General features: G+C 57.5%; 37 protein-coding genes (1 of these 37 running past the window's edge). 27 read left to right on the top strand and 10 right to left on the bottom strand.

The annotated features are described in order from the left end of the window. Positions 1-488 precede the first annotated feature (488 nt). From mraZ to G403_RS0106430, 19 genes are all read left to right on the top strand, one after another. A complete protein-coding gene (mraZ, locus tag G403_RS0106520) occupies positions 489-944 on the top strand; it encodes a division/cell wall cluster transcriptional repressor MraZ (protein WP_027853280.1) in 456 nt (151 codons plus the stop codon). A gap of 18 nt (positions 945-962) precedes the next feature. Then, positions 963-1,901: a 16S rRNA (cytosine(1402)-N(4))-methyltransferase RsmH gene (gene rsmH / locus G403_RS0106515; protein ID WP_027853279.1), complete on the top strand. Its 939-nt coding sequence runs from the start codon at positions 963-965 to the stop codon at positions 1,899-1,901. After that, complete coding sequence (gene ftsL / locus G403_RS22445) at positions 1,898-2,293, top strand: cell division protein FtsL (protein ID WP_051298629.1); 396 nt, start codon at positions 1,898-1,900, stop codon at positions 2,291-2,293. The genes rsmH and ftsL overlap by 4 nt, the downstream gene beginning before the upstream one ends. Beyond that, on the top strand, positions 2,280-4,001 hold the full coding sequence (locus tag G403_RS0106505; protein WP_084403958.1) for a peptidoglycan D,D-transpeptidase FtsI family protein: 1,722 nt from the start codon (positions 2,280-2,282) through the stop codon (positions 3,999-4,001). Before ftsL ends, G403_RS0106505 begins: the two co-directional genes overlap by 14 nt. Further along, on the top strand, positions 3,998-5,494 hold the full coding sequence (locus tag G403_RS0106500) for a UDP-N-acetylmuramoyl-L-alanyl-D-glutamate--2,6-diaminopimelate ligase (protein WP_036232798.1): 1,497 nt from the start codon (positions 3,998-4,000) through the stop codon (positions 5,492-5,494). The genes G403_RS0106505 and G403_RS0106500 overlap by 4 nt, the downstream gene beginning before the upstream one ends. Next, positions 5,491-6,882 carry a UDP-N-acetylmuramoyl-tripeptide--D-alanyl-D-alanine ligase gene (locus G403_RS0106495; RefSeq protein WP_245578212.1) on the top strand — a complete coding sequence of 464 codons (1,392 nt, stop codon included), beginning with the start codon at positions 5,491-5,493 and terminating at the stop codon, positions 6,880-6,882. The genes G403_RS0106500 and G403_RS0106495 overlap by 4 nt, the downstream gene beginning before the upstream one ends. Before the next feature lie 3 nt (positions 6,883-6,885). After that, positions 6,886-7,968 carry a phospho-N-acetylmuramoyl-pentapeptide-transferase gene (gene mraY / locus G403_RS0106490; protein WP_027853275.1) on the top strand — a complete coding sequence of 361 codons (1,083 nt, stop codon included), beginning with the start codon at positions 6,886-6,888 and terminating at the stop codon, positions 7,966-7,968. Between the two features lie 8 nt (positions 7,969-7,976). Further along, positions 7,977-9,332 carry a UDP-N-acetylmuramoyl-L-alanine--D-glutamate ligase gene (murD, locus tag G403_RS0106485; protein WP_027853274.1) on the top strand — a complete coding sequence of 452 codons (1,356 nt, stop codon included), beginning with the start codon at positions 7,977-7,979 and terminating at the stop codon, positions 9,330-9,332. 110 nt (positions 9,333-9,442) lie between these two features. After that, positions 9,443-10,582: a putative lipid II flippase FtsW gene (ftsW, locus tag G403_RS22440; RefSeq protein WP_245578214.1), complete on the top strand. Its 1,140-nt coding sequence runs from the start codon at positions 9,443-9,445 to the stop codon at positions 10,580-10,582. Beyond that, positions 10,575-11,663, top strand: coding sequence for an undecaprenyldiphospho-muramoylpentapeptide beta-N-acetylglucosaminyltransferase (murG, locus tag G403_RS0106475; protein ID WP_027853273.1), 1,089 nt, complete (start codon positions 10,575-10,577; stop codon positions 11,661-11,663). The genes ftsW and murG overlap by 8 nt, the downstream gene beginning before the upstream one ends. After that, complete coding sequence (gene murC, locus G403_RS0106470) at positions 11,642-13,111, top strand: UDP-N-acetylmuramate--L-alanine ligase (protein WP_036232796.1); 1,470 nt, start codon at positions 11,642-11,644, stop codon at positions 13,109-13,111. The genes murG and murC overlap by 22 nt, the downstream gene beginning before the upstream one ends. Then, positions 13,104-14,078: a D-alanine--D-alanine ligase gene (locus tag G403_RS22435; protein WP_051298627.1), complete on the top strand. Its 975-nt coding sequence runs from the start codon at positions 13,104-13,106 to the stop codon at positions 14,076-14,078. Before murC ends, G403_RS22435 begins: the two co-directional genes overlap by 8 nt. Positions 14,079-14,080: 2 nt before the next feature. Further along, on the top strand, positions 14,081-14,905 hold the full coding sequence (locus G403_RS22430; protein ID WP_245578211.1) for a cell division protein FtsQ/DivIB: 825 nt from the start codon (positions 14,081-14,083) through the stop codon (positions 14,903-14,905). 7 nt (positions 14,906-14,912) lie between these two features. After that, positions 14,913-16,163 (top strand): cell division protein FtsA, encoded by a 1,251-nt coding sequence (gene ftsA / locus G403_RS0106455; RefSeq protein WP_036232792.1) that lies wholly within the window; start codon positions 14,913-14,915, stop codon positions 16,161-16,163. Between the two features lie 65 nt (positions 16,164-16,228). Then, complete coding sequence (ftsZ, locus tag G403_RS0106450) at positions 16,229-17,413, top strand: cell division protein FtsZ (protein WP_036232787.1); 1,185 nt, start codon at positions 16,229-16,231, stop codon at positions 17,411-17,413. 84 nt (positions 17,414-17,497) lie between these two features. Then, positions 17,498-18,412: a UDP-3-O-acyl-N-acetylglucosamine deacetylase gene (lpxC, locus tag G403_RS0106445; RefSeq protein WP_027853269.1), complete on the top strand. Its 915-nt coding sequence runs from the start codon at positions 17,498-17,500 to the stop codon at positions 18,410-18,412. Positions 18,413-18,601: 189 nt separating this feature from the next. Then, positions 18,602-21,355: a preprotein translocase subunit SecA gene (gene secA / locus G403_RS0106440; RefSeq protein ID WP_027853268.1), complete on the top strand. Its 2,754-nt coding sequence runs from the start codon at positions 18,602-18,604 to the stop codon at positions 21,353-21,355. Positions 21,356-21,416: 61 nt separating this feature from the next. Then, entirely contained in the window at positions 21,417-22,631 is a 1,215-nt protein-coding gene (gene argJ / locus G403_RS0106435; RefSeq protein WP_027853267.1) for a bifunctional glutamate N-acetyltransferase/amino-acid acetyltransferase ArgJ, read from the top strand. Positions 22,632-22,640: 9 nt separating this feature from the next. Next, on the top strand, positions 22,641-23,585 hold the full coding sequence (locus G403_RS0106430; RefSeq protein WP_027853266.1) for a Nudix family hydrolase: 945 nt from the start codon (positions 22,641-22,643) through the stop codon (positions 23,583-23,585). A 23-nt stretch (positions 23,586-23,608) separates the two neighbouring features. On the opposite strand, the gene G403_RS0106425 is transcribed toward G403_RS0106430, so the two are convergent. The 4 genes from G403_RS0106425 to G403_RS0106410 form a co-directional block, all read right to left on the bottom strand. After that, positions 23,609-25,300 (bottom strand): ABC transporter permease, encoded by a 1,692-nt coding sequence (locus tag G403_RS0106425; protein WP_036232783.1) that lies wholly within the window; start codon positions 25,298-25,300, stop codon positions 23,609-23,611. Positions 25,301-25,352: 52 nt separating this feature from the next. After that, positions 25,353-26,378, bottom strand: a complete 1,026-nt coding sequence (locus G403_RS0106420) for a Fe(3+) ABC transporter substrate-binding protein (RefSeq protein WP_027853264.1) — start codon at positions 26,376-26,378, stop codon at positions 25,353-25,355. 281 nt (positions 26,379-26,659) lie between these two features. Then, positions 26,660-27,379 (bottom strand): 16S rRNA (uracil(1498)-N(3))-methyltransferase, encoded by a 720-nt coding sequence (locus G403_RS0106415; protein WP_027853263.1) that lies wholly within the window; start codon positions 27,377-27,379, stop codon positions 26,660-26,662. Between the two features lie 68 nt (positions 27,380-27,447). Continuing rightward, the gene (locus G403_RS0106410; protein ID WP_027853262.1) at positions 27,448-29,154 is read right to left on the bottom strand and encodes a sigma-54-dependent Fis family transcriptional regulator; all 1,707 of its coding nucleotides are present in this window, start codon (positions 29,152-29,154) and stop codon (positions 27,448-27,450) included. A 377-nt stretch (positions 29,155-29,531) separates the two neighbouring features. Between G403_RS0106410 and G403_RS0106405 the strand changes: the two genes are divergently transcribed. The 6 genes from G403_RS0106405 (at position 29,532) to G403_RS0106380 (ending at position 34,248) form a co-directional block, all read left to right on the top strand. After that, on the top strand, positions 29,532-29,834 hold the full coding sequence (locus G403_RS0106405) for a phenol hydroxylase subunit (RefSeq protein WP_051298625.1): 303 nt from the start codon (positions 29,532-29,534) through the stop codon (positions 29,832-29,834). Positions 29,835-29,887: 53 nt separating this feature from the next. Beyond that, positions 29,888-30,871, top strand: a complete 984-nt coding sequence (locus G403_RS0106400; protein ID WP_027853260.1) for an aromatic/alkene monooxygenase hydroxylase subunit beta — start codon at positions 29,888-29,890, stop codon at positions 30,869-30,871. Positions 30,872-30,890: 19 nt separating this feature from the next. Further along, positions 30,891-31,160, top strand: a complete 270-nt coding sequence (locus tag G403_RS0106395; protein WP_027853259.1) for an MmoB/DmpM family protein — start codon at positions 30,891-30,893, stop codon at positions 31,158-31,160. Positions 31,161-31,176: 16 nt separating this feature from the next. Next, positions 31,177-32,682 (top strand): aromatic/alkene/methane monooxygenase hydroxylase/oxygenase subunit alpha, encoded by a 1,506-nt coding sequence (locus tag G403_RS0106390; protein WP_027853258.1) that lies wholly within the window; start codon positions 31,177-31,179, stop codon positions 32,680-32,682. A gap of 130 nt (positions 32,683-32,812) precedes the next feature. Continuing rightward, positions 32,813-33,175 carry a phenol hydroxylase subunit P4 gene (locus tag G403_RS0106385; RefSeq protein WP_027853257.1) on the top strand — a complete coding sequence of 121 codons (363 nt, stop codon included), beginning with the start codon at positions 32,813-32,815 and terminating at the stop codon, positions 33,173-33,175. 11 nt (positions 33,176-33,186) lie between these two features. Further along, on the top strand, positions 33,187-34,248 hold the full coding sequence (locus G403_RS0106380) for an NADH:ubiquinone reductase (Na(+)-transporting) subunit F (RefSeq protein ID WP_027853256.1): 1,062 nt from the start codon (positions 33,187-33,189) through the stop codon (positions 34,246-34,248). Between the two features lie 85 nt (positions 34,249-34,333). Here G403_RS0106380 and G403_RS0106375 read toward each other — a convergent pair whose 3' ends face one another. Further along, on the bottom strand, positions 34,334-36,037 hold the full coding sequence (locus tag G403_RS0106375; RefSeq protein ID WP_027853255.1) for a sigma-54-dependent Fis family transcriptional regulator: 1,704 nt from the start codon (positions 36,035-36,037) through the stop codon (positions 34,334-34,336). A gap of 338 nt (positions 36,038-36,375) precedes the next feature. Here G403_RS0106375 and G403_RS0106370 point away from each other — a divergent pair, with 338 nt between their 5' ends. Then, positions 36,376-36,753: a 2Fe-2S iron-sulfur cluster-binding protein gene (locus tag G403_RS0106370; protein ID WP_084403957.1), complete on the top strand. Its 378-nt coding sequence runs from the start codon at positions 36,376-36,378 to the stop codon at positions 36,751-36,753. 16 nt (positions 36,754-36,769) lie between these two features. Further along, positions 36,770-37,693: a catechol 2,3-dioxygenase gene (locus G403_RS0106365; protein ID WP_027853253.1), complete on the top strand. Its 924-nt coding sequence runs from the start codon at positions 36,770-36,772 to the stop codon at positions 37,691-37,693. 72 nt (positions 37,694-37,765) lie between these two features. Here G403_RS0106365 and G403_RS0106360 read toward each other — a convergent pair whose 3' ends face one another. The 5 genes from G403_RS0106360 to G403_RS0106340 form a co-directional block, all read right to left on the bottom strand. Next, complete coding sequence (locus G403_RS0106360) at positions 37,766-38,734, bottom strand: TRAP transporter substrate-binding protein (protein WP_027853252.1); 969 nt, start codon at positions 38,732-38,734, stop codon at positions 37,766-37,768. 68 nt (positions 38,735-38,802) lie between these two features. Continuing rightward, complete coding sequence (locus tag G403_RS0106355) at positions 38,803-40,062, bottom strand: TRAP transporter large permease (RefSeq protein ID WP_027853251.1); 1,260 nt, start codon at positions 40,060-40,062, stop codon at positions 38,803-38,805. Positions 40,063-40,066: 4 nt separating this feature from the next. After that, positions 40,067-40,642: a TRAP transporter small permease gene (locus G403_RS22425; protein ID WP_084403956.1), complete on the bottom strand. Its 576-nt coding sequence runs from the start codon at positions 40,640-40,642 to the stop codon at positions 40,067-40,069. Then, positions 40,639-41,352, bottom strand: a complete 714-nt coding sequence (locus tag G403_RS0106345) for a class II aldolase/adducin family protein (RefSeq protein WP_051298623.1) — start codon at positions 41,350-41,352, stop codon at positions 40,639-40,641. The genes G403_RS22425 and G403_RS0106345 overlap by 4 nt, the downstream gene beginning before the upstream one ends. 58 nt (positions 41,353-41,410) lie before the next feature. Continuing rightward, on the bottom strand, positions 41,411-41,470 hold the 3' portion of the coding sequence (locus G403_RS0106340) for a VOC family protein (RefSeq protein ID WP_027853249.1). The gene runs 801 nt beyond the window's last position; 60 of the gene's 861 nt are visible here — the last part of the coding sequence; the start codon falls outside the window, past its right edge — the gene reads right to left on this strand; it ends in the stop codon at positions 41,411-41,413.

Here is a 41,470-nt window from a genome sequence, read left to right as displayed (position 1 = left end):
TTTCCATGATGGGCTCCTTCTTTACGATTGGTTGAGTCAACTACCAATCTGGCACATAAATGCCATAGGAGGGGGAGTCCATCCCATTTCCCTAGCTACCGGTGTCTCGAATATCGATGCTATACATTTGGGTTTTAACTTTTCGTTACAACTTGAATTTCATACCTGTTTCAAATTTAAGCCAATATTCTCTTCTTTGTTTAAATTAGTTTTTTGCATTCGAAACTCATAGGTAGCTTTTGCAGAAAAGTCCGTATTTGCTGAAAAGCGAATGAATAGAACAATCTATCCAACTACTCTCCATCTCTCTCAAACTCTAGGGTTGAGCGCTTTTCAACTTAAATGAACCTAGGTCCAAGTCCCACTGCAAACCACAGGCTGTCAGCGCACCTGAATAACCTTGATTTGGGTAGCTTGGATACCTATAGTGTCGCATAGTGGTTAGTAGTGGGTGAAAGTGGGTTATTTTGGAGTTCCCGGTGGGGATAATGTTCCGCGGAGTCAATCCGATCAATCTCGATGGCAAGGGGCGCATGGCGATCCCGGCACGCTATCGCGAGTCGATCAAGGATTACTGCGATGGAAAGATGGTCGCCACAATCGATACCAACACCCGCTGTCTGACGCTTTACCCGGAACCCGAGTGGTTTGAGATTGAAGCCAAGCTTGATGCGCTGCCCGATCTGAAGCCGGCCGTTAAGCGCTTTAAACGCCTGCTGATGGGTCATGCCACAGAGCTGGATATGGATGGCGCCGGGCGCTTGCTGCTACCGGCTCCGTTGCGTGAATACGCCGGTTTGGAAAAGCATATTGTCCTGATCGGTCAGGGCCGCAAGTTTGAAATCTGGAGTGAAACACTCTGGAACGAAACCCGGGATGAGTATCTGCAGGAGATGGACGCGGATGCGGAGTTGCCGGAGGAATTGCAGACACTTTCTTTATAGATAAGGGGTTGGGCCGAGATGCCACAGGAATTCAGCCATAAAACCGTGCTGCTGGAAGAGGCTGTGAGCTCCCTGGTGGCTGATCCCGACGGGTTTTATGTGGATGGCACCTTCGGTCGCGGGGGGCATTCACGCCGCATTCTGGCTCAGCTTAGTGAAAAAGGTCGTCTGATGGCGATCGATAAGGACCCGCAGGCGATTCAGTATGCCCAGGCCGCCTTCGCTGACGATGAGCGTTTTATGATCCGGCACGGCTCCTTCTCGGAATTGGAAAAGTTTATCGAGGCGGAAGGTCTTGTCGGGCAGGTGTCCGGCGTGTTGCTGGATTTGGGGGTGAGTTCACCCCAGCTGGATGACCCGGAACGAGGTTTTAGTTTTCTTAACGATGGTCCGCTGGATATGCGGATGGATACCAGTTGTGGTGAAAGTGCGGCTGACTGGATCAATCGCGCGCCGGAAGCGGAGATTGCCGACGTGTTGTTTACCTACGGCGAGGAAAAATTTTCCCGCCGCATGGCTCGGGCGGTGGTTCAGGCCCGGGCAGAAGAGCCAATCACGACAACGGCTCGGTTGGCCAAAATTATCGCCGAGGCTAACCCCCGTTGGGAAAAAGGTAAAAATCCGGCAACGCGCGCTTTTCAGGGGATTCGTATCCATATCAACCGGGAACTGGACGACATCGAGCAAGTGCTGGCCCAAGCGCTGGAGGTGTTGGCCGTAGGTGGGCGCTTGGTCGTGATCAGCTTCCACTCGCTGGAAGATCGTCTGGTCAAACGTTTTATCCGCAAGTATGTGAAAGGCGATGAGCACCTGCCGCCGGGAATACCGGTGACGCAGGAGATGCTTAACCAGCGGCTTAAATCGTTGGGTAAGGCGTTCAAGGCGTCAAAGGCAGAGCTTGATGCGAACCCCCGCGCTCGCAGCGCGGTAATGCGTGTGGCGGTAAAAACGGCATGAAGCCGCTGGAGTTTTTTAAAGCACTGCGGGATGTCTGGCTGAGCCAGCCCGCGCTGGAAGGCGGCGATGGCAGTACGGCGCCTCTGGAGGGGCGCATGCTGGGTGCTGCAGATCTGCTGAAACCAGCCGCTCTGCTTTTGTGTCTGATGCTGGCAGTGGTGGGATCGGCGTTGATGGTGATCTACTCCGCCTATGAGTACCGGCGTCTGTTCAACCAGCATCAGGTGTTGAGCGAACAGGGTGATGAGTTGCAGGTGGAGTGGGGGCAGCTGCTGCTTGAAGAGAGTGCCTGGAGCTCAAACAACCGGGTCGAGACGCTGGCCGACAAAAAGCTGGCGATGAAAGTACCGCAACCGGAAAACATCGAGATAGTGCGTCATGGACAGCGATAAGCAGACAATTCAGGCAATGGCGGCACGGGGCTGGCGGCTCTGGCTGGTGTTCGTCCTGTTGGTGCTGATCGTCGTCGTAATCCTGGCGAAAATGCTCTCGCTATCCACCGAGGAGCAGGAGTTTCTGCGCAGCCAGGGCGATGCTAGAACACTTAGAACCATGCTGCTACCCGCTCATCGCGGCTTGATTACGGATCGTAATGGCGATCCGCTCGCTGTCAGCGCCCCGGTCGCAACGATCTGGGCTGATCCGAAAATGGCCGATGTGGGTAATACCCGAATACGTGCCCTTGCACAGTTGCTGGACACGTCTCGTGAAGAGCTGCTCAGAGCGCTTAATGAGGATAGGGAACGCCGTTTTCTCTACCTCAAGCGTCAGGTAACGCCCGAGTTGGCGGAACAGGTTTCTGCGCTGGGTATTCCCGGTATTCATGTGGATCAGGAGTACAAGCGCTACTATCCCGCGGCGGAAGTGGCGACACATCTGGTGGGTTTTACCAGTGTGGATGGCGAGGGCCAGGAAGGCTTGGAACTTGCCTATAACGACTGGCTGCGCGGCGAGCCCGGGCGCAAGCTGGTCATGAAGGACCGGACCGGCCGCACGATCAAACATATCCGCTCTCTGGCACCGGCACAGCCGGGTAAAGATCTTGCGCTGAGCATCGATCTGCGCCTGCAGTATATGGCTTATCGCGAGCTGAAGGATGCAGTCTCGACCCATCAGGCGGATTCAGGCTCCGTTGTCGTGCTTGATGTGCACACCGGGGAGGTGCTGGCCATGGTGAATCAGCCCTCCTATAACCCCAATGATCGCAGCAACCTGTTGACCTCGGCGCTCAGAAACCGGGCCATGACCGACATCTTTGAGCCGGGCTCCACGATGAAGCCGATCACCGTGGCTACGGCGTTAATGACCGGTCGTTATACCCCGAAAACGGTGCTTGATACCTCACCGGGCTACATCCGTGTCCGCAGTGCTACCATCCGCGACCATCGCAACTACGGCGAGCTGGATCTGACCGGCATTATCACCAAATCGAGCAATGTGGGTGTCACGCGTCTGGCGCTGGATATGGCGCCGGACGCCATTCGTAACGTGATGCATAACCTGGGCTTGGGGCAGGTAAGCGGGACCGGGTTCCCTGGCGAACGCACCGGTACACTGCCGTTTCTCAGCGAGCGTCAGACCGTGGAGCGCGCCACGCTGTCCTACGGATACGGTCTCTCTGTGACGCCATTGCAGCTGGCGCATTCCTACCTGCCACTGGCGAATGGCGGGGTCCAGAAGCCTGTGTCGTTGCTACGTGTTGATGATGTGGCGCATACCGAGAGTCGCAGAGTGATGCCGGAGCAGATCGCCGACCAGGTGCTGGCAATGATGGAGACCGTGATCACACCGCAGGGGACCGGGCGCCGCGCCGCGGTGACGGGTTATCGGATCGCCGGTAAAACCGGCACGTCACATAAAGCCAGTGGCGGTGGATATGCATCAGACCGCTATGTCTCCGTATTTTCCGGTATGGCGCCGGCATCCAACCCCCGAATTGTGATGGCAGTGATGATCGATAACCCCAAGGGGCAGGAATACTATGGTGGCGAAGTGGCCGCGCCCGTGTTCTCCCGGGTAGCCGCCGGTGCACTGCGGTTACTGAATGTGCCGCCTGATGACTGGCCGGACAGTGACAAACAACAGGTGGTGCAGCGATGACACATCGTATCGAATATCACCTGGAAGACCTGCTCAGCCATGTGCCGCAACAGCTTGCGGCATTGCGCGTTTCCGGGGTTTGCCAGGACAGCCGTTGCGTGCGTCCGGGGGATCTGTTTTTTGCCCGTTCAGGTACACGCCATCGCGGTGTCGACTTTATAGCGCAAGCGGCGGATAAGGGAGCCGTCGCAGCCATTGTTGATAGTGCTGAAGTTAATGAAACTGAAGCGCTCAACTTCGAAATTCCGGTCCTTCGCATGGCTGATCTGCCCACTCAGATCGGCTTGGCGGCAAGCCGGTTTTACGGGGAGCCGAGCCGCAGAATGCGGGTGATTGGCATCACAGGGACTAACGGAAAGACCTCCTGTGCCCATTATCTGGCCCAGGCCATGAATCAGTGCGGTCGGCGAACGGCCTTAATCGGTACGGTGGGGAATGGCTTCCCGGGACAGTTGCGCGAGGCTACCCATACAACGCCCGATGCCATCAGTTTGCATGCGGAGTTGGCACGATTGTATGCCGAGGGCGCTGAGGCGGTGGTTATGGAGGTTTCAAGCCACGCACTGGATCAAAGCCGTGTTGCCGGTGTCCAGTTTGCTGCGACGGGATACACCAACCTGACCCATGACCACCTGGACTATCACGGCGATATGCAGGGCTATGCCCGTGCCAAGGCGCGCTTGTTTAACGACTACGGTGCGCCGATACAGGTGTTAAATGCAGATGATGCCGAAGGTGCTCGCTTGTTGGCTGAGCAGTGCCCGGCCGGCGGCGAACGGATCGGATTCTCGACCTGCGACAGCTCGGTGCAGGTGTTTGCGGACCGGATCGAGCTGCGCCCGCAGGGGTTGATGTTTGAGCTGCGCACGCCCTGGGGGGAGGTGCTGGTCGCGGCGCCTTTGCTCGGTGCTTTTAATGTCAGCAACCTGCTGCTCGTCTGTGCCGTTCTCGGTGGTCTGGGCTTTGAGCTTAGCAATATTGCCACTGCCGTGGCGTCTCTGGAGTCGGTCAGTGGCCGTATGGAGCGGCTATCAGTGGCTGGGGCGCCCACCGTGATTGTGGACTACGCCCACACGCCGGATGCGCTGAAAAAAGCGATCGAAGGCGTGCGAGAACATATGGATGAACAGAGTCGCTTGTGGGTGGTATTTGGCTGTGGCGGGGATCGCGACATGGCTAAACGGGCACTGATGGGCAAGATCGCCTCACAAGGTGCTGACGAAGTGGTTCTGACCAGCGATAATCCGCGCTCCGAAAATCCCGGCAGGATTATTGAGATGATTAAAGACGGTGTCGGGGAGGGCGTACCCCTCCATGTGGAGCCGGATCGTGCCACGGCTATCCGTAGGAGCATCGAGCAGGCTGCACCCGCGGATCTGGTCCTGCTGGCCGGCAAAGGTCATGAAACCTACCAGGAAATTGACGGAGTACGGTCCCATTTCAGCGATCAGGAGGTGGCGCTTGATGCCCTGCACGGGAGGGCCGGACAATGAGTCGACAGATGCTGGCAGACTTCCTCCTGCAACGCCTTGTTGAAGTGCTGGGCGCGTCCACTGTGGGTATCGATGGCGATATCCGTTGCAGCGGCGTGTCCACCGATACGCGCCATATTGAAAAGGGCGATCTGTTCGTGGCTCTCAAGGGGCCGCGTTTTGATGCCCACGATTATGTCGGCGACGCCATTGGGAAGGGGGCTGTGGCCGCCGTGGTCGACCATGCTGTCGATCAGGCACTGCCGCAGTTGGTTGTCGCCGACACCCTATCCGCCCTCGGTGAGCTGGGGGCTCACAACCGACGGGCATTTGCAGGCCCGGTTTTTGCCGTTACCGGCAGTAGCGGTAAAACCAGTGTCAAGGAGATGCTCGCCTCCATGCTGGCAACGCGTGGGCAGGTGATGGCGACACGGGGCAACCTGAACAACGAGATCGGTGTGCCTCTGACTCTGCTGCGTCTGTCCGGGGCAGATCAGTTTGCCGTGATTGAGCTGGGTGCCAGTGCCCTTGGTGAAATTGCCCGAACCACGGCGATGGCTATGCCGCAGGTCGCCATTCTGACTAACGTTCAGGGCGCACATCTGGAGGGGTTCGGCTCGCTGGAAAATATCGTTCAGGCCAAGGGGGAGATCTTCCAGGGGCTGTCCGAAGGCGGTTGCGGCGTGGTCAACGCCGATGATCCCTACGCCGATGTCTGGCTCAAGAAACTGGAAACGCTGGGACGTCGTTTCATACGTTTTTCCGTGGATGGTCGGCCGGCTGAAATTCAGGTGTCATCGGCCCGCCTGGGTGACAACGGATGTTGGACGTTCAACCTTGAGTACAGGGGCGAGGCTGTGCCGGTTCAGCTTGCGGTGATGGGGCGGCATAACCTGTCGAATGCGGCAGCGGCGGCGGCGGCTTGGGTCGCTGCAGGCCTGCCCCTGAAAGAGGCAGTGGCTGGGTTGCAGGCCTTCAAGCCCGTGGCTGGACGGTTATCACCGCTGCGGCTGTCCAGGGGGGCTCTGTTGGTGGATGACAGCTACAACGCCAACCCCGGCTCGGTCAGAGCCGCTATTGATGTGCTGGCATCGCTCCCGGGGCCGCGCACGTTGATTCTGGGCGATATGGCGGAGCTTGGGAGTGAGGCAGCGGATCTGCATGGTGCCCTGGGGGACTATGCGGGTACACGCGGGATTGAGCGGGTCTGGAGTACCGGCAACCTGTCCCGTCATGTCACTGCCCGGGCGCGCCTGAAAGGCTGTGACTGTGAGCATTTCGACGATTTTCAGAGCCTGGAGGCTGCATTGCACAGGCTCGATTTAACATCAGGCACCCTGCTGATCAAAGGTTCGCGCAGTGCGGGAATGGATAGAGCGGTCAAGGCTCTGCAAGAGGGAGAGAAATAACCAATGCTACTTTTATTGACCGAGTTTCTGTCCCAGTTCTACAGCGGATTTACCGTATTCGGCTATATCACGCTGCGTGGCATTCTGGGTGTTTTGACGGCGCTCGGCCTCTCACTGTTTATCGGCCCACGCCTGATCGCGCACCTGAAAATGAAACAGATCGGGCAGGCGGTGCGGGATGATGGCCCGCAAAGCCACCTGAGCAAAGCCGGAACCCCGACCATGGGGGGCGCTTTGATTATCCTGTCGATCGCCATCAGTACCCTGCTATGGAGCGACCTGAGTAACCGTTATGTCTGGATTACGCTCGGCGTCCTGCTGATTTTTGGGGCTGTAGGTTGGGTCGATGACTGGCGCAAGGTGGTGGAAAAAAATCCACGTGGACTGCCTGCACGCTGGAAGTATCTGTGGCAGTCCGTCGGCGGTCTGGGTGCCGCCATCTTGCTGTATGCCTCGGCCCAAAGCCCGGTGGAGACGCAGCTGATATTGCCGTTCATCAAGGAGTTCTCTCTGGAAATGGGGCTCTTCTTCGTTGTGTTCACCTACTTCGTCATCGTGGGTAGCTCCAATGCCGTGAATCTGACGGACGGCCTTGATGGTCTGGCGATCATGCCCACGGTGATGGTCGCCGGTGCGTTGGCGATTTTTGCCTATCTGAGTGGCCACATTCAGTTTGCCAACTACCTGCATATCCCCTATGTGGCGGGTGCGGGTGAGTTGATCATCCTGTGTGGTGGCATTGTCGGGGCCGGGCTGGGCTTTCTCTGGTTCAACACCTATCCGGCTCAGGTGTTCATGGGTGATGTGGGCGCGTTGGCACTGGGCGCCGTGCTGGGTGTGATCGCCGTGATCGTGCGCCAGGAACTGGTGCTGGTGATCATGGGCGGTGTCTTCGTGATGGAAACTGTTTCGGTGATCCTGCAGGTCGCCTCATTCAAGCTGACGGGGCGTCGCATCTTTCGGATGGCGCCGATCCATCACCATTTCGAGTTAAAAGGCTGGCCGGAACCACGCGTTATCGTGCGGTTCTGGATAATTACCGTGGTGCTGGTCCTGATCGGGCTGGCCACGCTGAAGATTCGGTGAGTCAGAATATGAGCCTGATCGCAACAGATAAAAGAAGAGCGGTGGTCGGTCTGGGTCAGACCGGGCTTGCCTGCGTGCGCTATCTGGCGCGTCGAGGCCTGCCTTTCTTTGTGTGCGATACGCGTGAACAACCACCGGGCCTTGACAGTATGCGCCGGGATTATCCACAGATCGAAGTATTTACCGGTCCTCTGGATGCGGCGCTGCTGTCTCGCGTTGATGAGATTCTGCTGAGTCCCGGTGTCGCGCAGTCGGATCCGGCGATACAAGCTGCCGTTAAAGCCGGGGTCGCGCTGAGTGGTGATATAGATCTGTTCAGGGCCGAGGCCAAAGCGCCGATTGTTGCGATCACGGGCTCCAACGCTAAGAGTACCGTGACCACACTGGTGGGCGAGATGGCCGAGGCGGCTGGGGTTAAGGTCAAAGTTGGTGGCAACTTGGGCACGCCGGCGCTGGATCTTCTGGATGAAAATGCGGAGCTCTACGTGCTTGAGCTGTCCAGTTTCCAGTTGGAAACCACCCATAACCTGCGGGCCGATGCGGCGACCGTACTGAATATCAGCCCCGATCACCTGGACCGGTACCCGGATATACCCGCCTATCACGCGGCCAAACACCGAATTTATCGCGGTTGTCACTGGGCGGTTGAAAACCGCGATGATCCACTGACCCAGCCATTGCTACCGCAGGGCGCAGAGCGAATCAGCTTTGGGCTCGGCAAGCCCGATCTGGGCCAGTACGGCCTGCTGGAAAAATCAGGCGAGAACTGGCTTGCTAAAGGGTTGGAGCCGTTGATGCCGGTGTCGCAGATGAAGGTCCGCGGCAGCCATAATCAGGCCAATGCGCTGGCCGCCCTGGCGTTGGGCGAGGCTGTTGGACTGCCGATACCTGCCATGCTGGAAGCGATAAAAGCGTTCTCGGGCCTCGAACATCGTTGTCAGTGGGTGGCGGATAAGGCGGGGCTGAGTTGGTTTAACGACTCCAAGGGGACCAACGTGGGAGCAACGCTGGCCGCACTCCGTGGCCTGGGCGATACGCTGGGGCCCGATGGGCGCATCGTCCTGATTGCTGGAGGGGTCGGTAAAGAGCAGGCCTTTTCTGAGCTCTCTGCGCCCATGGGAAAACTGGGGCGTGCACTGGTATTGATAGGACGGGATGCACAGCAGATTGCTGCAGATGTGTCCTCGGTGCCCAGTCATTTTGCGGCTGATATGACCGATGCGGTGCAACAAGCCAGGGCGCTGGCACGTCCGGGCGATGTTGTACTGCTATCACCGGCCTGTGCCAGCTTTGATATGTATTCAGGTTACCCCGAGCGGGGTCGGGTGTTTGTTGAAGCGGTGGAGGGACTGCCATGCGACTGACGATCCCTCGGCTCAGAATGCCCAAGATTGGACTGTCTCTTCCTGAACGCTGGAAAACCTTAGGGGCACCGGCAGCGCCCGCGGGGGTGTTGCCGTTCGATCCCTGGCTGATGTTGTCCACGCTGAGTCTGATTTTGATCGGATTTGTCATGATTACCTCGGCGTCCATGGATGTTGCGGCCAAAAATTTCGGTTCCGCGGGTTACTTTATTGTTCGTCACGGCAGCTTTATGGTGCTGGCCCTGATTGGGGCTGCGGTAACGATGATGATTCCCGTACGTTTCTGGGAACGCTTTGGGGTTCCGCTGCTGTTTGCCGGCCTGGTTTTGCTGACCATCGTGCTGATTCCCGGTATTGGCCGCGAGGTTAACGGCAGTCGGCGTTGGATCGGGCTGGGGCCGGTGAACCTTCAGGCTTCTGAGATCGCCAAGGTGTGTATGGTGCTGTTTATGAGCGGCTACCTGGTGCGACGACTCGGTGAGGTTCGAAGCACCTGGTGGGGCGTGATCAAACCGGCATTCCCATTGGCACTCTATGTGTTCGTACTGATTATGGAGCCGGACTATGGCGCCACTGTCGTTTTGATGGGCGCTGTGATGGGTATGATCTTTCTCGGCGGGATGCGCCCGACCCAGTTCTTTATTCTGGTTGGTGCCGCTATCGGGCTGGTGGGTGCGCTGGCCGTGGCACAGCCCTATCGTCTGGAGCGCCTGAAAACCTTTACCGACCCCTGGGCCGACCCGTTTGGTGCCGGCTATCAACTGTCTCAGGCTCAGATTGCGTTTGGCCGCGGTGACTGGTTGGGTGCAGGGCTGGGTAACAGCGTTCAGAAGCTGTTCTACCTGCCTGAAGCTCATACCGATTTCGTTTACTCGGTACTGGCCGAAGAGCTGGGCATGGTTGGGGCTCTGCTGGTCTGCCTGCTCTACGGTGTTTTGGTCGCACGTATTTTCCTGATCGGGCGCCAGGCGGAGAAACTGAAGCAGTTTTTCATGGCCTACGTCAGCTACGGTTTCGGTTTCATTATTGCCGGGCAGGCGATGATCAATATCGGAGTCAACGTGGGAGCCCTGCCTACCAAAGGTTTGACGTTGCCGCTGCTGAGCTATGGCGGCAGTAGTCTGTTGGTGTGCTGCGGCATGATAGCGATCGTCCAGCGAATCGACTTTGAGCTTAAACGCCGGCGTCTCGGTTTGCCGGCCACTGCGGCGGGCGGGTCACGCAAAGCCAAGGGGGAGCGTCATGTCTAAGGCGCGTCAACAGCGGCGAGTTCTGATTATGGCTGGCGGCACCGGCGGCCACGTATTTCCGGCGCTGGCGACGGCGGATGTCCTGCGAGCGCAAGGGGTAGATGTGCAGTGGTTGGGGACTGCCGCTGGTATTGAGGCCGATGTTGTGCCCCGTGCGGGCATCCCGTTGCACTGCATTTCGATCCAGGGATTCCGTGGCAAAAGCCGCGCCAGCCAGCTGTTGGCACCGTTCAAACTGTTGCTGGCGCTCTGGCAGGCGTGGCGTGTTATCCGCCGGGTGCGGCCCGACTCGGTCCTGGGCATGGGAGGATTTGCATCAGGTCCCGGCGGAATCATGGCCTGGCTGAGCCGGATTCCCCTGGTTATCCATGAGCAGAATGCAGTCGCGGGAACCACGAATAGGATTCTTTCACGCTATGCCACCCGTGTTTTGCAGGCGTTTCCGGGCGCGTTTGGTGGCCGGGATAAGGGGGATGTGACCGGCAACCCCGTGCGCGGGCCGATTCTGCAGCTGGCTGATCCCCGGGAGCGTTACCAACAACGTGAAGGGCCGGTGCGTCTGCTTGTTGTGGGCGGGAGTCTGGGGGCACGGGCCATCAATGAGTTGCTGCCACAGGCCTTGGCGCAGATGCCGGAAGCGGCACGCCCGCAGGTCTGGCATCAGGCCGGTAAACGCAATATCGATGATGCCAAAGCCGCATACAAGAAGGCCGGCCTGGAGATTGAGCCGGTCCCCTTTATTGAAAAGATGGATGAAGCTTACGCCTGGGCGGATCTGGTGATCTGTCGGGCGGGAGCGTTGACAGTCAGTGAGCTGGCCATAGCCGGCGTGGCATCGATCCTGATTCCGCTGCCGAACGCCATTGATGACCATCAAACTGCCAACGCCGGTTTTATCAGTGAAGCGGGCGGTGGTGTGAGAGCGAAACAGAGCGAGCTGACTGCGCAGCGCCTGAGCGAACTGCTGACGGAGTTGAGCGACCGGGACAAATTGCTGCAAATGGCCGGGGCGGCAAAAGCCCTGGCACGAGCGGATGCCGGTGAACAGGTGGCCCGGGTATGTCTGGAGGTAATGAAGTGAAAGCGGCGCAAGAGGCGATCAGAGAGTACGAAGTACCCGAGATGCGGCGTATTCGTCAGATCCACTTTGTGGGCATTGGCGGCGTCGGGATGTGCGGTATTGCCGAGGTGCTGCTTAACCAGGGATATCGGATTAGTGGCTCTGATGTTAAAGCATCAGCTACCACCGCTCGCCTGGAGGGCCTTGGGGCACGAATTTTTATTGGTCACAGCGCCGACAATATCAGCGGTGCCGATGTGGTAGTGATCTCCTCGGCGGTGGGTGATGAAAACCCTGAAGTGGCAGCCGCACGGGAGCAGCGTACTCCGGTGGTTCGCCGTGCCGAGATGCTGGCGGAGCTGATGCGCTACCGCCATGGCATCGCCGTGGCGGGAACCCACGGCAAGACCACGACCACGAGCCTGGTTGCATCGATTCTGGCTCAAGCGGGCAAGGACCCTACCTTCGTGATCGGCGGTCGACTGACCAGTGCCGGAACTAATGCGCAGCTGGGTGGTTCCCGGTACCTGGTGGCGGAAGCGGATGAGAGTGATGCGTCCTTTCTGCATCTGCAGCCGATGGTGGCGATCGTAACCAATATCGATGCTGACCATATGGACACCTACGAGGGGGACTTCAATAAACTCAAGCAGACCTTTGTCAGCTTCCTGCATCATCTGCCGTTTTACGGTCTTGCCGTCATGTGCACCGATGATCCGGTCGTGTGCGAAATTCTGCCAGATGTGGGCAGACCCACGCTGACCTATGGCTTTAATGAAGAAGCTGATTTCCGGGCCCTGGATCTGGAGCAGGATGGGTTCCGCAGCCGTTTTCGGGTAAGCCGGCCGGATGGTCTGAGCGACCTGGACGTGACCCTGAATATGCCGGGTCGGCACAACGTGCTTAATGCGCTGGCAGCGATAGCGGTGGCCACCGATGAAGGCGTGGATGATGAGGCAATCTGCAAGGCGTTGGAGGCGTTCCAGGGGGTCGGACGGCGGTTCCAGATTCTTGCGGAGCTGCCTGTGGATGGTGGCTCGGTCACTCTGGTCGATGATTATGGACACCACCCCCGTGAGGTTCAGGCGGTAATCAACGCGGTGCGAGACGGCTGGCCGGACCGGCGTCTGGTGATGGTGTATCAACCCCATCGCTACACGCGAACCCGCGATCTTTATGAGGATTTTGTGCAGGTGCTGCAGGGTGTGGATCAGTTGGTCATGCTGAATGTCTACTCGGCCGGTGAGCCCGCTATTCCGGGGGCGGACAGCCGCAGTTTATGCCGCAGTATCCGTCAGCGCGGCAAGGAGCCGGTCTTTGTGGAAGACACGGCCGAACTGCCCGACGTGCTGCGTAATCTATTACAACCGGGTGACCTGCTGCTCACTCAAGGGGCGGGCAGTGTGACAGCGATCTCCCATGACCTCGCACAGCGGGACTTGAGCAGCCAGGGAGGACGTGATGACTGAGTTCAAGATCGATCAGCAGCGAGCAAGCGCTTTGGGGCGGGTCGCTGTCATTTATGGTGGAGAGTCTGCCGAGCGTCCGGTATCGCTGAAAAGTGGTGCTCAGGTACTGAAAGGGCTGTTAAGCGCCGGTGTCGATGCCTTCGGCATCGACCTGGGCGGTGAGGGCCAAAAGCCACTGGCTCAGTTGATGGGCGCCGCGTTTGATCGTGCTTTTCTGATTCTGCACGGTCGCGGTGGTGAGGATGGTGTTATACAGGGGGCGCTGGAGATGATGGGCCGGCCCTACACCGGAAGCGGAGTTGCGGCCTCGGCGATTGGCATGGATAAGCTGCGAACCAAATGGTTATGGGCCGGTGCGGGCATGAGCACGCCGGGCTTTGAACGGGTGGACAGTCAAAGTGACCTGTCTGCCGTGGGCAAACGCCTGGGCTATCCACTCATGATTAAACCGATTCATGAGGGATCAAGCATTGGCATGGCGCGGGTGAGCGATGAGAGTGAGCTCGCCGAAGCGGTCAAGCAGGCGCAGGCATTCGATTCCGGCGTATTGGCCGAACGTTGGATCAGCGGCCCGGAATATACAGTCGCGATTCTCGACGGCAAGGCTTTGCCGATCATCCGTCTCGAAACGCCTCATGCCTTTTATGATTTCAATGCCAAATATGAGGCTGATGACACTCGCTATCTGTTTGATACACAGCTCAGCCAAAGCGAAGAGGCCGAGCTGAAACAGCTGGTGGAAGACGCGTTTGAAACAGTCGGCTGCCGGGGCTGGGGGCGTGTTGATGTGATGCTTGACGAGCAGGGGTATTTTCAGCTGCTGGAGGTGAACACGGCGCCGGGAATGACCGACCACAGCCTGGTACCGATGGCAGCGCGTGAAGCGGGTATCAGCTTTGAAGAGCTGGTTGTTCGTATCGCAGAAAGCGCGGCACTGGATCTGCCCGCTGAGCGTCGGGAGGACTGATCATGTTGATGACGTTGCCATGGAAACAACGCCAGCAGGAGGAAGCTAAGACGCGTCCATCTGGTGCCGTGGCACGTCCGGCACGGGAAGAGCGTGCCGCCATGGATGCGGATTGGTACTGGCGCCCGTTCGTATTGCTGACGTTGCTGGTGGTGTTTCTCGGCATCCTCAGTTCATCAGTGCGTGATATCTGGCGCTGGCTGGACCAACCGGTCACACAGATTCACGTATCCGGCGCGACACGGCACCTGGATAAGCAGTCCATCGCGCAGGGGCTGGAGCAGGAATTGAATGCCGCGTTACTGGAGCTGGATCTGGAGCAGTTGCGTGAGGCCGTGATTCGCGACCCATGGGTGCATGACGCCGGGATCAGCCGGCAGTGGCCGCCGGCACTTCGCGTTGATCTGGTGGAAGAGGTTCCGGTAGCGCGCTGGGGCGACAAGGGCTTGTTGAATCATCAAGGCGACATCTTCTGGCCCGAGTTGAAACCGGAATATCGGTCGTTGCCGATGCTTAGCGGGCCTGCCCACGAGACGGTTCGGATCATGGAACAGTTCCACGACCTGAACCGGATGTTCGCGGCCACGGGCCTGAAACTGGATGGGCTGACGTTGGAAGCGCGTGGTGCCTGGACGCTGGAGTTGCGGAACGGGATCAAGGTTGTGGCCGGGCGTGAGCAGTTAATACCACGATTACGCCGTTTCCTGGCCGTATATCAGCTTGAGCTGGCCGAGCGTGCCGAGCAGATTGAGCAGATCGACATTCGTTACACCAACGGTATCGCCGTACGCTGGCGAGCCGAAGAGAACAGTGAAAATGCAGGATAAAGGGGCTATGAGCCAAAGTAACATGATCGTTGCGCTGGATATCGGCACCTCCAAGGTGGTGTGTCTGGTCGGTGAGATCACCGACACCGGCGCGATTGAAATTGTTGGTGTCGGCTCACATCCGTCGCGCGGTCTGAAACGGGGAGTGGTGGTGAATATCGAATCCACCGTGCACTCCATTCAGCGTGCGGTGGAGGAGGCTGAACTGATGGCCGGCTGCAAGATCCACTCGGTGACCGTGGGGATCGCAGGCAGCCACATAAGCAGTCATAACTCGCATGGCATCGTGGCCGTGAGAGACCGTGAGGTGTCTGATTATGATCTGGAGCGGGTGATCGACGCGGCCCGGGCGGTGGCGATTCCGGCGGATCAGAAGATTCTTCACATTTTGCCCCAGGAGTACCTGATCGATCATCAGGAGGGGATCCGTGAGCCTCTGGGTATGTCCGGCGTTCGTCTGGAAGCCAAGGTGCATCTGGTCTGTGGGGCGATCAATGCGGTCCAGAACATTGAGAAATGTATTCGTCGATGTGGTCTGGAGGTGGAAGCCGTGGTGCTGGAGCAGCTGGCTTCCAGCTACTCGGTGCTGACTGATGATGAAAAGGATCTCGGCGTGTGCCTGGTGGATATCGGTGGGGGCACTACCGATATCGCGGTCTTTACCGGCGGGGCGATTCGCCATACGGCGGTAATCCCCATTGCCGGGGATCAGGTCACCAACGATATCGCCATGGCGCTGCGGACGCCCACCGTCAACGCGGAACAGCTCAAGATCAAATACGCCTGTGCGCTGGCTCAGCTGGCGCGCCCGGAAGAGATGATCAAAGTGCCCAGTGTCGGCGACCGTCCGGCGCGGGACCTGTCTCGGCAGGCTTTGGCCGAGGTGGTCGAGCCCCGGTATGAGGAGTTGTTCACGCTGGTGCAGGCGGAGCTGCGGCGCAGCGGATTTGAAGATCTGGTAGCGGCGGGGATCGTTCTTACCGGCGGTACGGCCAAGATGGAAGGCGCGGTGGAACTGGCGGAGGAGATTTTCCACATGCCGGTTCGATTGGCTCGTCCTCAAGGCGTACGCGGTATGGAAGATCTGCTGAGTAACCCGATCTACGCCACGGGTATCGGGCTTTTGCATTACGCCCGGGCCGATCACGGCCCGGCCGAACCGGAACGTATTCAACAGGAGGCGGATGTGAAGATAAAAGGTGTGTCGGGACCAGGCCTTTTGCACCGCATCAAGGCCTGGTTACAGGGTAATTTCTAAAACAATTCAACGCTTTAATGCCAGACGCCGGAAGGTATGGGCAGGCGCTGGCGGGGAGGAAAACAATGGAATTCGAACTGATTGAAAATATCCAGCAGAACGCGGTCATCAAGGTCGTGGGTGTTGGCGGTGGTGGCGGCAACGCCGTCCAGTACATGGTCGATAATGCCGTGGAAGGCGTTGAATTTGTCTGCGCCAATACCGACGCACAGGCACTGAGCAAAATGGCCTCCCGCGTTTCGCTGCACATCGGCGGTGAGCTGACCAAGGGTCTGGGTGCCGGGGCCAACCCGGAAGTGGGCCGTACAGCAGCGCTTGAGGACCGCGAGCGGATCGCCGAAGCGCTGGAAGGGGCTGATATGGTCTTTATCACAGCGGGTATGGGCGGTGGTACCGGAACCGGCGCCGCGCCGATTGTGGCTGAAATAGCGCGCGAGCTCGGTGTGCTCACCGTGGCGGTGGTGACCAAGCCGTTCCCGTTTGAAGGGCGCAAGCGCATGAAGATCGCGGAAGAGGGCATCAAGGAGCTGCGGGGCAATGTGGACTCCCTGATCATCATCCCCAATGAAAAACTGATGCAGGTGCTGGGCAAAAACTGCTCCCTGATCAACGCATTCAGTGCAGCCAACAACGTGCTGAAAGGCGCGGTCCAGGGGATTGCGGACCTGATCACACGCCCCGGCATGATCAACGTGGACTTTGCCGATGTGCGTACCGTGATGTCCGAAATGGGGATGGCGATGATGGGCACTGCTGTCGCGCGCGGTGACAACCGCGCCCAGGAAGCGGCGGAGCAGGCGATTCGCAGTCCGCTGCTGGAAGATATCGACCTGAAAGGGGCCAGCGGTATTCTGGTCAACATCGCAGCCGGCGAAGATCTGAGCCTGGGTGAGTTCACCGAGGTGGGTAACATCGTCGAAGAGTATGCCTCCGATGATGCAACTATCGTGGTGGGTACCGTGATCGATCCGGAACTTGGTGACGATATCAAGGTCACCGTAGTAGCCACCGGCCTGGATCGTGGTGAGGATGCCAACCTGCGCGTGGTCCACTCCAAGCAGGGCAATGGCCGCAAGCCGGACGGCTCCCTGGACCTGGACCAGATTGAGCTGCCCACCATCCTGCGCCGTCAGCGCGAAGAAGCGCTGATCGAAAAGCCGGGCGAGCGCAAGAGCAGTGAAAGTGGGCGCGACGAAAGTGACTATGGAATGCTGGATATTCCTACGTTCCTGCGTCGTCAGGCCGACTGATTTAGATAACTGAGTTAAGTGGTGGGCTTATCACATTTTTGTTACGATAAGCCGTTATTTAACGACCAACTGACGGCGAGACGGATGATCAGACAGCGGACACTCAAAAACAGCATCAAAGCGACCGGGATCGGTCTTCACACCGGCCAGAAAGTTTACCTGACTCTGAAGCCGGCTGCGGAGAATACCGGGATTGTGTTCCGCCGTACCGATCTGGAGCCGTCAGTGGATATCCAGGCGTCGGCTCTGAATGTGGTCGACACAACGCTGTCCACCAACCTGTCGAGCAACGGGGTCCGCGTGGCCACTGTTGAACACCTGCTGTCAGCGCTGGCCGGTCTGGGGATCGACAACCTGGTTGTGGAGCTGAGCTCGGAAGAGGTACCGATCATGGACGGCAGCGCCGCGCCATTCGTCTTCCTGGTTCAGTCCGCCGGAATCCAGGAGCAGGATGCGCCCAAGCAGTTTATCCGCATCAAGAAGGAAGTGACGGTCGAGAACGAAGGGAAAACCGCGACCTTCAAGCCGTTCGATGGTTTCAAGGTCGGTTTTTGTATCGATTTCGATCATCCCGCCTTCGCCACTCGTAACAAAACCGCGAGCCTGGATTTCTCCAGTACTTCGTTCGTTAAGGAAGTGAGCCGGGCGCGTACCTTCGGCTTTATGCGTGATATCGAGTATTTGCGCTCCCAGAATCTGGTGCTTGGTGGTAGTTTCGATAACGCCATCGTGGTTGATGACTACCGAGTGCTCAATGACGAAGGGCTGCGTTACGATGACGAATTCGTAAAGCACAAGATTCTCGATGCGGTGGGTGATCTTTACCTGTTGGGTAAAAGCCTGATCGGCGAGTTCTATGGCTACAAGTCGGGTCATCATCTCAACAACCTGCTGTTGCGCAAACTGCTGAAAACCGAAGACGCCTTTGAAGTGGTGACCTTTGAGGATGAGCAGCAGCCTTCGCCGATCTCGTATCAGCGTCCGGCGGCGGCACTTTGATTCCGCAGCACTAACCAAATACAGTAACGGGGCCCAGCAAAAGGCCCCGTTTTTTTGTCCGTCTAACCCATAAGTCTATTTCTTTGCGCTTGGCATTCTACTCTCCGTCCCAATATAGGTAGAATGGTCCGTCGCTCCCCTCAGGGATGGGGCGATCCGCTTTGCATTCAACCGGTTAAAAGTCGAATTATGCTGACATCACTACTCAAGAAAGTTTTCGGAAGTAAGAACGATCGCGAACTCAAACGGATGGGGCGGATCGTCAAGCAGATCAATGCCCTCGAACCGGAGTTGGAGAAACTCTCCGATGAGGAGCTCAAAGCGCAGACCGAAAGCTTCCGCAAGCGGCTTGAGGAGGGTGAAAGCCTGGACCAGCTGTTACCGGAAGCTTTTGCTACCGTACGTGAGGCGTCCAAGCGGATCATGGGTATGCGTCACTTCGATGTACAGCTCATCGGTGGTATGGCGCTGGACGACGGCAAGGTTGCCGAGATGAAAACCGGTGAGGGTAAAACGCTGGTTGCAACCTTGGCCGTATACCTGAACGCGTTGCCCGCCCGCGGCGTCCATGTTGTGACGGTCAACGACTACCTGGCCAGCCGCGACGCGGACTGGATGCGCCCGCTGTACGAAGGGCTGGGCCTTACGGTCGGCGTTATCCTGTCGGGTCAGAGTCCGGAGGAGAAGCGTGCCGCATATAACAGTGATATCACCTACGGCACCAACAACGAATTCGGTTTCGATTACCTGCGGGACAACATGGCGTTCAGCATCGAAGACAAGGTGCAGCGCGACTTCCACTACGCCGTAGTCGATGAAGTGGACTCCATCCTGATTGATGAAGCACGAACTCCGCTGATCATCTCCGGTCCGGCTGAGGACAGCTCCGAGACCTATCGTGCCGTGAATCAGCTGATCCCGGAACTCAAACAGTTCTTCGGTGAAGTGGATCCGAAAGATGCCGAACAGGTGATCGATGAACACTTCACGGTGGATGAGAAAAACCGCACCGTAGAACTCACCGAAGCCGGTCACCAGCTGGTAGAAGAGCTGCTGATCAAGGCGGGCCTGCTACAGGAGGGTGAGAGCCTTTACGCCCCGCAAAACCTTAATCTGCTGCATCATGTGCTGGCGGGTCTGCGGGCGCACTACCTGTTCCAGCGCGACAAGGATTACATCGTCCAGGGCGGACAGGTGGTTATTGTCGATGAGCACACCGGTCGTGTAATGCCCGGTCGCCGCTGGTCCGAGGGCTTGCATCAGGCTGTGGAAGCCAAGGAAGGAGTCAATATTCAACAGGAAAGCCAGACCCTGGCGTCCACCACCTTCCAGAACTATTTCCGCCTCTATGAAAAACTCTCCGGCATGACCGGGACCGCCGATACGGAAGCGTTCGAGCTACGCCAGATCTATGGTCTGGATGTGGTGGTTATCCCCACCAACCGCCCTATCGCCCGTATCGACTACAATGACCTTGTCTACCTGACCATGCAGGAGAAGTACGAGGCAATCGTCAAGGAGATTCGCTACTGCCAGGAGAACAACAAGCCAGTGCTGGTGGGTACCGCCTCAGTTGAGTCTTCAGAGCTGATCTCTGCACTGCTTAAGAAAGAGGGCATTGCGCATAACGTTCTGAACGCCAAGAACCATGAGCGTGAGGCGCAGATTATCGCCGAGGCGGGTCGTCCCGGAGCGGTCACCATAGCAACTAACATGGCGGGGCGTGGTACTGATATCAAGCTTGGCGGCAAGCTCGAAGCAGAGCTTGAAGCCCTGGCTGAAGACAGCACTCAAACCGAGGTGGATCAGGCCGTGGAGGAGTGGCGTAAGCGTCACGATACCGTGATTGAAGCAGGCGGTCTGCATATCATCGGTACAGAGCGCCATGAGTCTCGCCGTATCGATAACCAGCTGCGTGGCCGCGCCGGCCGCCAGGGGGATCCCGGTTCATCCCGCTTCTTCCTGTCGTTGGAAGATGACCTGATGCGTATCTTCGCGTCTGACCGCGTGCGCCAGTTTATGCAGGCGCTGGGTATGGAGAAGGGCGAGGCGATCGAGCACAAGATGGTCAGCAACGCCATCGAGAAAGCTCAACGTAAGGTTGAGGGGCGCAACTTCGATATCCGTAAAACCCTGCTGGAATATGATGATGTGTCCAACGATCAGCGTTCGGTGGTGTATGACCAGCGCAACGAGATCATGGCGACTGATGATATTTCCGAGACGGTTGATGCGATCCGCACGGAAGTCGTGGATGGCGTTATCGATGAGCATATTCCGCCCCAGAGCTTGGCCGAAACCTGGGATGTGGAGGGGCTGCAAAAGTCTCTGGAGAGCGAGTTCGCGGTTGTCTTGCCGGTTCAGCAGTGGCTGGATGACGATGAAAGCCTGCATGAGGAGCCGCTACGTGAGCGTATCCATGAGGCGATCGTTAACGAATATCGTAGCAAGGAAGAGCAGGTCGGTACCGAGACCATGCGCATGTTCGAGAAGCAGGTGATGCTCCAGGTGCTGGATACGCTGTGGAAAGAACACCTGCAGACCATGGATCTGCTGCGTCAGGGGATCCATCTGCGCGGCTATGCCCAGAAAAACCCCAAGCAGGAATACAAGCGCGAAGCGTTTAGCCTGTTCCAGAACCTGCTTGAAAATATAAAGCGCGATGTGATCCGTATCCTGAGCCACGTTAAAGTGCGTCAGCCGGAGGATGTGGAAGCCATGGAGCGTGAGCGTCGCGAGCAGGCTGAACGTCAGCAGATGAACTTCCAGCATGACCAGAGTTCCGCCGTTGCCCAGGAAAGGGAGCAAGCCGAGCCGCAGCCGGAAGAAGAGGGTGCAGAAGCGCCGAAAACCGTTGTCCGTGACCAGCCCAAGGTTGGGCGTAATGATCCCTGCCCCTGTGGCTCGGGCAAGAAATACAAACAGTGCCACGGCCGTCTCTGACCGGCCCGTGGTCTATAGTGATCCAACAGCAACGCGTTCAGTAATCAGCAGAGGATAGGTCATGGCGGTGGGTCCTGACACATTGCCGGCACTCAAGCCCGTGCCGGGGTTTCGAATTGGGGTGGCATCGGCGGGTATCAAAAAGCCGGGTCGCCGTGATGTGGTCGTGATGGAGATCTGCGAAGGCGCGACGGTCGCAGGTGTGTTCACCAAGAACGCGTTTTGTGCGGCGCCGGTGACGCTGAGCAAGAAACATCTGAAGGCTGAGCAGCCGCGTTACCTGCTGACCAACACAGGAAATGCCAACGCCGGGACCGGTGCTCAGGGTATGACTGACGCGACTCGCTGCTGCGAAGAACTGGCCAGTCGGTGCGGCGTGAGTCCAACGGCAGTGCTGCCGTTTTCCACCGGTGTTATTGGTGAACCGCTGCCGGTGAACAAGATTATCGGTGCTATGGATGCGGCTATCGAGAATCTGAGTGAGGAGAACTGGCTTGATGCCTCCCATGGCATTATGACCACGGACACCCGCCCGAAAGCCGCGTGTGAGCAGTTCGAGTACCAGGGCAAGACCGTCACTATCACCGGTATCTCCAAGGGCGCTGGTATGATTATGCCCAATATGGCCACCATGTTGGGCTATGTGGCGACCGACGCGGCGGTTGATCAGGCGCTGTTACAGCGCTGGTTAAGCGAGGCCGCGGAGCGCTCCTTCAACCGGATTACCGTGGATGGGGATACCTCTACCAATGATTCCTGTGTGCTGGTGGCCACTGGCAAGAGCGGCGTTGAGATCGATGCCGGCGGTGAGTTGGCGGGACTTTTCGTCAATGCACTGAACAAGGTCATGCTGGATCTGGCCCATGCCATTGTTCGCGATGGTGAAGGTGCCACCAAGTTTGTTGAAGTGCGCGTTGAGCAGGCGCGTGATTCAGAAGAGGCGCTCTCGGTTGCCTACACTATTGCTCATTCTCCGTTGGTGAAAACGGCACTCTATGCGTCTGATCCGAACTGGGGACGTATTCTGGCCTGTGTCGGGCGTGCCGGTGTACAGGACCTGGATCTAGAGGCGCTGGAGATCTACCTCAATGATGTCTGCATCGTGGAGCAAGGCGGACGAGCAGCCGGGTATACCGAGGAGCAGGGCCAGGCCGTTATGAACGGAGAAGAGATCCTGATCCACGTCGTGCTCAAGCGGGGACATAGCTGGGAGTCGGTCTGGACCACTGATCTGTCCACCGACTACGTCCATATCAACGCAGACTACCGCAGCTGATCGATCTCTATGCCGGGCAGAAAACGGGTCCATGTGGCCGCAGCGGTTATTCGTAATCCGCAGGGGCGCATTCTCATTGCTAAACGCGCGGATCACCAGCATCAGGGTGGGCTCTGGGAGTTTCCCGGCGGTAAGGTGGAGCCAGAAGAGCCTGTGGAGCAGGCGCTCTCCCGTGAGCTTGAAGAGGAGCTGGGCATCGCTGTTCGTCAGGCCCGGCCCCTGATCCGGATCGCCCACGACTACAGTGACAAGTCAGTCCTGCTGGATGTCTGGCTGGTATCCGGTTTTGCCGGTGAAGCGAGAGGGTGTGAGGGGCAGCCGATTGAATGGGTGGTCCCTTCCGATCTTGACCGATACCCGTTCCCGGCGGCTAATCACCCCATTATCCGTGCAGCTCAGCTCCCTGAGCAGCTGTTGATTACCGGCGTGGAATCCACCTCCTTTCAATTGGAAGCGAATATCACCCGCGCATTGCAGGGTGGTCAGCGCCTGTTCATGGTACGTGATCCAAACGGAGATCAGTCCCGGATGGCGGATCTCTATGGCCGGGCCGTGAAGCTCTGCGAGCCATTGGGTGCTAACGTGGTGCTTAATACCTCTATGGAGCAGGCCCACCAGCTCGGTGCGCAGTCTCTTCACCTGAACAGCCGACGGTTGATGGCGCTGGATAGTCGCGGGCAGTTCAAAGGCCGCTGGTTGAGTGCATCCTGCCATAACGCCGAGGAACTGGCTCAGGCAGCTCGCTTGGGGCTTGATTTCGTCACCCTCTCGCCGGTACTGGCAACAGCCTCGCATCCAGATGCGAATCCACTGGGATGGGAGAAATTCAACGCTTTGGTAGAGCGTTGCCCGTTACCGGTTTACGCTTTGGGTGGAGTCGGTGAAGCTCAGCTTGAGCAAGCCTGGCGTACCGGCGCTCAGGGTATCGCCGGTATCTCTCACTGGTGGTCCTAACGCCGTTTTTTACTGTTTTGCCGCTAGCGGCTGGAGCGCGTAGCGGTAATGGTACGGCTCAGTAGAATGACCGGAATAATCCCCACCAGAACAATCAACAGTGCCGCCGGAGAGCAGGCTTCAATGCGCTCGTCCGAGGCGTACTGATAAACGAAGGTGGCCAGCGTATCGTAGTTAAACGGGCGCAGGATCAGCGTCGCGGGCAGCTCTTTCATGCAGTCAACAAATACCACCAGTACCGCCGTCAGCAGTCCGCCCCGAATCAGTGGCAGATGGACTTCACGCAGTGTCCGCAGCGAATGGGCACCCAGAGAGCGTGCGGCCATATCCATATTCGGCGTTACCTTACCCAGAGAAGAGTCCACGGTACCGCCAGACACGGCCAGGAAGCGTACGCAGTAGGCGAATACCAGCGCAAAGGGGGTGCCGCTGAGGAGCAGGCCGGTGCTGATATTAAAATGCTCGCGCATGAATGCATCCACGCTGTTATCGAACGCGGCCAGCGGGATGATCACACCGATCGCCAGGACGGCACCGGGCAGGGCGTAGCCCAGGTTGGAAAGGCGCGCAGCGAACTGTAGCGACCGTTTGTCCGCATGCAGGCGCTTGCTGTAGGCCAGCACCACGGCGATCACTGTGGCCAAAACGGCGGTTGTTGCCGAGAGGCTAAAGCTGTTTGCAGCATAACCCAGAAAATCGGTGTCACTGAACTGATCCAGATGGGCGATCGACATATCGGCCAGAGAGATAAAGGGAACCAGAAAGCCCAGGGTGACCGGAAGTGCGCAGGCCAGGAACGCAAGCCAGGCGCGCATGGGTGTCAGACGGTAGCGTTCAATGGTGCGGTAACGGTCGGCGCTCGTGAATTGGCGGGATTTGGCCCGGGCCGCCCTTTCAAGCGTGATCAGCAGCACGACGAAAATCATCATCAGGCTGGATATCTGTGCCGCAGCGCCCACGTTACCCATGTTGAGCCAGGCATCATAAACGCCGGCAGACATACTTTTTACCGCGAAGTAATCCACAGTGCCAAAGTCGTTGATTGTTTCCATGGAAACCAGCGAAAGCCCCACCGCGATGGCGGGACGAGCCACCGGGAGTGAAACGCGCAAAAAGCTTTGCCAGGGCGTGCAGCCCAGCATACGGCTGGCATCACGGATGCTCATCGACTGTTCGAGGAAACTGGCCCGCGCCAGCAGGTAGACATAGGGATAGAGCACCAGTGTCAGCATCGAGATCGCGCCGCCAATGGAGCGGATCTCCGGGAACCAGTAATCCCGCGCGGTTTCCCAGCCAAACAGATCGCGCAGGGCAATCTGAACGGGGCCTGCGTATTCGAGCAGGTCCGTGTAGATATAGGCGATCACATAAGCGGGAATGGCGAACGGCAGAAGTAGCGCCCATTCAAAAATCCGCCGTCCCGGGAAGTTGCAGAGCGTGACCAGCCAGGCTGTTCCCACACCAATCGCCACCGACAACACCCCGGTACCGACCAGCAGGATCAGGGTGGATTGGATATAGACCGGCAATACCGTCGAGGCCAGGTGAGGCCAGATGTTTTCGGTCGGGAACAGAGCCAGCCAGAAAACGGCCAGCACAGGAAGCATTACGAGGAGGGCGGTACCCCAGCCGATACTGTACCAGCCCGGCAGCAATACCCGGAGTTTGGGTAGCGGACGGGTGGAACGCAGTGTGGTATCGGCTGTGGCACTCATGGGCAAACTCCGGCCCAGGGCCCCGTACCGGGGCCGGGGCATCTACTAGATATCAGTTGTCAAAGCCGACCTTGTCGACCATTTTCGCTGCAGCACTGCGCTGTTCGGCGACTTTGCCCAGGTTGATCTCATCACCCTTGAATTCACCCATATGCTCTTCGAGCAGGTCAGACCAAGGAGTGTTAGGACGAACCGGGAATTCGAAGTTGGCTTCGGCATAGAGCTCCTGGGCCTGCTTCTCGGTCAGGAACTCGACCAGTTTAACCGCGGCTTCCGGGTGCGGCGCATATTTGGTCAGGGCCGCGCCGGAGATATTCATGTGCGCACCGCGTCCATCCTGATTCGGGAAAACCAGGAAAGCAGAAGCTGCCCACTCTTTCTGCTCCGGTTCTTTATCGTTGGTGACCATTTTACCGTAGTAATAGCTGTTACCCAGAGCCAGATCGCAGACCCCTTCCTTGATCGCTTTCACCTGTGCGCGGTCGTTACCCTGAGGCTTGCGGGCCAGGTTGGATTTCACCGCTTCCAGCCACTGCTCGGTTTCCGCTTCACCGTGGTGAGCGATCATGGAACCGATCAGCGACAGGTTATAGGTGTGCTTCCCGCTGCGGGTGCAGATTTTGCCTTCCCACTTGGGGTCAGCCAGGTCTTCGTAAGTTTGGATCTCACCGGGCTCTACGCGATCCTTGGAGGCGTAGATGATACGGGCGCGGCTAGTCAGGCCGATCCACTTGTTATCTTCAGCACGGTAGTGCTCCGGTACGTTGCGATTGATGATTTCGCTGTTGATAGGTGCGACCAGATCACGTTCGACGGCGTCATGCAGCGGGCCGATATCGGCGGTCAGGATCAGGTCTGCGGGTGTGTTTTGGCCTTCATGTTCAACGCGTTCCAGCAGGCCGCTTTTAGCGAAGACGACATTGACCTTGATACCTGTCTCGGCGGTAAATGCTTCGATCAGCGGCTTGAGCAGAAACTCCTGGCGGTATGAGTAGACGTTCACCTCTTCGGCTTGAGCCGCACCGGCCAGGGTCGCGCCGATCAGGGTGGTGGATACCAGCATTTTTTGCATAGACATGGGCTAACTCCCCGTTTTCAAAAAGGATTTAAATCCCCTCAAGTAAGGCGGACTTAATAAAACTTAATGCGAATTGTTATCACTTTTGCTTAAAGTGTCAATGCAAGTGAGTATGATTCTTATTTTGTTTTTATACTTTACCGTTATAACCATATTTTTTATATAAGATATGCATTTTTATCAGCCTGTCTTTGATCAGGCTCATTTGTCGTAAAGATTACAGTGAGCCGAGTGCTTTGAAGTCCTGCAAAAAGCGGTCCTATGAGGCCGTTGGATTATGCTCAAGGGCCGATTGGGAAGAGCTTGGCGAGCAGGAAGGGAATGGCGGTCTCTACCCGCAAAATGCGGCTGCCCAGATGAATGGGAGCGAGGCCAGCGTCAACCAGCTTTTCAACTTCGTAGGGAATAAATCCCCCTTCCGGACCGACGGCGAGCAGCGTTGGCTCATCAGACGGCTTTGGGCAGGGTTGCGCATCGTAGGGGTGGGCCAGCAGGGCTCTTTTGCCTTCACACAGTTGTGGCAGTTCATCCTCCACAAAGGGTTTGAAACGCTTGCGCAGATGAACCTGGGGCAGGACGGTATCGCCCGCCTGCTCAAGGCCCAGCAGCAGATGTTCCTGCAATCCTGCCGGCTCCAGCAGAGGGGAGCCCCAATAGCTTTTATCGACGCGGTAGGAGTTGATTAGCCATAGCTCTTTTACGCCCAGCGTCGCCGCAGTCTGTAGGGTGCGTTTGAACATTTTTGGCCGGGGAAGCGCCATAATCAGTGTTAGAGGCAGGGCTGCCGGGGGCTCCCGGGTCAGGTTGACGCGCAGAACCGCTTCCTGTTGATCAATGGCGATGACTTTTCCCTGACCAACGGCTCCATTAATCATACCGACTTTTAGGCAGTCCCCCACCTCGGCTCGATGTACCTCGGTAATGTGGGTCAGGCGTCTATCATGGAGCCGCACTTCACCGGCGCCGGTGAAGTCTTCCGGAAACAGCAGAATCAGGTTCATGGCCTTTGCATATCACTATAGGAAAGCGCCGACTTTAAGGGCTTCAGCCTTTGAATGCCACCAGCGGCCTACTCTTCTATCTTTTTCAGTCGATAAGCCAGCTGGGGGCGCGTCATACCCAGTAAACGGGCCGCTGCCGATATATTGCCTCCAGACTGCTCCATCGCTTCACGAATCAGCTGATGCTCCAGCTGTTCCAGACTGAAACCCTCTTTAAGAAGTTGGGCCGGCGTCTCCGCAGGGGGATTGGTCGCTGTTTCTGTTGCTGGCGCTCGGTTAAGCTCCCCACGCATGTTGATCACATTAAGTGGATGGCTGGGCTCAGATAGTGAGGGGAAGAAGGAGTCCATATCGATGGTGTGATTGTTATCGGTGAGGATCACACCACGCTCAATCATATTCTCCAGCTCGCGGATATTGCCGGGCCACTTGTAGCTCATCAACGCGCTCAGCGCCATATCGGACACGCCCAGAGTTCGTTTGTTATACAGGTTGTGGTACTTCCCGAGGAAGTGGTTGATCAACAGCGGAATATCCTCGGTACGATCGCGCAGCGGCGGAATATGAACTGGGTAGACGTTCAACCGATAGAACAGATCCGCACGGAATTTGCCCTCTTTAACCGCACTCTCCAGGTCTTCGTTGGCCGCCGCAACCACGCGGACATCGATACGTCGGGTTCGCGTATCACCCACTCTTTCAAACTCACTTTCCTGAAGCACACGTAGCAGGGCGGCCTGTGCGCGGGGTGAGAGTTCGACCACTTCATCCAGGAAAATGGTGCCGTGATTGGCGCGTTCAAATTTTCCCTCGCGTGACTGAGTGGCCCCCGTGTAGGCGCCTTTCTCGACGCCAAACAGTTCCGCTTCGATCAGCTCCGGTGGGATGCAAGCGCAGTTGACGGCCACGAAAGGTTTGTCCGATCGGTTGGAGCTTTCGTGTAAACCCCGCGCGACCACCTCCTTGCCGACCCCTGTTTCGCCCTGGAGCAGCACTGTGACCCGGCTGGTGGATGCGCGGCGGATCAGGTTGCAGACGTTGCGAAAGGCGCCGGATCTTCCGACCGAGTTGAGTAACAAGTCTTCTTCATGTTCACTGCTGCCAAAGTTTTCCCGCAGTTCGCTCAGTTCATGGCGAAGGGCAAAAAGCTCTTCGGCAATCGGATCGGGCAGCAGATAGCGCTCCAATTCGGCGTGATCGTCCCACTCTTCGGCCCGACGCCCTTCAATGCGGCAGTGTGATGCTCCCATCCCGGAGCACTGAAGCTCCTTGAAGATGATTTTCTGGCCCATGTAATAGGTGGTGTAACCACTGGCATAACCGATCAGCGTCCAGCAGATTGGTTCCTCTGAAACACCGAACTCCTTGATATGGACCTCACTCTCATACGAGTCGATCCAGTCAAAAATACCATGGAACTTGCCGCTATCTACATCAAAATCTAGCTCAACAGGCTTCACCTTGACCATGCCTTTGATGCCGTGAAGCTGAGGGCCTACGTAAAACGCTTCCTGACGTGACAGATCCGGTCGGACTTTCTTGACAAGTTCGGCATCCTTCCAGCCGGAATGGTAGCCAAAGCGCATCAGAAAACCCTTGGCGCGTTGGACGCCCAGCGTGTCGATCAACTCTTTGCGCAACTGTCCCATGACACTGGCGTGAATCATCAGCATACGCTGCTCGTTCAGCCAGATTTTGCCTTCGTCACTTTCGAATCGGATTTGAGAGATCAGGTCTCCGCTACCCGGAAACTGAAGTTCTGTACTGGTTGCCATCGTTGTTTTTATACCGGCTTTGTAGTGTTGCCCGAGGGGTGGGCGGCAGCGATCTGAAGCGTCGCTCCTTATTCATTGTTGTCAGAAATCGGCATCAAAGTGAAGTACCCCATCGGATTGAATGGTTAGCTGGATTTCACCAAATCGTGAAAAAAATCGAAGGGTCGATTGATCATTTGCGTAGATCTCATTGGATTGAAGGGCGCTGGGTGTCCGTGTCCAACTGTGCTCCATTACGTCGGCTAAGTAATTTTTTGCCCTTAAAAAACAACGTATTAAGTTTATTGGTCGCGTTTTTTTAGCGGGCTTTTTCCGCTATTGGCATATCGGTTGCTCTGTTCCGGGGGAATTCATCAGCGCCAGACCGGAGCAAAACGATGAGCCGTGAAGATCTGCAAATCACAACAAAACACAACACCAGCCGCTCGGCTTTCGATCAACTGACCAAGTATGTCCGTGTTCGTAGCGAAGAAGGCGCCCGGTTCGTCGAGTTCGATTTTGCGATCGGCGATCCCTCGCTGTTCGTTGAGCTGGTGATGCCTAACGCCGCTTTCGAGTCGTTCTGCCAGACCAATCATGTGGTTCACATGAGCGAAGAGCAGATGCAGGAGATCGATGCCGAAATGGAGAAGTGGCGCTACGGCGAAGACACCCTGATGGCTCGTAACCACGACTGGTGATCTGAACGATTTACCAACCCAATCCTGATAACAACATAAGACCGGGATAACCCATGACTATCGAGATAAAAACTTCGACCCTGGAGCCGGTGCGCAGCACCTACGCCAACATCGAACGCCGTTTTGGTGACAAGCCGGCGACACGCTACCAGGAAGCCACCTACGACCTTCAGTCCGAGACCAACTTCCACTATCGCCCCCTGTGGCAACCGGATCTGGAGCTCAATGATACCCGCCGTACGGCGATCAAGATGGAAGACTGGTACGCCTTCAAGGATCCGCGCCAGTTTTACTACGGCACCTATGTGCAGCAGCGCGCCAAGATGCAGGAGAACGCGGAGAGCAACTACGCGTTCTTCGAAAAACGCAATCTGTCGCGCCACCTCAGTGATGAAACGCGCGCTGCCGTTATCCGTTACCTGATACCGCTGCGCCATCTCGAACACACCGCGAACCTGAACAATATGTACGGAGCTGCTTACGGCTACGGTACCGCGATTACCCAGGCGCTGCTGTTCGACGGCATGGACCGCCTGGGCATCGCCCAGTATCTGTCACGCATCGGCCTGATCCTCGACGGCAATACCGGTGACGCACTGGCCGAAGCCAAACAGCAGTGGATGGAAGCGGATATCTGGCAGGGCCTGCGCGAGCTTTGTGAAGAGATGCTGACCACGGAAGACTGGTTCGAACTGTTTGTAGCTCAGGACCTGGTCGTGGATGCGCTGGTTTACGACCTGGTTTACAACCAGTACGACCAGTACCTGGCGGAAAACGGCGGGGAGGATATCGCCATTCTGACCGAGTTCATGCAGCTGTGGAGCAAGGATAACGTGCGTTGGGTGGATGCGGTGATGAAAACCGCCGTGGCTGAGTCTGACGAGAACAAGGCGTTGATTACTCAGTGGGTGGATAAGTGGCGTGGCCTGGCGGCCGAAGCGCTGGCGCCGTTGGCCAGCGAGATGCTTGGCGAAAACGCGCTGCCTGCTGCGCTGGATCAGCTCGACAAGCGTGTGGCCAAAGCCGGCATTAAATAACAAGAAGGAATCCGACACCATGTCCAAAGTGTATATCGCTCTGCAGGATAACGACGAGTCTCGCTATATCGTCGAGGCGATCGAGGAAGATAACCCCGATGTCACCGTTATCCACCAGCCCGCCATGATTCGCATCGAAGCGGATAACTTTCTGGCCGTAAAACGCGCCACCGTCGAAGAGAAGATGGGCCGCGACTGGGATGTACAGGAGCTGCATCTGAACATGATCACCATCGGCGGCAACGTGGATGAGGATGACGAGCAGATCACCCTGACCTGGAACTCATAACAATAAGGTGACCCCAATGGCAGCCAAGAAACTCAACATTAAAGATAAATACCGTTTGCTGACCCGCGATCTGGATTGGGAGTTTTCCTATCGGGATCGTAAAAAGGCCTTCCCGTTCGAAGAGTTCGAGGGGATCAAGATCACTGACTGGTCCAAGTGGGAAGATCCGTTCCGCCTGACCATGGATGCATACTGGAAATACCAGGCGGAAAAAGAGAAGAAGCTCTACGCCATCTTTGACGCCTTTGCCCAGAACAACGGTCAGCTCAATATCACGGATCCGCGCTACGTAAATGCCCTGAAGATCTTCCTGACCGGCGTTTCGCCGCTGGAATACCAGGCGTTCCAGGGCTTCGCCCATACCGGTCGCCAGTTCGGTGGCGTCGGTGCCCGTGTCGCCTGCCAGATGCAGTCCATCGATGAGCTGCGCCACGTGCAGACTCAGGTTCACGCCATGAGTCACTACAACAAGTTCTTTGACGGTCTGCAGGACTGGTCACACATGCACGACCGCGTCTGGTATCTGTCGGTACCCAAATCGTTTTTCAACGACGCCCGTGCTGCCGGTCCCTTCGAGTTCATGGTCGCCATCGGCTTCAGCTTTGAATACGTGTTGACCAACCTGCTGTTCGTGCCGTTCATGTCCGGTGCGGCGTATAACGGCGATATGGCCACCGTCACTTTCGGATTCTCGGCTCAGTCCGACGAAGCCCGCCATATGACGCTGGGTCTGGAAGTGATCAAGTTCCTGCTCGAGCAGCATGAAGACAACGTGCCGATCGTGCAGAAGTGGATCGACAAGTGGTTCTGGCGTGGCACCCGTCTGCTCACCATCGTGGCGATGATGATGGACTACATGCTGCCCAACAAAGTGATGAGCTGGAAAGAGGCCTGGGAGGTCTACTTTGAGGAGGCTGGCGGCGCGCTGTTCAAGGACCTGGCGCGTTACGGCATTCGCATGCCCAAGTATGCCGATGTCATCGAGAAAGAGAAGGAGCATATCTCCCATCAGGCGTGGTGGACCTTCTACACCCACGGCCATGCCGCCGGTTTCCATACCTGGATTCCGACCGATGAAGAGCTGGACTGGTTGAGCGAGAAGTACCCCGATACCTTCGACAAGTACTATCGCCCCCGCTGGGAGTTGGCCAAGGAGATGGAAGCGAAAGGCGAGCGGTTCTACACCAAGGCACTGCCGCAGCTGTGCACCACCTGCCAGATCCCGATGCTGTTCACCGAGATGGATGACCCGAGTCAGACCTGCTATCGCGACTCCGTTTACGAAGGTGAGCGCTATCACTTCTGCTCCGATGGCTGTAAGGACATCTTCGATGACGAGCCCGAGAAGTTCGTTCAGTCCTGGCTGCCGGTACACCAGATCTTCCAGGGCAACTGCGGCGGCCCGGGCGTGGAGGATATTCTGCGCGACTACTACCAGATGAATCTGGGCGCCGACAATATGGATATCAAAGGCTCGCCCGACGAGACGCGTTGGAAAGAGTGGAAAAAAGGGGTCGCCTGATCCGGATCGCACTATTCGGAGAGCTTCCCGGGTTCCGCGTACGCTGCACCCGGGCTACTCAAGCGAGCCGTAGCCCGGCAGAAGCCAAAGGCGGACGCCGGGAACACAAAGAGTTTCGAGGATAATAACAATGCCAGTACATGCCATTACCCCCGACTATAAGGGTGAAGTAAAAGATCGTTTTGAGAACTTTCACGGTAACCAGGTGGTTTATGTAGGTTGGGATCACCACCTGATGTTCTGTGCCGCGTTCGCCTACCCACTGCCGCCGGAAACCACGTTCCGCACCTTGCGTGACGATGTGATGCCGGAGGCGTTTTCTCTGCATCCCGAGTGGGACAAGATCAACTGGGAGACGACAACCTGGCTGCTTGATGGTGAACCGTTCGTACCTCAACTGGATGTTTCACTGAAGGATCAGGGCATCGGTCACAAGTCCCTGTTGCGCTTCCAGACGCCCGAGCTGAAGGGCTACAAGAGCGCAGGTGTCTGAGGTAAGCCGTTATGAGTTATGAAGTCACCATAGAGCCCACCGGGGATGTGATCGAGGTGGAGGAGGGGCAGACCATCCTGGATGCGGCCCTGCGCCAGGGCGTCTGGCTCCCATTCGCCTGCGGCCACGGCACCTGCGCTACCTGTAAATGTCAGGTGGTGGAAGGGGATGTGGACCTGGGCAACGCCTCACCCTTTGCACTGATGGATATGGAGCGCGACGAGGGCAAGATCCTCGCCTGCTGCGCCATGCCCGAATCGGACCTGACCATCGAAGCGGATATCGATGTGGACCCGGACTTCGCCGGTCATCCGGTGATCGACTTCGTCGGTACCGTCACCGATATTCTGGATCTGTCACCCACCATCAAGGGGATCCGTTTTGAGCTGGATCGCGAGGTGGAGTTTCAGGCCGGTCAGTACGTGAACCTGCGTATCCCCGGCGTGGAGGGCACCCGTGCCTTCTCCATCGCCAACAAGCCCTCGGATAACCGCACGCTGGAGCTGCATGTGCGCAAGGTGCCCAACGGGGCGGGAACCACTTGGCTGCATGAAACCCTGCAGGTGGGCGATACCCTGGATATCTCCGGGCCCTATGGCCAGTTCTTTGTGCGGAAATCCGATGAGCAGGATGTGATCTTCATCGCCGGAGGCTCGGGCCTCTCCAGTCCCCAGTCGATGATTCTGGATCTGTTGGAAGCTGAAGACCCGCGCCAGATCTACCTGTTCCAGGGGGCACGTAACGTCAGTGAGCTGTACAACCGCGAGCTGTTCGAGGGACTGGATCGGGAGTATGACAACTTCCACTACATTCCGGCACTCAACGAACCGTTGGAGGAGGATCATTGGGAGGGCTTTAAAGGCTTTGTCCACGAAGCCGCGATTGCCCATTTCGACAACCGGTTCAGCGGTCACAAGGCCTACCTGTGCGGGCCGCCCCCGATGATCGATGCGGCGATCACCGCCTTGATGCAGGGGCGCCTGTTCGAGCGGGATATCCATATGGAACGCTTCTTCACCGCCGCCGATGGTGCCGAGGATCAACCGCGCTCGGCGCTGTTTAAACGGATCTGATCGGAACACTTTCCCGGCAGAAGCCTTAAGGCGTATGCCGGGAATCTCACCGGAACCACCCGGATTGCGCTTCACTCCATCCGGGTTATTCCGCAGCCTCATGTTTTTTCATGCGATAGGCCAGTGCCGGCCGGCTTAAGCCCAGGGCCCGAGCGGCATGGGACACGACCTGCCCTGATCTGTCCAGAGCGCGTTCAATCAGTAGTTGCTCAAGGGTTTCCAGTTCCACTCCGGTATCCAAGAGTTCATCGACCAGACAGCTTGTTCTGTCGCTATTTGCTTTGCTGCCACAAATCTGGCCATGGGCGTCCAGGTGATTGAGCGGTTGGCTTGGTTCGCCGAGTAAGGGGAAGAAGCTGGTCAACTCAATGGCGCGGTTGTTATCGGTCAGAATGACACCGCGCTCGATCATATTTTCCAGCTCCCGGATATTGCCGGGCCAGTCGTAGCTCATCAGCGCTTCCAGCGCCTTGTCAGTAACGCCGAGCGTACGCTTGTTGTACTCCCGGTGATAGCGCGCCAAAAAATGCTCAATCAGCAGGGGGATATCCTCACGGCGCTCGCGTAGTGGCGGAATATGCACTGGAAAGACGTTGAGCCGGAAGAACAGGTCGGCACGGAACTTTCCCTCTTTCACCGCCTGCTCCAGGTTCTCATTGGTCGCCGCGACCACGCGGACATCCAGCTTACGCGTGCCGGAGTCGCCGACGCGCTCGAACTCACCCTCCTGCAGAACCCGCAGCAGTGTCGCCTGAGCGCGGGCGGAAAGTTCCACCACTTCATCCAGAAAGATAGTGCCGCCATTAGCACGTTCAAATTTACCCTCTCTGGATTGAGTTGCGCCGGTAAATGCCCCTTTTTCTACACCAAAAAGTTCTGCTTCAATCAGCTCCGGTGGGATGCAGGCACAGTTCACTGCCACGAAGGGTTTATCAGAGCGATCACTGTCGTGGTGGATGTAGCGCGCCAGCACTTCCTTGCCAACACCGGTTTCCCCCTGCAGCAAAATAGTGACTTTGCTGGTGGCTGCCCGCTGTACTAATGCGCAGGCTTGGCGGTAAGCGGCAGAGCGCCCAACGGCGGAAAACTGGGCGCGTTCTCCCCGAGCACCGGTGCGATATTCAGAACGCAGTTGATCGAACTGGCTTTGCAACAGCTCCAGCTCGTTAATGATCGGGTCGGGCTGCAGGTAACGCTCCAGCTCCTCTCGATCATCCCACTCTTCGGCGGGCCGACCGATATTGACGCAGTGGCTGTCGCCCTTGGCGACACAGGCGGTCTCCTTAAACAGGATCTGCCGTCCCATGTAATAGCTGGTATATCCACTGGCGTAGCCGAGCAGAGTCCAGCACACCGCTTCATCGCTCATGCCGAAGTCAGCAATGTGCTGCTCCGCCTCCCAGGAGCCGTGCCAGTCGAATTCGCCGTAATAGGCGCCGCTATCCACATCAAAGGTTAATTTGATCGGCTTGCAGTTCACGATTCCCTCCAGCTTATGCAGCTGGGGGCCGACTACAAACGAATCCTGTTTGCTGAGGTCGGGTCGGACGCGTTTGGCAAGCTCGGCATCCCTGCGGCCCGAGTTGTAGCCCAGGCGCATTAACAGTCCCTTGGCTCTTTGCCAGCCCAATGTGTCGATCAGCTCCCGGCGCAGGGCGCCCAGAACATTGGCATGTATCAGGAGCATCCGGCTCTCATTGAGCCAGATCTTGCCGGATTCAGGGTCGAAACGAATCTGATGGAGCAGATCGTCGCTAGCCGGAACGGGCAGTGGGGTTCTGCTATTCATCACAAGTATCTTTTTTTGGGGTGATGGTCTGGTTGCTCGGCCCCTCTGCGTGGGCTCGACCAACCCTGTGGTGACTCCTTGATCATATCGTGCAGAAGGGGGGAAGGGTTGATGATTTCGTTAATCAATTGCGGGATTTGATGATTCCATTAGTTGTAGCTAATGCCACTTACAACCTGCATCATTTGTTTTTTCTTTTTTAAATCAGTGGGTTGTTGTTATAAGGGATGTTGTAGATGCCTGTTGTTCAGGTTGGCACTCACATTGCTCTATGTCCTGTCAGGCACCAGACTTAACCAAAAGCCTTGGTGCACAACAATAAGAAACAGGCATTCGTGATGAAACAACCGATCAACGCTACCCCATACCCACAGGATACACATCGGATTCACATTCTGGACTCAGAGGCCGTCTTTGAGGCCCGCGCCGATCTTAATCTGCTTGTCGCCATGGAAAAGGCGCGTGCACAGGGAATCGGTATCGGTTGCCGCGGTGGTGGCTGTGGCAAGTGTCGAATTCGTGTCCTCAAGGGGGAGTACGACAGCAAGCGCATGAGCCGTGCCTGGGTCAGTGAAGCTGATGAGGCTGAAGGCATCGTGCTGGCGTGTCGGATCTTTCCTCGCAGTGAGCTGGTTGTCGAATCCGAAATGCTGCCTTTGGCTGAACCCTATCAGCCACGTTCCTCCTCAAAACTGCAATCAGCAGCCATAAAATAAATAACAGGAAACGACGATGAAAAAAGGTGTAATGCGTCCGGGGCATATCCAGTTGCGTGTCCTCGATATGGATGAAGCAGTGTCCCACTACCGTGACCTTCTGGGTCTGATCGAGGTTGATCGTGATGACCAGGGCCGGGTCTATCTCAAGGGCTGGACAGAGGTTGATAAATTCTCCGTGGTTCTGCGCGAAGCGGACAGTGCCGGTATGGATTTCGTCAGCTACAAGTGCCTGAATGAAGGTGTGGTCGACAGCCTCAAACAGGAGCTGATCGAGTACGGCTGCAACGTGGAAGAGATTCCGGAAGGCGAGCTGAAGGGCTGCGGTCGCCGGGTTCGTTTCGATTCGCCCACCGGGCACCAGTTCGAAATTTTCGCCACCAAAGAGCAGACCGGTAAATGGGGGCTGACCCAGAAGAACCCGGAAGCCTGGCCCCGTGGCCTGACCGGCATGAAGGCAACCCGTTTCGACCACTGCCTGCTTTATGGTCCGAACATCGCCGGCACCATCGATCTGTTCCGAGAGGTGCTGGGCTTCGACTTGGCCGAGCAGGTACTCGATGACGAAGGCACCCGTCTGGCAGGCTTCCTGACCGTGAGCATGAAAGCGCACGACGTGGCATTCATCGAACACCCGGAGCCGGGTAAACTTCATCATGCATCTTTCTTCCTGGAAACCTGGGAAGATGTGCTGCGCGCAGCAGACCTGATCTCCATGACGGATACCTCCATCGATATCGGCCCGACCCGTCACGGTTTGACCCACGGTAAGACGATCTACTTCTTCGATCCATCCGGTAACCGCAGCGAAGTGTTCGCCGGTGGTGATTACCACTATCCGGACCATGAACCGGTTACCTGGGGTGCGGATACGCTTGGCAAAGCGATCTTCTACCATGATCGTGTGCTTAACGACCGCTTCCTGACGGTCCTGACCTGATTGGTGGCCAGAGACGTCGATAAGAAACCCGCTGCGGGGCACCGCAGCGGGTTTTTCTGTTTCGGTCTCGGATTACAGAGAAGCTGCTTCTTTCTCCAGCGCTTCGAGTACCGGTGCGCGCTCGCGCCACTCCTGATACCACTGGTCGATGGCATCGCCGAAGAAGGAACGGTCGACCTCAATCACCTTGACGTCGCTCTCCCTGATCTTGGCCAGGTACTTTTTATCGATATCGCCGTAGGTGTGGATCATGTCGTCCAGATATTTGCGCACCACGTTCTTTAACAGTGCACGGTCGTCCTCGGACAGTTTCTGCCAGCTGCGAGCTGACATTACGGCCACCATCGGCAGCATCATGTGGGATGAGTGAATGACGGTGCCGGCCTGGTCCAGGTAGCGGCTGTTCCAGGTGCCCTCGAAATCAATCTGCATGCCGTCAACCTGGCCATTGGCAAAGGCGTCGTAAAGTTCGGGCAACGGTAGCGGCGTCGGCGCTGCGCCCAGCTTGATCCAGAAATCGCGTTCGGGTTCAACCGGCATGGTGCGGATCTTGAGGCCGCCCAGATCCTCCACCGATGACACGTCGCTGCTCATGACAATCTGCCGCAGTCCGGCCATGCCGTAGCCCAGGCCAACAAGTCCCAGCGAATTCAGCTCATCGAGCATGCTGGTGGCGGTTTCTCCCTGAAGCAGTTTGCTGGCTTGTTGCGCGGAGTTCACCAGATAGGGGGCAAATAGGGCTGCAAAGTCGGGACGACGGTTGGCAATTTCGCCTGCGGCGAGAAACGCCATATCCAGCGCCCCACGCTGCATCTGCTGCAGCATCAGCGCTTCGTTACCCAGCTGTCCGGATGGGTAGATGCTGAGCTGGATACGGCCGTCGGTGTGCTCTTTTATTTCGTTGGCAAACGATTCGGCTGATTTGGTCCACTGATGGCTGGGCGGTGTGATGAGACCGAGTCTCAGCGTTTGGGCGTGGCTTACCACAGGCAGCATCAGTGCCAACAGAGTTGTCGAGAGATACCGGGTTATTTTTTTCATGATGATCTCCTTCGCAGAATTACTGCGCGCGTTAGCGGTTTGTTGTTATGGGTTAAAAGGTCGTGTTGTCAGATCAGGAGCGTGACCAGCACCGGCGCTACAATCAGTATCACAAGCACCAGCAGCATCACTCCGAGATAGGGCGCCAACAGGAGCGCGATACGTTCGGCCCGAACGCCGGACAGGGCCGAGGCGGTAAACAAGGCCGATCCCACCGGGGGCGTCAGCAAGCCCATGACCAGGCTCAGACAGACGACGACCCCAAAGTGGTACGGGTTTATGTCGTAGACATCGGTGGCAACCGGAAGCAGTACCGGAACAACCAGAATCAGTGCGGGAATTGGATCCAGTACCATGCCAATGGCCAGCAGTAGTGCCAAGACCAGTAGCAGGAAGACGGTGGGCGAGTGCGAGATGGACTGAATCCAGGTGGCAGTCATTGCGGGCAGGTTTTCAAAGGTGATCACCCAGCCAAACACCTGGGCCGCGGCGATCAGCATCAGCACCAAGGCGGAGTTGCGTGCCGTGCGTTTGAGGGCGGGCCAGAGTACATCGAACGAAAGTTCGCGGTACACAAAACGGCCTATCAGAATGGCGCCGACGCAGGCCAGCGCTGCGGCTTCGGTGGGGGTGGCCAGACCACCCAGAATGCTGCCGACTATAATCAGCGGTACCAGCCCAGCAGCCAATCCGTCACGGATAGCGTGCCAGCGTTGCGCAAGTGTCAGGCTTGCGTTACGGGGAAACTGGTGGCGTCGCCCCATCCAGGCCAGCAGGGCGAGGAAGCCGGCGCCGAGAAGCAGGCCGGGGATGATGCCGGCAATGAACAGGTCGCCGATTGACAGCTGGGCAATGACCCCGAAAATAACGAACAGCATGGACGGGGGGATGATCGGCGCCAGTAGACCCCCGGCGGCTGTTAGCGCTACCGATGCGTCTTTTGGATAGCCTGCGCGCTCCATCTCCGGGACGGCCATGCGGGTCATGATGGTGATCTGTGCCACGGTAGAGCCGAGAATAGATGCCATCATCATGTTCGATAGCAGATTGACATAGGCGAGACCGCCTCGCAACGAACCGATCAGAGCCAGAGAGAGGCTCATCAGACGACGTGCAATGCCGCCCTCGTTCATGCACTCACCCACGAGAATGAACAGGGGCAGCGCCAGCAGGCCATAGTTTTCCAGTCCGCCGAAAAACTGCTGAGGATAGGAGTCGAGCAGAACGGTGTTGCCGCTGGCCAGAATATAGATCAGTGCCGTAATCGCCAGCACGAATGCCACGGGTACACCAAGCACCAACAAACCAAGAAAGCCACTGATGACCATCGTATCAACCTCCGGTGTGAGCGTAGGCACGTGAAGTTTCAGACCGACCGAGCAATCTGGCTGTGCTGAGTTGCAGGGCAGCCAAGCAGTGCAGGAGGGCGGTCACTGAAAACAGGGGCAGAGTCAGCCAAACCCAGACCTTGCGGATCCCTAATGTCTGGGTGGGTTCCTCGTAGATGAAGTTGAACGTGTGGGATGAAAACTGCTGCAGATCCCAACTGTTCGCCATCAGACCCGGCAGGTCAAACCAACGCCACACCATCAGCAGTAGCGCAGCGATAAAGAGCAGCATGACCAGGTCCACCAAGACCGCCATCAGATGCCGGAGTTTCCCGGGTACCGCATCCTGCAACAGCGTCATGGCGATGTTGCTGCGGGCGTGAAGGCCGGCAGAGGCGGCAAAAAACGTCATCCAGACCATCGCCGTGACAGCTGCTTCATCCACCCAGTACTGCGCCGCGCCCATGGCGCGGGTCAGAATGTTGAACAGCAGCAGGCCGAATATGGCGGCCAGCATCACACCAGCCAGACGCATCTCCCAGCCCGCCAGCCAAGTACTCAGGCGAGGCAGCAGGTTCATTCCGGGTCCCCGTGTGTCAGATAATCCCACATGCGTTCGAAGATGAGGCCGGCACGGGTTGCCCGCGCGTTGGCTTCCGCTTCGGTAAGCGTGAGGGTGTTGTCGGTCTGGGGCAGGCAGTCAAGTTCGATGCGGGCCGCATCTTCCAGATACCAGGTCAGCACTACGGCATCCGGCAGAGAGTCGGCGGCGATCACAACACCGTTACCCCGCATCACCACAGCGTTGCCGCGATCAATCAGCGCGGTCATACTCCGCGCCGCTTCGTCTGAGCGGATCAGCTGAGGGTCGTTCCAAAGCGGGATGGCCGGTGAGAAGTAGCTGCCCATGCCGTGCAACATACGCGGCGTGCGGCCCAGGGCCGACAGCGACATCGCTTTGGGGGGCATGCTTCGCACAATGCCGCCCACGTCCGGACGCTGGCGATAGATCTCGCGGTGGATACGGACCTCGCCCAGCACGCCGGCTGGCAGGGGTTCGTTGATATTCACCACGGTTCCGGATTCGCCAGGCGCAATGGTACCCATGGGCTTGGGGGCGCAGACCAGAAAATGTGTGTCATCCAGTCGCTGGCTGCAGTGGCCGTACGCATGGACCAGTCCGTGGCGGCCCAGGGAGCGGGCAGCACGTCGCACGATGAGTTCCTGTTCAGTCCAGTCCCTGGCACCAGACAATAGGGTGCCGTTCTGCACTCTGGAGGCAGTCGTCATGAATAGATCTCGCTTTGAATGGTGAGTAAACAGCCGGGGACCGGTGTCCCCGAGGATGTCAGTCGCTCTTGAATTCGGCGATGTCGGGCTTGGAGCCCCACATGCAGAAACCTGATGG

It is taken from the genome of Marinobacterium litorale DSM 23545 (assembly GCF_000428985.1).
GTDB classification, from domain to species: Bacteria; Pseudomonadota; Gammaproteobacteria; order Pseudomonadales; family Balneatricaceae; genus Marinobacterium_D; species Marinobacterium_D litorale.
This window is presented reverse-complemented; position numbering and strand designations above follow the sequence as displayed.

What these genes read in the sequence shown, in the direction of transcription:
- G403_RS0106410 (WP_027853262.1), bottom strand. Translation starts at nt 29,154, where the DNA reads ATGGCAACCAGTACAGAACTTCAGTTTCCGGGTAGCGGAGACCTGATC.
- ftsA (WP_036232792.1), top strand. Translation starts at nt 14,913, where the DNA reads ATGAGCCAAAGTAACATGATCGTTGCGCTGGATATCGGCACCTCCAAG.
- G403_RS0106405 (WP_051298625.1), top strand. Translation starts at nt 29,532, where the DNA reads ATGAGCCGTGAAGATCTGCAAATCACAACAAAACACAACACCAGCCGC.
- G403_RS0106395 (WP_027853259.1), top strand. Translation starts at nt 30,891, where the DNA reads ATGTCCAAAGTGTATATCGCTCTGCAGGATAACGACGAGTCTCGCTAT.
- G403_RS0106430 (WP_027853266.1), top strand. Translation starts at nt 22,641, where the DNA reads ATGCCGGGCAGAAAACGGGTCCATGTGGCCGCAGCGGTTATTCGTAAT.
- lpxC (WP_027853269.1), top strand. Translation starts at nt 17,498, where the DNA reads ATGATCAGACAGCGGACACTCAAAAACAGCATCAAAGCGACCGGGATC.
- G403_RS0106360 (WP_027853252.1), bottom strand. Translation starts at nt 38,734, where the DNA reads ATGAAAAAAATAACCCGGTATCTCTCGACAACTCTGTTGGCACTGATG.
- ftsL (WP_051298629.1), top strand. Translation starts at nt 1,898, where the DNA reads ATGAAGCCGCTGGAGTTTTTTAAAGCACTGCGGGATGTCTGGCTGAGC.
- G403_RS0106500 (WP_036232798.1), top strand. Translation starts at nt 3,998, where the DNA reads ATGACACATCGTATCGAATATCACCTGGAAGACCTGCTCAGCCATGTG.
- G403_RS0106365 (WP_027853253.1), top strand. Translation starts at nt 36,770, where the DNA reads ATGAAAAAAGGTGTAATGCGTCCGGGGCATATCCAGTTGCGTGTCCTC.
- G403_RS0106400 (WP_027853260.1), top strand. Translation starts at nt 29,888, where the DNA reads ATGACTATCGAGATAAAAACTTCGACCCTGGAGCCGGTGCGCAGCACC.
- G403_RS0106385 (WP_027853257.1), top strand. Translation starts at nt 32,813, where the DNA reads ATGCCAGTACATGCCATTACCCCCGACTATAAGGGTGAAGTAAAAGAT.
- G403_RS22425 (WP_084403956.1), bottom strand. Translation starts at nt 40,642, where the DNA reads ATGAACCTGCTGCCTCGCCTGAGTACTTGGCTGGCGGGCTGGGAGATG.
- G403_RS0106420 (WP_027853264.1), bottom strand. Translation starts at nt 26,378, where the DNA reads ATGTCTATGCAAAAAATGCTGGTATCCACCACCCTGATCGGCGCGACC.
- ftsW (WP_245578214.1), top strand. Translation starts at nt 9,443, where the DNA reads ATGTTGTCCACGCTGAGTCTGATTTTGATCGGATTTGTCATGATTACC.
- G403_RS22435 (WP_051298627.1), top strand. Translation starts at nt 13,104, where the DNA reads ATGACTGAGTTCAAGATCGATCAGCAGCGAGCAAGCGCTTTGGGGCGG.
- G403_RS0106345 (WP_051298623.1), bottom strand. Translation starts at nt 41,352, where the DNA reads ATGACGACTGCCTCCAGAGTGCAGAACGGCACCCTATTGTCTGGTGCC.
- murD (WP_027853274.1), top strand. Translation starts at nt 7,977, where the DNA reads ATGAGCCTGATCGCAACAGATAAAAGAAGAGCGGTGGTCGGTCTGGGT.
- G403_RS0106370 (WP_084403957.1), top strand. Translation starts at nt 36,376, where the DNA reads ATGAAACAACCGATCAACGCTACCCCATACCCACAGGATACACATCGG.
- G403_RS0106375 (WP_027853255.1), bottom strand. Translation starts at nt 36,037, where the DNA reads ATGAATAGCAGAACCCCACTGCCCGTTCCGGCTAGCGACGATCTGCTC.
- rsmH (WP_027853279.1), top strand. Translation starts at nt 963, where the DNA reads ATGCCACAGGAATTCAGCCATAAAACCGTGCTGCTGGAAGAGGCTGTG.
- murC (WP_036232796.1), top strand. Translation starts at nt 11,642, where the DNA reads ATGTCTGGAGGTAATGAAGTGAAAGCGGCGCAAGAGGCGATCAGAGAG.
- G403_RS0106355 (WP_027853251.1), bottom strand. Translation starts at nt 40,062, where the DNA reads ATGGTCATCAGTGGCTTTCTTGGTTTGTTGGTGCTTGGTGTACCCGTG.
- secA (WP_027853268.1), top strand. Translation starts at nt 18,602, where the DNA reads ATGCTGACATCACTACTCAAGAAAGTTTTCGGAAGTAAGAACGATCGC.
- G403_RS0106425 (WP_036232783.1), bottom strand. Translation starts at nt 25,300, where the DNA reads ATGAGTGCCACAGCCGATACCACACTGCGTTCCACCCGTCCGCTACCC.
- argJ (WP_027853267.1), top strand. Translation starts at nt 21,417, where the DNA reads ATGGCGGTGGGTCCTGACACATTGCCGGCACTCAAGCCCGTGCCGGGG.
- G403_RS0106415 (WP_027853263.1), bottom strand. Translation starts at nt 27,379, where the DNA reads ATGAACCTGATTCTGCTGTTTCCGGAAGACTTCACCGGCGCCGGTGAA.
- mraY (WP_027853275.1), top strand. Translation starts at nt 6,886, where the DNA reads ATGCTACTTTTATTGACCGAGTTTCTGTCCCAGTTCTACAGCGGATTT.
- G403_RS0106380 (WP_027853256.1), top strand. Translation starts at nt 33,187, where the DNA reads ATGAGTTATGAAGTCACCATAGAGCCCACCGGGGATGTGATCGAGGTG.
- G403_RS0106390 (WP_027853258.1), top strand. Translation starts at nt 31,177, where the DNA reads ATGGCAGCCAAGAAACTCAACATTAAAGATAAATACCGTTTGCTGACC.
- murG (WP_027853273.1), top strand. Translation starts at nt 10,575, where the DNA reads ATGTCTAAGGCGCGTCAACAGCGGCGAGTTCTGATTATGGCTGGCGGC.
- ftsZ (WP_036232787.1), top strand. Translation starts at nt 16,229, where the DNA reads ATGGAATTCGAACTGATTGAAAATATCCAGCAGAACGCGGTCATCAAG.
- G403_RS0106495 (WP_245578212.1), top strand. Translation starts at nt 5,491, where the DNA reads ATGAGTCGACAGATGCTGGCAGACTTCCTCCTGCAACGCCTTGTTGAA.
- G403_RS0106505 (WP_084403958.1), top strand. Translation starts at nt 2,280, where the DNA reads ATGGACAGCGATAAGCAGACAATTCAGGCAATGGCGGCACGGGGCTGG.
- mraZ (WP_027853280.1), top strand. Translation starts at nt 489, where the DNA reads ATGTTCCGCGGAGTCAATCCGATCAATCTCGATGGCAAGGGGCGCATG.
- G403_RS22430 (WP_245578211.1), top strand. Translation starts at nt 14,081, where the DNA reads ATGTTGATGACGTTGCCATGGAAACAACGCCAGCAGGAGGAAGCTAAG.